This window comes from Neobacillus sp. NPDC097160 (genome assembly GCF_044762155.1).
Classification (GTDB): Bacteria; Bacillota; Bacilli; order Bacillales; family Cytobacillaceae; genus Neobacillus.
In genome coordinates this window covers 115,344-166,601 of the sequence record NZ_JBIWDU010000015.1, presented here as the reverse complement: position 1 = coordinate 166,601, position 51,258 = coordinate 115,344, and the positions used below count along the sequence as shown (strand labels likewise).

At 36.9% G+C, this 51,258-nt stretch carries 55 protein-coding genes, 4 pseudogenes and 1 other annotated feature (1 of these 60 cut by a window edge); of the genes and pseudogenes, 48 read left to right on the top strand and 11 right to left on the bottom strand.

Annotation, left to right across the window (positions count from 1 at the left end):
* Window positions 1-161: 161 nt before the first annotated feature.
* The 7 genes and pseudogenes from ACIQXV_RS20925 to ACIQXV_RS20895 all read left to right on the top strand — a co-directional run.
* Window positions 162-578: a Rossmann-fold NAD(P)-binding domain-containing protein gene (locus ACIQXV_RS20925; protein WP_402961782.1), complete on the top strand. Its 417-nt coding sequence runs from the start codon at window positions 162-164 to the stop codon at window positions 576-578.
* 205 nt (window positions 579-783) lie between these two features.
* Window positions 784-1,332: a GNAT family N-acetyltransferase gene (locus ACIQXV_RS20920; RefSeq protein WP_402961780.1), complete on the top strand. Its 549-nt coding sequence runs from the start codon at window positions 784-786 to the stop codon at window positions 1,330-1,332.
* 463 nt (window positions 1,333-1,795) lie between these two features.
* Window positions 1,796-2,341, top strand: a complete 546-nt coding sequence (locus tag ACIQXV_RS20915) for a hypothetical protein (RefSeq protein WP_402961779.1) — start codon at window positions 1,796-1,798, stop codon at window positions 2,339-2,341.
* Window positions 2,342-2,393: 52 nt separating this feature from the next.
* Window positions 2,394-2,807: a hypothetical protein gene (locus ACIQXV_RS20910; protein WP_402961778.1), complete on the top strand. Its 414-nt coding sequence runs from the start codon at window positions 2,394-2,396 to the stop codon at window positions 2,805-2,807.
* Window positions 2,789-3,079: a DUF3991 domain-containing protein gene (locus ACIQXV_RS20905; RefSeq protein WP_402961776.1), complete on the top strand. Its 291-nt coding sequence runs from the start codon at window positions 2,789-2,791 to the stop codon at window positions 3,077-3,079. The genes ACIQXV_RS20910 and ACIQXV_RS20905 overlap by 19 nt, the downstream gene beginning before the upstream one ends.
* Window positions 3,049-3,513: a DNA topoisomerase gene (locus tag ACIQXV_RS20900; RefSeq protein ID WP_402961799.1), complete on the top strand. Its 465-nt coding sequence runs from the start codon at window positions 3,049-3,051 to the stop codon at window positions 3,511-3,513. The genes ACIQXV_RS20905 and ACIQXV_RS20900 overlap by 31 nt, the downstream gene beginning before the upstream one ends.
* A gap of 134 nt (window positions 3,514-3,647) precedes the next feature.
* Window positions 3,648-4,118, top strand: a pseudogene (locus tag ACIQXV_RS20895) (isochorismatase family protein); the annotation flags it as partial.
* A gap of 313 nt (window positions 4,119-4,431) precedes the next feature.
* Here ACIQXV_RS20895 and ACIQXV_RS20890 read toward each other — a convergent pair.
* The 3 genes from ACIQXV_RS20890 to ACIQXV_RS20880 all read right to left on the bottom strand — a co-directional run bounded on the left by ACIQXV_RS20890 (window position 4,432) and on the right by ACIQXV_RS20880 (window position 8,509).
* Window positions 4,432-5,067 carry a LysE family translocator gene (locus ACIQXV_RS20890; RefSeq protein WP_402961775.1) on the bottom strand — a complete coding sequence of 212 codons (636 nt, stop codon included), beginning with the start codon at window positions 5,065-5,067 and terminating at the stop codon, window positions 4,432-4,434.
* A 102-nt stretch (window positions 5,068-5,169) separates the two neighbouring features.
* Window positions 5,170-6,090 (bottom strand): DMT family transporter, encoded by a 921-nt coding sequence (locus ACIQXV_RS20885; protein ID WP_402961773.1) that lies wholly within the window; start codon window positions 6,088-6,090, stop codon window positions 5,170-5,172.
* 640 nt (window positions 6,091-6,730) lie between these two features.
* Window positions 6,731-8,509 carry an ABC transporter substrate-binding protein gene (locus ACIQXV_RS20880; protein WP_402961771.1) on the bottom strand — a complete coding sequence of 593 codons (1,779 nt, stop codon included), beginning with the start codon at window positions 8,507-8,509 and terminating at the stop codon, window positions 6,731-6,733.
* 118 nt (window positions 8,510-8,627) lie between these two features.
* On the opposite strand from ACIQXV_RS20880, the gene ACIQXV_RS20875 reads away from it, so the two are divergent.
* The 19 genes and pseudogenes from ACIQXV_RS20875 to ACIQXV_RS20785 all read left to right on the top strand — a co-directional run.
* The gene (locus ACIQXV_RS20875; RefSeq protein WP_402961770.1) at window positions 8,628-9,851 is read left to right on the top strand and encodes an MFS transporter; all 1,224 of its coding nucleotides are present in this window, start codon (window positions 8,628-8,630) and stop codon (window positions 9,849-9,851) included.
* Window positions 9,852-9,930: 79 nt separating this feature from the next.
* Window positions 9,931-10,641, top strand: coding sequence for a hypothetical protein (locus tag ACIQXV_RS20870; RefSeq protein ID WP_402961768.1), 711 nt, complete (start codon window positions 9,931-9,933; stop codon window positions 10,639-10,641).
* A gap of 89 nt (window positions 10,642-10,730) precedes the next feature.
* Complete coding sequence (locus ACIQXV_RS20865) at window positions 10,731-11,489, top strand: CPBP family glutamic-type intramembrane protease (RefSeq protein WP_402961766.1); 759 nt, start codon at window positions 10,731-10,733, stop codon at window positions 11,487-11,489.
* 58 nt (window positions 11,490-11,547) lie between these two features.
* Complete coding sequence (locus tag ACIQXV_RS20860) at window positions 11,548-11,913, top strand: VOC family protein (RefSeq protein ID WP_402961765.1); 366 nt, start codon at window positions 11,548-11,550, stop codon at window positions 11,911-11,913.
* Between the two features lie 199 nt (window positions 11,914-12,112).
* Window positions 12,113-12,685, top strand: coding sequence for a hypothetical protein (locus tag ACIQXV_RS20855; protein ID WP_402961763.1), 573 nt, complete (start codon window positions 12,113-12,115; stop codon window positions 12,683-12,685).
* Between the two features lie 471 nt (window positions 12,686-13,156).
* On the top strand, window positions 13,157-13,657 hold the full coding sequence (locus ACIQXV_RS20850) for a DinB family protein (RefSeq protein WP_402961761.1): 501 nt from the start codon (window positions 13,157-13,159) through the stop codon (window positions 13,655-13,657).
* 179 nt (window positions 13,658-13,836) lie between these two features.
* Window positions 13,837-14,526 carry a hypothetical protein gene (locus ACIQXV_RS20845; protein WP_402961759.1) on the top strand — a complete coding sequence of 230 codons (690 nt, stop codon included), beginning with the start codon at window positions 13,837-13,839 and terminating at the stop codon, window positions 14,524-14,526.
* 1,006 nt (window positions 14,527-15,532) lie between these two features.
* Complete coding sequence (locus ACIQXV_RS20840) at window positions 15,533-15,682, top strand: hypothetical protein (RefSeq protein WP_402961757.1); 150 nt, start codon at window positions 15,533-15,535, stop codon at window positions 15,680-15,682.
* A gap of 178 nt (window positions 15,683-15,860) precedes the next feature.
* Window positions 15,861-16,496: an FMN-dependent NADH-azoreductase gene (locus tag ACIQXV_RS20835; RefSeq protein ID WP_402961755.1), complete on the top strand. Its 636-nt coding sequence runs from the start codon at window positions 15,861-15,863 to the stop codon at window positions 16,494-16,496.
* A gap of 729 nt (window positions 16,497-17,225) precedes the next feature.
* Window positions 17,226-17,774, top strand: coding sequence for a reverse transcriptase domain-containing protein (locus tag ACIQXV_RS20830; protein ID WP_402961753.1), 549 nt, complete (start codon window positions 17,226-17,228; stop codon window positions 17,772-17,774).
* A 40-nt stretch (window positions 17,775-17,814) separates the two neighbouring features.
* On the top strand, window positions 17,815-18,555 hold the full coding sequence (locus ACIQXV_RS20825; protein ID WP_402961751.1) for a reverse transcriptase domain-containing protein: 741 nt from the start codon (window positions 17,815-17,817) through the stop codon (window positions 18,553-18,555).
* Window positions 18,556-19,071: 516 nt separating this feature from the next.
* A complete protein-coding gene (gene ytxJ, locus ACIQXV_RS20820; RefSeq protein ID WP_256242808.1) occupies window positions 19,072-19,401 on the top strand; it encodes a bacillithiol system redox-active protein YtxJ in 330 nt (109 codons plus the stop codon).
* On the top strand, window positions 19,398-19,637 hold the full coding sequence (locus ACIQXV_RS20815; protein ID WP_256242800.1) for a glutaredoxin family protein: 240 nt from the start codon (window positions 19,398-19,400) through the stop codon (window positions 19,635-19,637). The genes ytxJ and ACIQXV_RS20815 overlap by 4 nt, the downstream gene beginning before the upstream one ends.
* A gap of 327 nt (window positions 19,638-19,964) precedes the next feature.
* Window positions 19,965-20,179: a binding site (T-box leader), on the top strand.
* Window positions 20,180-20,231: 52 nt separating this feature from the next.
* Window positions 20,232-20,807 carry a pyridoxamine 5'-phosphate oxidase family protein gene (locus ACIQXV_RS20810; protein ID WP_402961749.1) on the top strand — a complete coding sequence of 192 codons (576 nt, stop codon included), beginning with the start codon at window positions 20,232-20,234 and terminating at the stop codon, window positions 20,805-20,807.
* Between the two features lie 251 nt (window positions 20,808-21,058).
* On the top strand, window positions 21,059-21,562 hold the full coding sequence (locus tag ACIQXV_RS20805; RefSeq protein ID WP_402961748.1) for a GNAT family N-acetyltransferase: 504 nt from the start codon (window positions 21,059-21,061) through the stop codon (window positions 21,560-21,562).
* A 900-nt stretch (window positions 21,563-22,462) separates the two neighbouring features.
* Window positions 22,463-23,524, top strand: coding sequence for a hypothetical protein (locus tag ACIQXV_RS20800; RefSeq protein ID WP_402961747.1), 1,062 nt, complete (start codon window positions 22,463-22,465; stop codon window positions 23,522-23,524).
* 54 nt (window positions 23,525-23,578) lie between these two features.
* Window positions 23,579-23,776: a hypothetical protein gene (locus ACIQXV_RS20795; RefSeq protein ID WP_402961746.1), complete on the top strand. Its 198-nt coding sequence runs from the start codon at window positions 23,579-23,581 to the stop codon at window positions 23,774-23,776.
* Window positions 23,777-24,488: 712 nt separating this feature from the next.
* A complete protein-coding gene (locus tag ACIQXV_RS20790; protein ID WP_402961745.1) occupies window positions 24,489-24,638 on the top strand; it encodes a hypothetical protein in 150 nt (49 codons plus the stop codon).
* Between the two features lie 110 nt (window positions 24,639-24,748).
* Window positions 24,749-25,100: pseudogene (locus tag ACIQXV_RS20785) on the top strand (DUF4158 domain-containing protein); the annotation flags it as partial.
* Window positions 25,101-25,174: 74 nt separating this feature from the next.
* Here ACIQXV_RS20785 and ACIQXV_RS20780 read toward each other — a convergent pair.
* Together ACIQXV_RS20780 and ACIQXV_RS20775 are read right to left on the bottom strand one after the other, a co-directional pair.
* Window positions 25,175-25,849 (bottom strand): annotated as a pseudogene (locus tag ACIQXV_RS20780) (ATP-binding cassette domain-containing protein); the annotation flags it as partial.
* 227 nt (window positions 25,850-26,076) lie between these two features.
* Window positions 26,077-26,274: pseudogene (locus ACIQXV_RS20775) on the bottom strand (23S rRNA (adenine(2503)-C(8))-methyltransferase ClbB); the annotation flags it as partial.
* Between the two features lie 77 nt (window positions 26,275-26,351).
* On the opposite strand from ACIQXV_RS20775, the gene ACIQXV_RS20770 reads away from it, so the two are divergent.
* Window positions 26,352-26,489: a hypothetical protein gene (locus tag ACIQXV_RS20770; protein ID WP_387319283.1), complete on the top strand. Its 138-nt coding sequence runs from the start codon at window positions 26,352-26,354 to the stop codon at window positions 26,487-26,489.
* A 477-nt stretch (window positions 26,490-26,966) separates the two neighbouring features.
* On the opposite strand, the gene ACIQXV_RS20765 is transcribed toward ACIQXV_RS20770, so the two are convergent.
* Complete coding sequence (locus ACIQXV_RS20765; protein WP_402961744.1) at window positions 26,967-27,263, bottom strand: hypothetical protein; 297 nt, start codon at window positions 27,261-27,263, stop codon at window positions 26,967-26,969.
* 265 nt (window positions 27,264-27,528) lie between these two features.
* Here ACIQXV_RS20765 and ACIQXV_RS20760 point away from each other — a divergent pair, with 265 nt between their 5' ends.
* The 3 genes from ACIQXV_RS20760 to ACIQXV_RS20750 all read left to right on the top strand — a co-directional run bounded on the left by ACIQXV_RS20760 (window position 27,529) and on the right by ACIQXV_RS20750 (window position 29,209).
* Window positions 27,529-28,038, top strand: coding sequence for a hypothetical protein (locus ACIQXV_RS20760; RefSeq protein WP_402961743.1), 510 nt, complete (start codon window positions 27,529-27,531; stop codon window positions 28,036-28,038).
* Window positions 28,039-28,246: 208 nt separating this feature from the next.
* Entirely contained in the window at window positions 28,247-28,462 is a 216-nt protein-coding gene (locus ACIQXV_RS20755; protein WP_402961741.1) for a hypothetical protein, read from the top strand.
* A gap of 273 nt (window positions 28,463-28,735) precedes the next feature.
* On the top strand, window positions 28,736-29,209 hold the full coding sequence (locus tag ACIQXV_RS20750) for a hypothetical protein (protein ID WP_402961739.1): 474 nt from the start codon (window positions 28,736-28,738) through the stop codon (window positions 29,207-29,209).
* Window positions 29,210-29,431: 222 nt separating this feature from the next.
* On the opposite strand, the gene ACIQXV_RS20745 is transcribed toward ACIQXV_RS20750, so the two are convergent.
* The 3 genes from ACIQXV_RS20745 to ACIQXV_RS20735 form a co-directional block, all read right to left on the bottom strand.
* Complete coding sequence (locus ACIQXV_RS20745) at window positions 29,432-29,557, bottom strand: spore germination protein GerPB (protein WP_402961737.1); 126 nt, start codon at window positions 29,555-29,557, stop codon at window positions 29,432-29,434.
* Between the two features lie 270 nt (window positions 29,558-29,827).
* The gene (locus ACIQXV_RS20740) at window positions 29,828-30,292 is read right to left on the bottom strand and encodes a low molecular weight protein-tyrosine-phosphatase (RefSeq protein WP_402961735.1); all 465 of its coding nucleotides are present in this window, start codon (window positions 30,290-30,292) and stop codon (window positions 29,828-29,830) included.
* A gap of 115 nt (window positions 30,293-30,407) precedes the next feature.
* Window positions 30,408-30,530: a YjcZ family sporulation protein gene (locus tag ACIQXV_RS20735; RefSeq protein WP_402961733.1), complete on the bottom strand. Its 123-nt coding sequence runs from the start codon at window positions 30,528-30,530 to the stop codon at window positions 30,408-30,410.
* A gap of 231 nt (window positions 30,531-30,761) precedes the next feature.
* On the opposite strand from ACIQXV_RS20735, the gene ACIQXV_RS20730 reads away from it, so the two are divergent.
* The 4 genes from ACIQXV_RS20730 to ACIQXV_RS20715 all read left to right on the top strand — a co-directional run bounded on the left by ACIQXV_RS20730 (window position 30,762) and on the right by ACIQXV_RS20715 (window position 34,816).
* Complete coding sequence (locus tag ACIQXV_RS20730) at window positions 30,762-30,962, top strand: hypothetical protein (RefSeq protein WP_402961731.1); 201 nt, start codon at window positions 30,762-30,764, stop codon at window positions 30,960-30,962.
* A 414-nt stretch (window positions 30,963-31,376) separates the two neighbouring features.
* Window positions 31,377-31,787, top strand: a complete 411-nt coding sequence (locus ACIQXV_RS20725; RefSeq protein WP_402961729.1) for a hypothetical protein — start codon at window positions 31,377-31,379, stop codon at window positions 31,785-31,787.
* A gap of 411 nt (window positions 31,788-32,198) precedes the next feature.
* A complete protein-coding gene (locus ACIQXV_RS20720) occupies window positions 32,199-33,584 on the top strand; it encodes a dipeptidase (protein ID WP_402961727.1) in 1,386 nt (461 codons plus the stop codon).
* Between the two features lie 68 nt (window positions 33,585-33,652).
* Window positions 33,653-34,816, top strand: a complete 1,164-nt coding sequence (locus ACIQXV_RS20715) for an SEC-C metal-binding domain-containing protein (protein WP_402961725.1) — start codon at window positions 33,653-33,655, stop codon at window positions 34,814-34,816.
* A 188-nt stretch (window positions 34,817-35,004) separates the two neighbouring features.
* Here the strand turns inward: ACIQXV_RS20715 and ACIQXV_RS20710 are convergent, their stop codons facing one another.
* Both ACIQXV_RS20710 and ACIQXV_RS20705 read right to left on the bottom strand, forming a co-directional pair.
* Entirely contained in the window at window positions 35,005-35,205 is a 201-nt protein-coding gene (locus ACIQXV_RS20710) for a hypothetical protein (RefSeq protein WP_402961723.1), read from the bottom strand.
* Window positions 35,206-35,798: 593 nt separating this feature from the next.
* Complete coding sequence (locus ACIQXV_RS20705) at window positions 35,799-36,737, bottom strand: alpha/beta hydrolase (protein WP_402961721.1); 939 nt, start codon at window positions 36,735-36,737, stop codon at window positions 35,799-35,801.
* A gap of 178 nt (window positions 36,738-36,915) precedes the next feature.
* Here ACIQXV_RS20705 and ACIQXV_RS20700 point away from each other — a divergent pair, with 178 nt between their 5' ends.
* From ACIQXV_RS20700 to ACIQXV_RS20635, 14 genes are all read left to right on the top strand, one after another.
* The gene (locus tag ACIQXV_RS20700) at window positions 36,916-37,173 is read left to right on the top strand and encodes a hypothetical protein (RefSeq protein ID WP_402961719.1); all 258 of its coding nucleotides are present in this window, start codon (window positions 36,916-36,918) and stop codon (window positions 37,171-37,173) included.
* Between the two features lie 948 nt (window positions 37,174-38,121).
* Complete coding sequence (locus ACIQXV_RS20695) at window positions 38,122-39,126, top strand: LacI family DNA-binding transcriptional regulator (RefSeq protein WP_402961717.1); 1,005 nt, start codon at window positions 38,122-38,124, stop codon at window positions 39,124-39,126.
* A 64-nt stretch (window positions 39,127-39,190) separates the two neighbouring features.
* Window positions 39,191-40,141 carry a sugar kinase gene (locus tag ACIQXV_RS20690; RefSeq protein WP_402961715.1) on the top strand — a complete coding sequence of 317 codons (951 nt, stop codon included), beginning with the start codon at window positions 39,191-39,193 and terminating at the stop codon, window positions 40,139-40,141.
* Between the two features lie 16 nt (window positions 40,142-40,157).
* The gene (hxlA, locus tag ACIQXV_RS20685; protein ID WP_402961713.1) at window positions 40,158-40,781 is read left to right on the top strand and encodes a 3-hexulose-6-phosphate synthase; all 624 of its coding nucleotides are present in this window, start codon (window positions 40,158-40,160) and stop codon (window positions 40,779-40,781) included.
* Entirely contained in the window at window positions 40,778-41,329 is a 552-nt protein-coding gene (gene hxlB, locus ACIQXV_RS20680) for a 6-phospho-3-hexuloisomerase (RefSeq protein WP_402961711.1), read from the top strand. Before hxlA ends, hxlB begins: the two co-directional genes overlap by 4 nt.
* A gap of 41 nt (window positions 41,330-41,370) precedes the next feature.
* The gene (locus ACIQXV_RS20675) at window positions 41,371-42,036 is read left to right on the top strand and encodes a bifunctional 4-hydroxy-2-oxoglutarate aldolase/2-dehydro-3-deoxy-phosphogluconate aldolase (protein WP_402961709.1); all 666 of its coding nucleotides are present in this window, start codon (window positions 41,371-41,373) and stop codon (window positions 42,034-42,036) included.
* 187 nt (window positions 42,037-42,223) lie between these two features.
* A complete protein-coding gene (locus ACIQXV_RS20670; RefSeq protein WP_402961707.1) occupies window positions 42,224-43,147 on the top strand; it encodes a carbohydrate ABC transporter permease in 924 nt (307 codons plus the stop codon).
* Between the two features lie 20 nt (window positions 43,148-43,167).
* Window positions 43,168-43,977: a carbohydrate ABC transporter permease gene (locus ACIQXV_RS20665; RefSeq protein ID WP_402961705.1), complete on the top strand. Its 810-nt coding sequence runs from the start codon at window positions 43,168-43,170 to the stop codon at window positions 43,975-43,977.
* Window positions 43,978-44,016: 39 nt separating this feature from the next.
* The gene (locus ACIQXV_RS20660) at window positions 44,017-45,315 is read left to right on the top strand and encodes an ABC transporter substrate-binding protein (RefSeq protein WP_402961703.1); all 1,299 of its coding nucleotides are present in this window, start codon (window positions 44,017-44,019) and stop codon (window positions 45,313-45,315) included.
* Window positions 45,316-45,399: 84 nt separating this feature from the next.
* Window positions 45,400-46,959, top strand: a complete 1,560-nt coding sequence (locus ACIQXV_RS20655; protein WP_402961701.1) for an acyl CoA:acetate/3-ketoacid CoA transferase — start codon at window positions 45,400-45,402, stop codon at window positions 46,957-46,959.
* A 25-nt stretch (window positions 46,960-46,984) separates the two neighbouring features.
* Window positions 46,985-47,749: an SDR family NAD(P)-dependent oxidoreductase gene (locus ACIQXV_RS20650; protein ID WP_402961699.1), complete on the top strand. Its 765-nt coding sequence runs from the start codon at window positions 46,985-46,987 to the stop codon at window positions 47,747-47,749.
* Window positions 47,750-47,783: 34 nt separating this feature from the next.
* Window positions 47,784-48,560 (top strand): enoyl-CoA hydratase/isomerase family protein, encoded by a 777-nt coding sequence (locus ACIQXV_RS20645; protein ID WP_402961697.1) that lies wholly within the window; start codon window positions 47,784-47,786, stop codon window positions 48,558-48,560.
* A gap of 41 nt (window positions 48,561-48,601) precedes the next feature.
* Window positions 48,602-49,750: an acyl-CoA dehydrogenase family protein gene (locus ACIQXV_RS20640; protein ID WP_402961695.1), complete on the top strand. Its 1,149-nt coding sequence runs from the start codon at window positions 48,602-48,604 to the stop codon at window positions 49,748-49,750.
* A 42-nt stretch (window positions 49,751-49,792) separates the two neighbouring features.
* On the top strand, window positions 49,793-51,258 hold the 5' portion of the coding sequence (locus ACIQXV_RS20635) for an FAD-binding protein (protein WP_402961693.1). The gene runs 544 nt beyond the window's last position; 1,466 of the gene's 2,010 nt are visible here — the first part of the coding sequence; it begins with the start codon at window positions 49,793-49,795; its stop codon lies beyond the right edge, outside the window.

Here is a 51,258-nt window from a genome sequence, read left to right as displayed (position 1 = left end):
ATATGTGAAAGCTGAGTTTTTAACATCATCTTTTGATGGAGTCCGACAGATCCGAATAAGGCACGTTCCAAATCATCCTTTTTCTTTTTCATACTTCTTTTTGCCATTCCAGCTAATACTTGTGGATCATCAATCTCATTGATGGAGTATCTTCTACGGGTATGAAGGAGGAGGAATATACAAGAATAACGTATGATATCACGCTATCAGTTGCCCAAACTTTAGCAAGATTGAATCCTCAAATCACATTTATTTATGTTTCAGGAAGCGGGACGGACAGTTCCGAAACAGGGCGCACTATGTGGGCAAGAGTGAAGGGAAAAACCGAGAATGCTTTATTGCATCTTCCATTTAAGGCGGCTTATATGTTTCGTCCAAGTGTCATCATTCCATTGCATGGTGTGAAATCAAAAACAAAAATGTACCAATTTTTTTATGATGTAATGAAGCCTTTGAATCCATTACTATTGAAACTGAACAGTGTCATTACATCTGAACAATTGGGAAAAGCCATGATTGAAGTAGCAAGAAACGGTCATTCTAATCCTATTATTGAAAGCAACCAACTAAAAAAATAAGTATGTGAGCTCGGTAAGGGAATTCCTAACTTCATTTCAAGCGGTAAAAATTATATTGAACTATCGGGTGCTTAAGTCACACAACAAATGGGCTCTTTCGGCAGTCCATTTTCATTATTGTTATTCAACTAAAGGTGCAGGATACTTGAAGAAGGATAACTGAAGTATAGTGTGGAAGTGAATAGGAGTTAGGAGGAGTTTTGGAGTGGATAAAGTGGAGATAAGAAGGCCAAGAACTGAGGACATAAAAGAGTTAAATTCTTTTTTTAGAATAGTGATTACTGATACCTTTATTAAAGAAGGTTTAGGGGAGAGGTTGAATGATATAAATGATGAAGTCGAAGTTAAGGAAAAGTACTTAGAAAGTGATTTTGAAAGCAATGGTGAGAAACGATATTTTTTGATTGCTTTAGATGGTGATAAAATTATTGGTTCAATTGAATATGGTTCAGCAAGTGATCTCATATGTAATAGTACAAACAACGCTTTCAAAGAGCTAATTGAGGTAGGTACAGTATTTGTTCATCCTGACTACCAGAGAATGGGGGTAGGGAATTTGCTATTGAATACAATGTATTTTACTTTACAGAGTAAAGGTATAGAAGAATTTTGTTTAGATAGTGGATATATTAGTGCACAAAAAATCTGGAAAAAGAAATTTGGAGACCCTAATTATATGTTAAAGGATTATTGGGACAAAGGATATGATCATATGATTTGGAGGATTAAGGTCAGCGATTGGGTATTAGGTTGAGAAGTGAAAAAGTAAGTGTTTCTTCAAAGAACGGGTGCATTACTTCAACAATGGGGTAATGCCATTTTCTTATTCAACCGATTTGTGAGTTTGTGAAGGATTGTACTTAAAGTAAAGGGGGCTTTACTTCAAGAGGGGATTCCACAGAGATCCCATCTTTTTTTTTCTCAACTAAAGGGGAAGGATAACCCATAATCCCGAGTACTTACCACTTATAAGAATTCCTTCTGCCGAGAAGCTAACGCTACCATTTTGTTTGCTATTATTCCGTAACCTCTGTCACCCTTAGTTCTTTGTGCAGCAAAATTCCTGCATTATTAAGGTGGTTCAGGAATTTCAATCCATAAAAGATTGGATGTAAAATTCAGCCCATAATGTAGAAGAACTTATTGATTATAAAGAACATACAGAACTTGATGAATCTTCCCCTTTACCAATAGACAATTTCCAAACAACAACGGTTATGCGGAAACTGACGTTAAAAGAAAAGCTTCAGCAGCATGATCTTGAGGATGTAAAGGGCCTATCAATACGATTCGTAAAGGTTAGTGCTAAAGGGCTTATAAAGGGCACTAAAAGGGCTTATTGGCTTTTGAAAAACTATCTTGATAAAGACGGAGTTGGAAAACAAGAAAAGGTAAAGGTTCTGAATAATGAGGTTGATATTGAAGAAAAACTTGTTCTTGCGAAAATCGATTTTATGGAGGAACTGAAAAAAGAACGACTAAAGCAGGAAAAAGAAATAGGGAAGGAAGCCAGACAAAAAGAAAAGGAAGTCATACAGCAATCCAAAATAGAAGAACGCTATCGTGCTGTTAAAAAGAAAAGAATAAATCGTTATCCATTTTATAGTAGTAGCTCTATCAAATTTATCTTTGGATTCGTCATTATAACGCTTGATAGTATCTATTATACTGATTTAGGAAATACAGTTCCAATTTTAAATGATGTGAAGAGTTACATGGAGAACTTTGTATCAATGATTTCAAATGCAACTCAAAGAAGCTAGGTTAATACTTAGCTTCTTTTATTTTACTTTACAACAAAGGGGATGATTTTCGGTGCATGCTGCTGAAGAAAACAAAGAAACAGTGTTTGTTTCTGCTGAAGAAAAAGATAGAGCTAATAATATCAATATCTTAGATTATTTATTATCTATTGGGGAGCCATTAAAAAATGAAGGGAATAATTTTTACAGACATAAGGATCATAATAGCTTAGTGGTCAATTCAAGGAAAAATTATTTTAGCTGGAATAGTAGAAATGTTTCAGGTAACGCAGTCACCTATTTAATGAATGTCTATAACCTTCCCTTTCAATATGCAGTAAAAAAGATTAATGATGATTTGGGGGATCAAGACCTTTCTAACTTCAAGGCGCCAGAGCCAACATATCCGAGCAAGTTTAACTATGATGTAAATGAGTCGATTCTACCGAAAATGTTTTTAAGTACCTGGTGCACGAGCGAAAAATAGATCCCGATTTAGTCCAGGCCTTCATCAATGCAGACTTAATCAAGGAAGACTCTTATAAAAATGTGGTATTCAAATGGAAAGAGAATGGAGAATTAATCGGAGCCAATTTGCAAGGAACGAGAGAAATTCCGGAAGAGAAAAGGTTACATGAGGATCGTCCTTATTTCAAAAAAGTTTTGCCTACCACCAAAGAAGCTACTAACAGTGGTTTCAACATTACTAGAGGGTACCCGGAGAAGCTATATTTTTTGAAGCACCGATTGATTTATTAAGTTATCTATCCCTGAATAGAACTAAGCTTACGAATTGCCGGTTAATTAGTTTGGATGGATTAAAACAACAGACTTTCTTCCAGATACTTAATAATGCTCTGAAGGATTTGAAAGCTAATGGCCGGGATATTGAATCGATTACTTTGTGTGTAGACAATGATAGTGCCGGCAAGGAGTTTATTGATAAATTGCAAAAATATGAACTTCAGGATACATTGAACACTACACAAGCTCTGTATGAAAAGAAATATGTTACATATCCTCGGACCGGTTCGCAATATATTGCGAATGATTCTGAGCTTCCTGCACTTTTAGAAAAACATTCTGGTCATGAATGGGTAAATAAAATTATTTCTAAAGGGTACAAGATTGAATCCTCATTTGTTGACCCTTCTAAGGTGACGGATCATCAAAACCAATTGATGTTGATTTAAATTAAAGTTTGATAATTTGTAAAAGAGTTCAATAATTTATAAAAAAGATTAATAATTTAAAACAAAGTTTGATAAAACCCTGTATTAATATAGGGTTTTTCTCTTGACCCTTAAACTCCAGTTGTATTGTTCACCTGCTGGATAATATTAATTTAGTGGTAAAAAAGGCATTAGTCTCGGATAGTTTAGTTGTTTTCATAAGAGATAAAGATGTTTCTGAAGGCAAAGGTAAAGGATTCGAAGTCCACCAAGATATAGATATCCCCCGGATGTCAAAGGTATTTGATAAAGAGGCAACGAATTCGTTTTACGGGACTCCGTTATTGGGTTTTTTACAAGATAACAAGGTTGAGCATCTCGTCATTATGGGATGCAAAAAAGAGCATTGTATTGATACAGCGGTTAGAACAGCAACCGTTAGTGGTTTTGATTTCACCTTAGTAGGGGATGGTCATTCAACGACAGATTCTCAAAGTTTAACTTCCGAACAGATCATCAGCCATCATAATGAAACCCTTCATGGGCATTACAATGTTGATAATTTTTCAGTGGTTAGAAGCGCAAATGAAGATCTGTTTCAACCCAATCATAATGATTATCGATAAATGGCAATATGCACTGGTTTGATCTTCACCAATCGGGTGCGATTGCTGAACAACATAGGGTAGAAAATGATCAAACTTTTTTATAAAAATAAAACTTAAATCTACTGAAGAAGAATCCATTTCGATCAATCTTTTTTCAAAATGGGTTCTTTGTATTTAACCGTAACATATTGGTTTACGAGGTATTTTAGATCAAACTTTATTTTAAAGCTACACCAAAATGAGCGAACAGTGACAGACACTGTTCGCTAATGGAAAGGCATGATGCAGCGTTATGAAGGGCGGAAGCAGCATTCATAGAAGTAGCATCAAATTAATCCATTGATTTAGTTTTGAGAAGTGCTATGCTCATTGCGATAAAAATAAACCCCATAGCTTTGTTTAGAATAAATTCAATGTTGGTATTGTTTCTTAATCTTTTTGTAAATATAGAAGAAAAATTGGCTACAACGAGAGACCACAAACCTCCGGTACAGCAAAATGTCAGGCCTAATAGAAGAAAAGGCAAAGGGCTTGAATGATTAGCATCAATAAATTGAGGTATAAATGCCAGGAAAAATAATGCCACTTTCGGATTCGTTATATTGGTAAGAAGACCTTGAAAGAATATTTTCTTAAGTGGTATATTTTGCTGGTTATTCAAACCATCTTTCTCAGGTGCTTTTTTCGCCAAGAGCATATTTATGCCTAAGTAGACTAAGTAAACAGCTCCTAAAATTTTTATGATCATAAATAACAAAACTGATTTCGTTAAGATTATGGATAAACCGAATGCAGCAAGCAAAGTGTGGACCAATCCACCTAATGTGATGCCCATAGCTGAATAAATTCCCGCTTTTCTGCCTTGGGAAATACTCCGGCCTAAAATATACATCGTATCCGTTCCAGGCGTAAGGTTTAGAAGAAGGGCAGAAAGAAGAAATACACCATAATTAGTAATTCCAAACATTTACCAAAACTCCTTTTTTTAATATTTATATGAGTTCCTGTGTCTGTGCTCCGAAGAAATCATCTTCCGCCATTAAATGGTAGTTTTCTAGATTTATATTTCTTATTGTACTTCTTTTCCAATCTTGGTTTTCTTTCCTATAGCGACGATGACCATTACAAGTATAGCTGTAAATACAGTAGCTTTTGAAAGTTCTTCACCAAGCAGTACATATGAAAAAATGATAGTGAAAAACGGCTGAAAATATTGAACCTGGCTGACCCTGGCAACACCGCCAAGCCCTAATCCGCTATACCAAGCTACAAAGGACAGAAACTGGCTTCCTGCACCTAAATAAATCAGACTTAACCATGCCATTGGTGGAGCATCCGTAATATTTGGGGGGAGGTTTGTTATAACAATAAAAATAATAACTGGGCTGGACATTACTAAAGACCATGCAATCACTTGCCATCCGCCTATAATTAAAGAAAGTCTTCCCCCTTCTGCGACTATTACAACGGCAGCTAAAAGAACTATATCGGCAAAATGGATTCTTCCTAATCCTGTGCTGAAAGCATAGCCTAGTACGCTTAATGCCCCCAGAAGACTGGCAATCCAATAGGATAGTGATGGCCTTTCGCCATTTCTCCATACAGAGGCGCCCGCTGTAGCTAGAGGAAGAAGAGCCAATTCAACAGCGCCATGGGATGCTGGGACCCGTACCATTGCCCAGGAAGTCAAAAATGGAAACGAAAGAATAGCTCCAAAGCCTACAATTCCAATACCTACCCATTCTTTCCTGGGTGGAATTTTTTCCTTTCGGAATAAAAGAACTGCAATCGCAATAATCATCGCAATCAGAGCACGCCCTGGACCAACAATAGTTGCACCGAAAAAGCTTACAGCAAACCTGGTAAGTGGTAGCGTTAGACTAAAACCGAGGACACCGAGCGATCCATAAAATAATCCTAAACTTTCCCTCGTTAGCTTGGTTTTATATTGCTCCTGCTCCCCTTTGTTTTGCTTTTTGTCATTTAACACAGAGATCACCCTTTCGATGTTAGCTATGAGCTGTTTCACCGAAGCATTGGACGTGGATTATCAGAGATTTAGTCCGTGAGGTTCAGTAAAAAGGAGGATTCCCTAAATGGAATTCCAACATATTCTTAATCCCCCCTTATGGATGCTTAAGTAAAGCTTACATAGGAAAAGCGAATTTAAAAATCGAAATTAAACGGGAATTTATTTCGGGTTTTTCTGAAGAACTCGGAGGGCATAAAAGATGAGTGATTTCCTGGCAATACATTTTTTCAGGAGCCTTAGGAATTCCTGGCGATAGTCTAACCTTTGTCGATGATGAATTTCAAAATAAAGTAATTGAAGAATTTTAGATAGGAGGATTGATTACTTATGGCATTAAAGCAAGAAAGAACTATTAACCGTTATGTAGTATTTGATCGATTAGATCATTTGTTTCAAAACAAAGTCAGTGAAGAAGAGGTTTGGCATAAGTAAGAGTAGTCATTTAAACAAATAAAAGTTTGAAATTGAACCATATTCGACATAGGTTAGTCTTTCTTCCAAAAGGGATCCCACCGTCAGAGAATGGCGGTACCTGGGCTGGCGGTTGGGGCATTCAAGCGGCGGATTCCCACGTGGGAGAAGCCGCCGGTTTTTTTCTTTAAATCGGCTTAATCCACAGATCCTTAAAATCAATATTGCCCCGGGGATTAAATTTTACCCCACGGATGGATGGATGAAAGGTTGTATCGATGTCCTTATGTACCAGAAAAGAGACAAGCGTTTCTGCTTTAATTAATTCTTCGGCGAGGTCAAACAGCTGATCTCTTTTTATAGGATCACGTTCCTTTAAGATCTTCTCGATTATTTCATCAATGGCTTGAACACTTGCTTTATCCAGGTGGTTTCTTAAAAAACTGAACCCGGATTGATAGAGTTCAATCTTTGATAATTCATTCTCGCCCCATACAGCCTCAAAGAGAATGCAGTCAGCCTGATGGATGACGGCTTGGTTCAGAATTTCTTTCCATCCCACTATCGATACCGATACATGAAAGCCATATTGTGCACATTCCTGCTTGATCCAGAGGGCGTCTTTTTCATGGCGATCGTACGTAAAAAGCTGAATCGGTTCTCCATCATAACCTGTTTGGGTGATCAAAGCTTGTATTTCACTAGGACTGTTAACAGCTTTTTTCAGTGGTTGGGAATGTTTATGTTCAAATCCATATGAAGGATGCTTTCGTGGTGATCCCAGGACGCTGATCATATTATCTCTATTGATTAGTTGATCCATCACCTGCCTGAACTTCTTATTGATTTGTGGACGGCCCGGTTTGTTTAAGTTGAAGGTGATTAGGGTGCTGCCCGCGTATGTATCTTTCATTTCTTCCCATGCAGGCTTTTTGCTGTAAGAATCATGATCTCCAGTATTAAGAAAGATGTTGTGCTCATCTTTGCTTTCGGACAAAAAGACTTTAGGCATATTGGTTATTTCTATTCTGTCAATAAAAGCCCTTCCTTCAAAATAGGATGGATTCGCTTCCAGAATACATTGGTTTGGGTGATAATTAGCCACTCGAAACGGTCCGGTCCCTATAGGCAGCTTTTCATCGTTTACCATATCAGTCGGCACAACGGACAGGGAAGGAAAAGACAGAAATTGAAGAAATAATTCATTTGTGCTTTCCAGGTTAAATCGAACGGTGTATTTATCTATAACCTGGATTTCTTTGATATTCGATACGAGCCAGCTTTGCTCATAATCGTGTCTATGTAAACGCTGAAAAGTATATTGGACATCAGAGGCTTCCATTTCCTTCCCATGATGAAACAGAACACCTTTCTTTAGAAAAAAAGTCCAGACCGTTTTGTCAGCATTGGCCTCCCAGTAGTGTGCCAGTGAACCGTTTACCCTATTTTGTATTTGGTCATAGGTGACTAAAGTATTGAAAATTTGTTTCACCAGGTGAGCATCAAAATCAAAGAAGGCCTCATCAGGCATTAGTGCATTGATCGTTCGAAACACCGGAAAACGAATGATTTCAGTAAAATCAGGACCTGTTCCTTGTTTTTCGTATCCGAAAAACTCGCTTAACCAAAGGAGGATTTTCTTCTGAAGGGGAGGTGATCCGTACCTGCTTATGAGATTTAACGCGGCTGTAATATAGCCTTCCTCGATTTGTTTGATACCCTCGTCAAATAGAATTTCATCTTTTGCCTTAAGAAAAATGAGAGTGGATTTTTTCCCCCTGCCTTGGCCCGGGATAAACGAAATCCAGCCTTCATTAATCATTTTATTAAGAATGAATTTTGTATTTCTGGCAGTACAGAAAAGAATGGAAGAGAGCTCATCCATCGTAACATGGAAGGGTTTATTGTCTTGCTCATCCTTATAAAAATCTCTAACCTCCATAAAATCGGTGATTAATTCACTCATCCTTTATGCCCTCCATCTCTTCAGTAAAAAACCCGAAATAAATTCCTGTTTAATTTCAATTTTTAACTTCGCTTTTCTTATGTAAGCTTTATGTAAGCAATCATAAGGGGTGATTAAAATGTCTTTACCATTAATTAATGATAGTCCAGTAAGTATATGGCGAAACAGGTCGTTTACAACACTGGTCATTTCCACGTTTATCTTAAGTATAGCAAATAAGATTTATGAGCTGTTGCTTCCTTTGATTATTTATGAAATGACCCAATCCTCTGTCGCAGTTTCGTCGATGAGGACGGCAGAACTGCTTCCTAATCTGTTATTTGGCGTTTTTATTGGCGTAATTGTTGACAGGGTCAATAAGAAAAAATGGGCAATGTGGATGATAGGCTGTCAAGCTCTCTTGCTTGTGACCATGGGCTATTTGATTAAGACGAACAATGAAATTCTCTATCCCTATTACGTCATCGGTTTTTTGTTGATGACATGCAACTACGGATATTTCAACGCTCAAGTAAGTCTTACAAAGTTAAATGTGCCATCTCATCATTTGACTTCAGCAAACGCCAAATTCTCTTTTATTGAAACCTTTGTTGGCGTAATGGGTCCGGTCATTTCTGGTCTCATTTTACTATTGCCATTCCTGTACGATGGAATTTTGATCACCGCTATTGCGTACGCTAGTTGTTTTTTTCTGCTGACTCAGCTTTCGTCGCACCAGGGGGATATTGCTGTCGTGAAAACAAACAGCTTTTTGCAGGATCTTTCGGAAGGCTGGCACTCATTTCGGGCAAATAAGCCGTTATGGCAAATGACGATGTTCATCTTAGTCTTGAACTGCAGCATGGCTGTTGTAAGTACCACTGCTGTCTTTTTCGCTAAAGATGAACTAAGAATGAGTTCTTCGGCGGTTGCGGCCACGATGTCCTTTGCGGGGATCGGAGGACTGGCAGCGAGCGTTTTTGTGAGTAAATTCAGGCAGAAATTCGGTCTTGGATTCGTATTTGGAGGCTCGGCCATTATTCACGCCCTGGCCTATACGGGGATGTATCTATCAAATCAGGTCATTACGCTTGCAATCTCGTTATTTGTGGCCGGATTTGCCACAGCTCTATATTCGGTAAGTGCTTATACATTCAGGCTTGAACAGACACCGGCAGAGTTAATCGGCAGGATCAGCGGAATCACCGGAACAATGTTTAGGGTCGGCATGCCTGCTACGATGTACTTTTCTGGTTGGATGATCAATTGGTGGGGGTCGACTTCGGTGTTTCTCAGTTCAGCGGTATTAAACATTATTGTTTTCTTTGTTTTTACAAAGACCTTGCTTTGGAAATCGAAATGATCCAATATCGGTTTCCAGCCACTTTTCGGAATCATACGAGAATATCATTTAAAAAAGGCTTTGAAGGGGAGATTTAAACATGTTCATTGGCCATTATTCAGTTAGTCTGGCATTAAAAAAAGCGGATACCTCTATTGCGATGTGGAAATTGTTTTTAGCTGTACAATTTGTAGACATTTTATGGTCCCTATTCATTTTCCTGGGTATAGAAAAGGCGGAAATCGATCTTCATACAGCAAATCCACTAAATTTATATTATATGCCTTTTACCCACAGTATTTTAGGTGCATTGTTTTGGTCAACGCTAGTATTTGTATTAACTCTCGTATTCTCTTCAGTTAAAGATACCAAGAAAAGAAAGAAGGCAGCCATTCTCGCAATTGCCGTTTTCTCTCATTGGATCCTTGATGCGATTGTTCATATTCATGATTTACCTCTTTGGGCAAATTCTCATAAAATTGGTTTCGGTTTATATCACAGCTCTCTCGGAACTTTTCTAACCGAAACAATCCTGCTGATCGTCGGAGCATTCATCTATTACAAAGTTGTCCAAAAAAATCAAAAAAGCAAAAAATCATTCTTGTTTTTCATTGTATTTCTTATCGTCTTATGCTGGAATTCCATTTGGGGAACTAAACCTCCTACCACGAATTTAACTGCAGGTGCTTTGCTTTTCTTTTATTTTCTAAATGCGCTGATTATTTATATTATTGAAAAGAAATTTCTATGGGAACCCGTTAATCGTGCTGGAAAATCAAGTCTTGGTGTAAACCGGAAGACCCAGCGCTGATTATTGTGTAGATTGTATTTTTCGGAATATTATGTAAAATAAAGTAGTGGGAAATATTTCTTTTATCCTAGGTTTTGGAGGTTAAATGCATGGGAATATTGCAAGTTAAGGCTGGGCAAAAGGTTATAATGGATACTCAAAATCCACTACTAAATTTACCGTTAATGCTTCTCCCTGCAAGGACAATTTTGTTTGGAATGGTTCAAGTTCTATTTATCTATCTTTTAGGGTTTACATGGAAAGAATCCATTGCTTGGTGGCCTTTTTTTGCGATCATCACTAATATAATAATGTTTTTATTATTATCAGCTCTTGTTAGAAGAGAAGGAAAAAGTTATTTGGATCTTATTAATATTGAGAAAAAGCAGTTTAAGCAGGATCTAAAAAGAGTCTTGTGGGTTCTCCCAATTGGTGGGGGATTGGGTTTTGCTGGGATGTCTGCAGTTAGTTACTTCATGTACGGTAGCCCGACTCTACCGGATAATATGATATTGCCTTTACCATTATGGGCGGGAATTATTGCTTTGATATTCTTTCCCATTACAAATGCATTAGTAGAAATACCCACTTATATGGGCTATTGCTTTCCCAGGCTTGAGATAATATGGAAGTCGAAATTACTTGCTGTTGCGTTTTCGGCTTTTTTCCTTGCATTTCAGCATTTAACATTGCCAATTCTTTTTGATGATGTAAAGTATATGATTTGGCATGCTATTTGCTTTATCCCTCTCTCAATAGTAGTTGGTTTTATATACATTAAAATACGAAGGCTTGTTCCAATAATGATTGTTCACTGGATAATGGATGTATCGGTTGTTTTAGGAGTTTTTATCCTTTCCATTTCGTAAATTCTTAGGAACCGTTTGATGCGTAATTCCTATATAAAAGTAGGGGGAGATGTACCAGATGTTTAAAAAACTGGAGTGCGTTTGTATTCATACAGACAGCATAGAAAAATCTTTATCATTTTACACATCAATGGGTTTAACGGAAAATTGGAAGATCGAACGAATCTTGGATGATGGTTTTAACTGGGCAATAATAGGGTTAAAATTCCCTGAAAAAGAAAGTTCTGAACTTGTGCTAAGTAACCACCCCAAAAATAAATTTACAGAAGTTGAAATTCTTGTTGAAGATGTGCGCCAAGTACACAGAAAATTAAGCAAAAACGATGAAATCCGATGGATTAGACCTCCTTTTGCAACTGAATCTGGACATGTAGCAGTAATGGAGGCGCCTGATGGCAATGTGTTTGTATTAGTTGGAAAATGAAGGTGAGTAGAAACAGTACATAATATTTGCCATCCCCACAGTTCCGCACCCACCCAACTGGTTTTGAGTGAGGTTTTCTGCCTCTCTTAAAATACTAAAGTAGTTTAAAACAGTTTCATCAGGAGTCCGAGTTAATGTTGCAGGGAGTTTAATTTCTTTGTAGTTTTTTTCATAATAGAGATCAAAAAATTGGATGTTCTTGACAAGGGAGTTGCCCTTTCCAATTGCTTATAACTTTTTTACTAAAGACTATTATAAAAGGGTTTCCTATAATGAATATCTTCAATCGTTTGCTGGAATTGGACATATTAATTTAATTAAGATGAACAGACTTCCTGATGAAAAAGGCATTGTTCCTTATTTCATTGAGCTAGAAAGCATCGAAGGCTCATCAAAAGGTGTCACCTATTTTGCTTATTATTACGGCTATGTCCAATTAAAAAAAGTTCAAAACCTGTATAAAATTGACCAGATGAAATTGTACGGAGAGGACTTCCTATGTGCACCCTATCATCTCTGGCAGCACGATGCTGAAGCAGTCGTTGGTATTATGTATGGAAACTGGTGCAAATTAATAAAAAAGCAGCTGCCTACTAAACAAGATGGTTACGTCAAAACCATTGATTATATTGGTACGGATGGAGCCGATTATCTGTTTATCTTTTATCAATTAACAAATGATACAGATGTATTAATTTCTCAATATAAAAAGGATTCTGAAGGAAATTGGGAATCCATCAGAATTGATCCTATCAAATGTGTAAAAAACTAAGCGTGTTATTAAAGAAACTAGAACCTTTACTCTAAGCCACAAAAAGGGCTTTCATTAAATGAAAGTTCTTTTTTCTTTGTGAAATATTGCACTTAAACTACCATGAAAATAGGTTTCTTCAAGAATAGAAAAATGACAATGCTTAAGAAGACCCTGCTCAATCGGTAAAAAAAAGAGGAGAGCGTTAATTAATAAGTCTATGAAATAGGGCTGACTGGATTAAGGTCAGTAACAGTATTTTACACTTCCTATCCATTTTCATTCTCTGTGGTGCAGCAATGATTTTACTACTGCATGGATGGCTAACGGGTGCAAGAGTTGAAAATCAGAGTTGCTGCGGCAGCCCCTTTCTTAATCGACTAACGGGCAGGGTTGAAGAAGGTATATGTAATCGAATACCGAATAATTATTAATATACTCAAAAAATACAAAAACTCAAATTTTAGTTAATAATACAAAGGAGTAATGAAAATGAGTGAACTCAAACTGATTCATACTTACAAATGCGAGCTTCAAAATTATTCATTGGAACAGCTAAGATATATATCGGAAGAAGGGGTTTGGTCTATTGGGCAAATGTATGACCATTTAATTCTCGTTACCCATGAGTATCTTGATAATATGGAAACATGTGCTACCTTAAATGATAAACAACCCCTTGGAAAAACGGAGTTTGGTGAGCATTTATATAAGATTGGAGGGTTTCCACCAATTAAAATAAAATTGCCGGATGAACTAAATTCCCCACCTAATAATTCGGATAGCAAGGATGACCTTATTAGCAGAATGGATCAGGTAATTCTAAGGTTGAGCCAATGGGAATCGAAAGTAGAAAATATAAACCCAAATTATAAAGTCGAGCATGGGGGGTTCGGCTGGCTGAATGCAAGGGAATGGTATGATTTGGTTGGTATGCATTTTCGCCATCACTTGCGTCAAAAGGATAGGTTAGAACAAAGGCTTTTTAAGTAACGGGTGCGATTATTCACTAAGAATGGTCGCATTTCAACATGCAAAATCGTAATGAAGTATAGGAGAAAAACTTGTATTAAAATTGTTAGAGGAGCGTTCACATATTGATGTGATCACTTTGTTTTGTGATGATTTGTGGAGGAATATTTGCATTAGAGTAACCAAACGTGCTTTAAATTATGAATCTAGCGCTGGATAAAGGAGGAATACTTCAGGGAATGCCTAGTCATGAAATTAAACTACTGGAAAAGAAAATGGAAGAAATCCTAATTACTTTTGAACAAAATGACCAATATCGTGAAGCCCTTCAGGGCTACAATATGATTGAAATGAAAATTAAACATTTATTAGACTCACTGTCGAGTGAGGATGTTAACAGTGCTTATGGCGTATTAGCGCAATGCCACTTTAGACAAGGGAATATGCATCGTTCATTGGGACAAGCCGCCGAAGCGCCAAGATACAGTGAAATGGAAGCTGAGGCTGCTCGACAATCTGGATATGCTGCTACCATTGCACAAAGTATATTTTCTGAAGGAGTCACTCTAATATCCAACAAGCATCTTTCCAAAGGATTGTCTTTTCTTGAGAAGGCAAAAGAGCTCTTTGATCAGGGAGACAACTATGACTGCATTCAAGGACGAGGGTGGTACTGGATTATTAAAGCAGATCTTGGGAATAAAGGAATAACCGAAACCACACCGGAAGAAATCATTGAATTTTCGAACAACGCCCTTGAAATATTGGCACCAATTGAGAATTGGCGGGGGATATCCAGAGCATACTTGGCTAGATCCATTGCATACCGAAGTATAGGAGAAATGAAGTTGGCAGATAGAGATTTTGCAAAAACAAAAGAATACGAGTAATAAAAATACAAACATTAGCTTTTTCAAACTCTAGCTTTTAGTTCCATGAAATTGTGAAACATTGTACTTATCTGGTGATTATCAAGCTGCCATATTTGCGGCTTTTCTTATCTAGCTAAAGCCGTTCTAAACTGAGTAAGGATTTACGCAGTTCAACCATTTTATGCAATTGAAGAGGAGTTGCTTGTTCCACGGGTGCAAGAGTTTTGGATTAAGAACCGACTCTTTAGGTATTATTAAGTAAAAATCGAAAGGAAACCAATACCAATAAAAATTATCGGTCCCTGACACCTTTTAACAAATGACACCAACTCAACTCACGAGCTAACATATCAATAAGAGCATTAAATATGGCTTAATCACCTTCGTTTAGAGGGTGATCTTTTTTAAATAGGCTGTTTTCGTAAAGAATGTTGTTATAAACCACCATTCCGCTCCAAAAAAGTCACTAATATGGTGAAAAATTATACGTATTAGCTAGTTAACCTGATTTATAGGCGATTTTTGTAAGTTTATCGGCCAATTTACGATTTTATCGGCGAATCTAACCACTTTATCGGCGAATTTTCAATTTTATCGGCGAATCCAAAATAGCAAAAACTTTTAAAAAAAGAGCTGTTTTAGCTACCTCAAAATATCCAAAAGCTGCTGGGGAAAGATGTCCAGAATCTGCTAAACAATTTGACCAAATCCGAAAAAATGATGTTTAGCCAGACGAGGGTTCATATTTATTGGTATATGATGGGACAAATTGTTTTTTATTCTTATGAATTATTTCTTATAGAAAAGATGTATATATACTAATATTTATACATCTTTTTTGAGTTGAGTTATTGAACAAACGAACAGGTTAGCACAAGAAATAGGGTATTTTTTTTTGAATGTTACATAATAAAAAGTGGAGCATACCCTTCAAATTAAAGGACAAAATTATCAGAAAAAAATAGATAGAGGTAAATGATTAGTAAAATAATGTATATAATAATACAATTGGAGGTGAAGTTATATGGAAAATAAACCACTACATTATGATGGAAGTATCCAAAACATCGATGATTTTAAAAGTGAAGCGACTAACAGTGAAGTATTTGAGTTAACAGATGAAATGAGAAAAAATATAAGTGGAAATCCTTATATGAGTCATATAACTGAATAATCCTACATAAATGGGTGTTGCTAATCAAAGCACACCTTTTTATTTTCTTAGGCAGATCATCTGCTTTAGCTAAACAATTTTATCTACTTTACCTAGAATTCAAAATTATATTAAATTGAGTTAAAGTATATATTTTTATTTCATACACAAAATAAGTGTGAAGAAAGGGAGTGAAAAAATGGAAAAAGTATTGTATATTACAGCACATCCACATGATGAAACACAGTCATTCAGTATGGCAGCAGGAAAAGCATTCATTGAGACATACAAAGAAGTAAACCCAAATGATGAAATCGTTCATATTGATTTGTATAAAGAGAATATCCCACATCTGGATACAGATGTTTTCAGCGGATGGGGAAAACTTCAATCTGGTAAAGAATTTGAGGAGCTTTCAGTAGAAGAAAAAGCAAAAGTAGGACGACTTAATGAATTAAGTGAACAGTTTATATCAGGAGATAAATATGTATTTGTAACACCTTTATGGAATTTGTCATTCCCTCCAATAATGAAAGCATATATTGATTCTATTGCTGTTGCAGGGAAAACATTTAAATATACTGAACAAGGGCCAGTTGGTCTACTAACAGATAAAAAGGCACTTCATATCCAAGCTCGTGGAGGTATTTATTCTGAAGGACCTGCTGCTGAAGTAGAAATGGGGCATCGCTACTTAAATGTGATTATGAATTTCTTTGGTGTTCCTTCTTTTGAAGGTTTATTTATCGAAGGACATAATGCTATGCCTGATAAAGCACATGAAATTAAGGCTAATGCAATTGCACGAGCTAAGGATCTAGCCCATACATTTTAAATTTACTAAAAGAGCAACGGACGTTGGCTCTTTTTTTAGGCTGTTCAAAAACAAGTGATTATGTTTAAGAAGAACAAGAACAAATACAAAAAAAGCTATTTATTGCACAGCACAAAAAAATATGGAATAGGTTTATACAACAATTATTAGAGAGACAATTATCACTTCTCAAAATATGTTGAGATTGTGAAATATTGTACTTAAAGTAAAGGGTGCGTGTGCGGCCGAGCCTAGGTCGTATCATATAGCGGGTGGGATTCCCGTCGAGTAAGAACTAGCCATTCGCTCGTAGCGAGTCTTGGAGGACTAAAGGTAACTTTAGTCTTTAAGCGTAGACAGTTAGGTAGCGGGCCGAAAGCCAAATGGTTGAAGGGATTGAGCTCCAAAATGTTAGTAAACCGAGAGGGCTGATGCGTTACGCACAGCAGAAAGCTACATTTTATCTTTCGTTAAAGGCAAGAAGGGTAAAACCTCTCTGGAGTCAGAGACCTTGGCACGTTATACATTGATATGATGCGGCAACTCGGGAGACCCCACCGGTCTTTTCATTTTTTTTTAGAAGAGTATGGTCTACAAGCGATAATAAGCAAGGATACCAAATGCCGTGTGGGGAGTCGGATAGCAGCGTAGTACCAATGAAGTTGGGTAATGCCGATGGAGGGAAGGCTAGCTTCCAGTTATCACCCTTACTAGGGACACATTTACTACACACTGAGGTAGGTATAATAAATGGAAACAAAACTACTAAGGATAGCAGAATTAGCAAAATCTGAACCTAAAATGAAATTTACATCTCTTGCACATCTATTAAATAAGGAAGCATTAGTTCAATGTCATCTTGAACTACCCAATAAGAAGGCAACTGGGATTAACGGTACAACTAAAGAGCAATATGGTGAAAGTTTAGAAGAAAACATAGAGGATTTAGTAAGTAGGCTTAAAAGCAAAAGTTATCGTCCTGTTCCAGTAAGGAGAATGTATATTCCAAAGCTCAATTCAAACAAGAAAAGACCATTGGGAATACCGGAACATGAAGATAAAATTGTTCAAAAAGGCATTACAAAGATACTAAATACCATTTATGAAAATGACTTTCTAGACTGTTCCTTTGGATTCCGTCCTAATCGTAACTGCCACGATGCTTTGAAAATACTGAACCACTATATTGAAAAGAGGTCAGTGAATTATGTAGTAGATGTAGATATTAAAGGATTCTTCGACAACGTTGACCACGTATGGATGATGGAGTTCTTGAAACTGCGAATCGCTGACCCCTAACTTACTAAGAATAATTGGTAGGTTTCTTAAAGGTGGATACATGGAGGAAGGTAAGAAATACAAGACAGACAATGGCACACCGCAAGGTGGAGTAATATCTCCGATATTAGCCAATGTATATCTACACTATGTCCTCGACCTGTGGTTTGAGAAAAGGGTTAGGAAACATTGCAAGGGTCAAGCATACATGGTGAGATATGCAGATGATTTTGTTTGTTGTTTTCAATATAAAAGTGAAGCCGAGCAATTCTTCCATTCTTTAAAGTTGAGATTAAAGAAATTTAATTTAGAAATAGCTGAGGATAAAACCAAAATTATTCCCTTCGGGCGGTTTGCGGAACAAAATGCAAATCAACAGGGGAGAAATAAACCAGCAACTTTTGATTTCCTTGGGTTTACACACTATTGTGGAAAAAGTAAACAAGGGAAATTTCGAGTAAAACGGAAATCAAGCAGAAAGAAAGTACAAGGTAAACTAAAAGAAACGAAAGAATGGCTGAAGAGTAATAGAAGTAAAGATATTCATATGATTATGGATAGATTTAAACGCTCGCTAATAGGTTATTACAACTATTATTGCATCACTGATAATACCCAAATTGTTAACAACTTCAAAGACAAAATCGAAAAGTTATTGTTTAAATGGCTCAATAGAAGAAGCCAAAGGAAATCCTTTACATGGGATAAATTCAGTCTATTTCTTAATAAATATCCACTTCCATCACCAAGAATAAAAGTGAATATATACGATTTAAGAAAAGAGATTAGCTACATTCTGTAAATGATAACTAGGAGGAGCCGTGTGCGTTAATAGCGCAAGCACGGTTCTGTGAGGGGGGTGGAGTACAATTTACCGAAAGGTAGAAAGGCTCCCTTCTACTCGACTAGCACAATAATTAAAGGTTAATTTTTGAAGCTCTTTTAAATTTTTCGATCTTCCGCAATCGGGCGCGATTGGGAAGATCACTTGGTTTTAACTGACTTTATTGTTATATTTTAAGTGCAGTAAAGTGTTTTACATTAAAAATTAAACAACTTAATTTTAACCCGTCTTAAAATCAGAACGGGGTTATACGTATTTGAGGTTTAAAATTATATAACATTACTGTTACTTTACATAATCAAATTTAAAATTTAACAAAGTCTAATCCTTTTAATAGCAGTGTTTTACAATAGTCATACGTTTTTGTTAATAGGGTTGTTCCTATGTGGACGAGTCACATCATTAGTAAAGTATCTTCCATTATGATAAATTTATGAACGATAATATATATTGAAAAGCAGGATGGTGCGGATGATGTCAATAAAACAACTTAAAAGTATTGAAGAATTAAATGAATTTGTTCAACAACCTGGGAAACATTTGTTATTAAAACATAGTACAACTTGCCCAATCAGTGCCAAAGCGAATGAAGAATTTCAATCATTTGTTAATGAAAATGAAACTACTTCTGCTGCAATGGTCTTGGTAATAGAAGATCGACCTGTATCAAATCATATTGCTGAAGAATTTGAAATTAAACATGAATCTCCACAAATCTTGCTATTTGATGATGGAAAGGTTTCTTGGAATACTTCTCATTGGAAAATTACAAGAGATTCGATCAAGGAGGCTCTGAACGCATGAGCAAACAAGTCATCGTTTATTCCACGCCTGGTTGTGTAGAATGCAACTATGTTAAACAAATGCTAGAAGAGGAAAAAATTTCATTTGAAGTAAGAGACGTAATGTCAAGTGTGGAATATCAACAGGAAGTCGAAAAATTTGGCTTTATGGGTGTACCTGTTACAGTAGTTGGAGATAAAGCAATTAAAGGCTTTAATCCCGAATTAAAAGAACTTCTAGAAACAATTGAAAAGTAAAGTTAGCCAAAGTCATGATGTAAAGTCATGGCTTTTTTAGTGCGCCAAAAGTAACCTATCCCTTCGGGATTGACCAGGAGACGGGAGATGGTATATATAAAAAGTTAAGTTTGTGGCTAAATCGGTGCTCTCCATCCCTGCTTGTTCAGCAATCGGTCCAGATTGTTGAATAACACCATTAATGAAAACTAGGTATTTAAGTTAAAATATAGATGAGATTGTGAAGGATTGTACTTAAACTAACTGTCCTTTAGTTGAAGAAGAAATGGTGAAATATAGGTTGACTTTGCTTGTAGTGTATATTAAAATTAAGAAAATTACAAATATTATAACATGGTGACGGGGAGTATTAAGGAATGTTTATTGTATAAAGAGCTGTCGGTTGGTGAAAGACAGTCAATAAAGTCCCCAACTCGCCCATGAGTGGTAAGGCTGATATGTAAGTCTTAACGGTTGACTCCCGTAATCAGTTATAAAGTAGATTTGTGTAATAGCAAATCAACAAGAGTGGTACCATGAAGGTAAAGCCTATCGTCTCTTATGAGATGGTAGGCTTTTTAATTTTAACATTTGTTAGATGAGGAGGAATTTATTATGGGAACTGTTTATTCATCAATACTTCCAAAACACGAAGAATTTATAAGAAAACAACGGATTTTTTTCGTTGGTTCAGCACCTCTAACAGCTGACGGTCATGTTAACATTTCACCCAAAGGTCATGATGTATTAAGAATTTTTTCCTCAAATGAGGTAGCTTATTTAGATTTAACTGGTAGTGGAAATGAAACAAGTGCACATTTAATAGATAACGGTAGAATTACTTTTATGTTCTTAGCTTTTGAAGGACCTCCTATGATTTTAAGGCTTTATGGTAGCGGTAATGTGATATTACCGGGCACACCAGAATGGACTGATATGGCGAAACATTTTGACATACTTCCTGGTGCTCGACAAATTATTCATGCAAAGATTGAAACAGTAAAAACATCATGTGGATTTAGTGTACCGTTCTACTCATACGATGGTGAAAGAGATACTCTTCAACAATGGGCTACCAATAAAAGTGAACAAGACTTAGAGGAATATCGTAAAAAGAAGAATTCTATAAGTATGGATGGGATAGTTACACCGATTGGAGAAAGTTTAGCTAACTTTAATAATGTTAAATAATCCTTGTTGCACTAAACTGTCCGTTAATCGAAGAAGGATTAACGCTTTTATTGTTGAAGTTATTTAGATAACGGGCAGATTTGTTAAAGAATGAAATTAATTTTAAGTAAGGAATTAGTAGAGATAATTAAAGGATTTTTTCGAAACTAATATTGAAACATGTTTTTATAAACATTAATTTAATTTTCGACTAACAAGTAAAATAAAATGTTTCTTGTGAGAATATCATGACTTGAAAAGGAGGTTATAAAATGACAAATAGATTCTCGTCAATGAATTTTGAAATAATAACTGAACGGCTCTACTTGAGTATGTGGGAGGAATCAGATGCATCCTGGTATAGGGAACTTGTTGGAGAACGGGGTATTGCCAAGCCAACTCTTGACGCTGCTCACAAAAAAGTTATCAGTTTTCGCGACAGAGCACTGGAAAGTGGTATAAGTCTACTCACGATCCGACGCAAAGATGAGGGAGATTTTATTGGATATTGCGGGTTAATTATCGGTCGTTCTACTCTAGAAGAGCCTGAAATCGCTTACGAACTGTTCCAAAGAGTCCACGGTAATGGCTATGCGACTGAAGCCGCATCGGCTATTATAGAAGCTGCGGTCGCAACTGGACGGCGACGTCTGTGGTCTACTGTGCGTTCTTGGAATATTGCTTCCTTTCGAGTTCTTGAAAAGATTGGTTTCATTCGCCACCATAGTATATGGGACGAGAATGGAGAACTTGTTTGGAACATGCGTGATCTTTAGATAAAAAGGTTTGTTTTACAAATAAACACCATTCGACTATGAAGATTACATAGTTAGAATACTTAATTCCAAAAGTGAAAGAAGACTGACTTCTTTAAGTAATATCAGAAACGCTTGAATGAATTAGCTTTTTTATTATGTAAGAAATATGCACATAAATTAACAGATGCTGTCCTTAAATAATAAGTGTGGTCTTTTTTTGTACAAAAAGTTGCTTTCTTAAATAACGAGGAGATCTTTTTCTTATTATATAAACGGTGAAGCATTCCTGTAATAATTGAAGATGAATCTAAAGTTTTTGAACAAATGTACTTAAACTATTGGGTGCGATGCTTCCATAACGAAGGATCGCTTTTGTCTTATTCAAGTAAAGGGCAGGATAGTTTAATAAGTTTTTTATTACTTAAATATTAGAGATGATTTTGTGGATTTAAAAGAAATAATCAGTTTTCTAAATAAACTAGACGACAGTAATATTTTTTATAAGCTAAATAAAGTTAGAAATGAAGCTATTATGGTTGAAATTGCAGTTCCAGGATAACGATGGGAAATTGAGTTTTTGGAAGATGGTATGGTAGAGATTGAAAAATTTATTAGTGATGGTAATTTTTACGAAAGTAATGAATTAGAAGTATTGTTAAGAGATTTCTCTGATTAAATAATTGGTCTTCAGCTAACGGGGCGTTTCTGTAATAAGCAGGAACGCTTTTTTACTATCATAAAAGTAAGTTACTTCATGAAAAGAAAAATGACAATACTAAATTAGCTAAAAAATACCTAGTAATTTAACAATTTTGAGGTAGGTTTTACCTTTAATAAGAATAAGTTGCAAGGCCATAATATAGAAGTAATTCAAAATAAAAAGAGAGATTCTCATGCTCGTGCAAGGAGACACTAGTTATGACGGTTAAGATGATTTCAAAGTGGGATGGTAACGGCTTTCTGGAGGTCAAGGATGAACATGATATTTTGACAAAGCTGCCGCAATATCTGAAAGTCGATTACACAGGTACAGCTAAAGGAAGAGATAATTTCACTGTGCTTGAAGGACGGGTAAAGGGTCAAAAATTCAGTGTCGATTCTCAGGCTGCTGCGCTCGGCCCTGTGATGAGCTATGACCCTCCAGCAGTTTTGCAATTCCATCCAGGGAAAAATTTGCTCCGCATTCCGCACCAAGTCGAGTATCAGGCGAAAACCGATGAAATTAATCCTATTCCTGAGGGCAACCACATTATACAGGTTGTTGATACTATTCATAAAGGTGGTCATGATTATCCTGACGCCGGTCCGTTTCGATTTTCCTGGTTTCCAATCGATGAGAAGGAAAACCGCTATCTTCATCCTGGGGAAGAAAGTGCGGGTTGCGTTACCGTACTTGACCACACAAGATGGATTGACATCTATGAGTATTTGATCAAACGACGCAAGAACGATACTTGCGTGAGTATCCTGCAAGTTTGTCCTCCCGACGCAGAAGATTGGTGCAAATTATTTAACGGCAAATATCAAATTACTGTTGATGGTGATGCGTATGCTTGGGGCGCGCTGAACTTAGAATTTTCGAAAGGCGCAGACAACTGGCTTAATGTTGTGGGTTCAACAGACAATCATCGCTATGGCTTTAGTGGTGCTTTTGCACTCACCAAAGATGCACCGGTAGCCCATTCCTTCGGCCCTCAAGGTGGAAGTGTCATGGAAGGCAGGCTGACCGATAATCAGCCAAGCTCACACTGGCCACGTGAATGTGATCTGCGCGTGGGATGCTGGGAAGTCAATTTCAAACCGGGTCTCATGATTCCGGTCCAAATTCAATGGAAAGGAACTATCGCCCAAGGACACTGGAATCAAGGGGCTCCGCACACACTTGTATTGACAGCGCTAGAACAGAAAAAGCGCCCCTGGTACAACTATCCATGGAACTATCCGAACTGGAGCCCATATCCACCACCACTGCCAGTTTAGATTCACGTTCCAATAAATAATTAGAGCAATACCCTAGCAAAAGGAGATAGGAAAATGGCAGATACAAAGAAAGAAATCAACAAAGAGCTCAGCGAAAATGACAGAGATAAACGGCCAGCAGATAAAGGAAGCGGAAATGAAGCAAAAAACGAGGCTGGCACTAAGAAGCGTGAGAACTTTTCCTCTCTTTACGGAGAAGAGAGCACTGGACCCAGCGAGAAAACGAGTGGTACTCAGAGTAACGACAAATGATGCGTGTTTGAGAGATGCTTGACCAAGCTAGAATTACGGATGTATGCCCGACCTAAAAAGCGCATCCCCTCGATTTTTAAGGGGATGCTTTTCTTATTCTCTATCCAAATCCAAATTTAATGACCTGACTAAAATTGCTCCCTGCTTTAGTTAAGGAAGCTGGAGGGAATTGACTATCTTAGAGAAATCATGCTCGAAAAAGGAAAAATTAACACTGGTGACTTTCTTGTAATAGGGCTCCATTTACGATTGAAAGTGCAATACCTACGGCCCAGTTCCAGCTGTAACAACTGCAATACAGGATTCCGGGTTTGTTGCTATCTTTACGCTTCTAGATAATATTTAGTATTCCAATAAATTCCTGTATTTATTACTAAACTAAAAATTGATAAAGTTGGATCATAAAATTATTAGTTGAATAGTCGCTCACATTCAATACGAGATTTGCAATTAGTAGAGGCACAGTAACTTTTTTGTTGTATACCTTTAAATAGAAAGTAAGCAAGCACTTATTATCTTATTAGTCATAGTATGCAATATATTATGACTAATTGGAGGAAATTAAATGTACCCTGAGTTTTATCCGAATCCTTATGTCCCTCATTACGTCATGTCACAATTGAACATGATTTGTAACGAAATAGAAAACGCTATTAAAAATCAGCACTTTTTTTATAATTATGACTCCAAAGTACAAATACAATAAAGAGTATTGATTACAAAGGTAGGCTTGCAGAGATTAGCACAAATGCTTAGTGCTCTCGCAACGAATTATCCAAACCTTGCACCGCTTTTAACTTATTTTGAAACAAATATTATAGCACCAATGGCTGCAGTGCAGCAATTGCGTCTGATTCCTTAGCAATACAATTAGCTGTTTTTCTACAGTATACGTACAAGTTAGATCCGACAAAAGCGACAACACTTGCTAATCGAATAGTATCCTTTATTTTAACCCTTTTATAAGGGATTTTGGGATTTGCTGTTCAAATTTGTCTTTTTCGTTTTCCAGGATGGTCACTTTCAGATATAAAATATGCACCTAAGTCAGTTATACAGTATATTGCTAAACAAATTCAGGTTGATGCCAAAGAATTTGATTTATATGCCGATCGAGAACAAACGAAGCATGAACATATGGAAGAAATCAGGAAAGAATATGGGTATTCAAATTTCAATGCCCGTCAAATGGCTAAGAGAGATTCCTGGTCAGTCTTCACCAGAAGCCTTTTTAAAAGTAATCGAACGATTAGAATATATTAGGAAGATAAATCTTTCACCGAACAATAACGATCTTCACCCCAATCGCCTGCTTCAGTTAGCTACGTTCTTCAACTAAAGCACCATATAGTTTAATTACCTGATTTGCAGATTAAATCTTCAATTCTTCATATTTAACTACATAGATATAGTTTTTGTTGCAACTGTTTGTTGAAATACCTGATCATGCTCAACAATAACCATTGTGGGATTAAATCTTTGAATAAGCTCTTCAATCTGCATACGCGAATAAATATCAATAAAATTTAACGGTTCATCCCAAATATATAAATGAGCTTTTTCACATAAACTTTTGGCTATGGGATTTCCTAGAATTAGTTTTAGGATACTACTTTTTCCGCTTCCATTCTTTCCATCAAGTACAATTCGGTCACCTTGTTCAACTTTAAAGCTAATTGGCTTATTCACTACATGGTCATCGTACTTAACAGACAGATCAGCCAAAACAATCAATTCATTTGACTGAAATTCCCTATTTATAGATAAGATATGGTCAACGCATCCATCTAAAAAAATTCTGTCATGTGAAATTAAAATAAATCCTTTTTTCTTCCTTAGATAATCGGAGACCATCTTTCGTGCATCAGTATCTAAATGATTGGTTGGCTCATCAATTAATAGAAATTGACCCTCATTCAAAAAAAGTGCAGCAAGCAACACCTTTGTTTGTTCTCCATTTGATAATGTTTTAAATGGTCGGTACATGACCTCTGCATCAACATTCAAATAGGATATTTCACGAAGATATTCCCAATCTTCTGCTTGGGGGCAAATTTCTTCAAAAATTTCATGCACTTATATTAAATAAGTTCTTTTTTGCCATTGGAATCATGACAAATAAAGTGTAAACTGATTTATAAAAATGGATAGACTAACCCTATATTTTGTAGTTTGAAGTTATTCATTTCAAATAAAAATATAGATTAGTTAATCATTGTCCATCCATCAGTCCTCTCATAATTGTATTTTTATATTAACATTTTTTTATGGAATACAATTCGGCATCATCTTACCTCAAATTACTGCTTGTTGCTCTTTTGATAATTTCCATACAATTGACCACAAGCAGCATCTATATCAATTCCAATTTGACTTCTAATGGTCACATTAATACCTGATGATTTTAATTTTTTGTAAAAATTAACAACATGACCTTCATCAACTTCACCGAACCTTAAAGGAGAACTGACGGTTGGGTTATATCTTACAGATCTGATTTAATGGACATAAAATCTTTATCACTGAGGCATATTATATTTACCAAAGATATTTTAATGAATTGAGGTTTTTGAAAATGGATGAAATGCGAACTACCAATCAAGTAGAAGAAGTAAATAAACACCTTAAAGAAATTCCCAAGGTAGTTGAAGAAAGAAGAATTGAAAATCAGCCTCAAACTGGAAAAAACGAGAAAGCCATCGAGCCGTTTTAATCCGAAACGGCAAACGAAAGAATCTTGCTGACCACAAATTTCATAAACCAATAAACAGGGCATGGAAATTTCCTATGCCCTGTTTTTATTCTTAAATTTGACCCCGACAATGTGGAAGCAGCAGTCCAAATAGATTTGTACTATGCTTGTCTTTTTTATACAACATAATAAGAACGGCATTACTTCATAGCAAATAGAGCTGTTCTTCTTCAACTAATGAGTATTTGAGTTGAAGAACTGAGCTGTCATCGTGGCAGCTTTTTCTTGTTGAACTAACTGGCAGGTTAGGCGAAGAGCATGATGAATATGAGTTTTATTGTTGGTGCATATAATATTAAAAAGAAAAAGAACCCATTATTGAGTTCTTCCTCTAGACATTTCACCCGTTAGCACCCATGCAGCAGTTCTTCAACATCTGAGGTTAACGGAAAATTTACATTTCCTTGTTAAATTGATTGGAATCCTTATGAAAAATAGCTACTTATTTATAGAGTTAATATTATTGCTCACATCACCATTATTGGAAGCTGTATTGTTATCTGCTTCAGCCGTCTCCACCATCTGGTTACCAATAACACCGCCTGAAACACCGCCTATAACAGTACCAATTAGTCCAAATGGAGCACCTATCATAGCACCCGCAACGGCATCAGTAAAAGTTCCTGCTGCTTCACCAAAGTCATTGGTACCTTGATTAGCATTACTACCAGCTTGGTTATTGCCACTATCTTCTTCATTTCCGCCAAAGTTATTGCGTTCGTTACTGTGATTCATCTATTCACTTCCTCGTTTATTAATAAGGAATATGCTAAATATGAACGCGCACCATCCTAAACATATACTACCCAGCTGAAGTGGTTTTACTCACTATATGTTTAGGAAGCACGCTTTATCCTCATTAATGCAGCTATAAAGGTATACACCAAGGGCATTGCTTTAATAAGGGGTGCTTTTTTGTTTTTTCAACAAACGGGGAAGGTTAGTAAAAAACAATAAAAAAGGGTTTGAAGGAGATAATACGGTAAGAGGTGACAATAATATGCGTTTATTTCTTATTCCCTTTTTATCGATGATGATTGTTCTCAAAGGTAATCCGACTTTTGCCCAAACAGATAATAACCCATTTGACAACAAAATAATAATTTCATTTATGACAGGCTTACAACCAGAAACTCCAAAACAAGCAGTGGAATTGTGGATTTTGGGGGTAAAAAATAGAAGTGGGGCAGTACAGTATGCTTTGCTGTCACCAACCCTTCAAAAACTGACAAAGAAGAAGTTCGATGAAAGATATTGGAGCACTGGACAATCAAGCCCTTGGGTCGATAATTTTGGGACAACAAAAGTTGAAAAAATAAATGATGAAAAAGTTAAATTCACAGTGACTTATGAATTAATAAGCTCCTATAAAAACTTTGGTACTGGACAAAAGGTAATTACTTTGGAGAAAAATCCAGCAACAGGAAAAAGAACTTGGTTCATAACTAAAATAGTTACAAAGTATAAAGAATACGAAGGGGTTACACCTGCTGAAACAGTGATTAAATAACGGCAGATGTCTAAGATAGAAGGTTCATTTTATTAAATTGTGTAGAATTACACTTAAACAAACGGGGGCAATAGTTGAAGAGCAAGACAGTAACAGTGGACAGACATTCAGGTTTTTATTTTTCTTTAAGAGGTATTTCCAGTTTTATGATGAATTAAAAATGGGAAAGAAATTAAAACGAATTCTGAAAATATTGGAGTGGAGGAACATGTCTAGAGAACAATACTTAAAAAGACGTGAGGAAGAGCTACGGAGAAAAATAATGGAGCTGGGAACAGTGAGAGATTCAATAGGTTCGTATCCCGAAGTGATTCAAAAGCTCTATAGGGATGAATTTGAGCGTTTAGAGCAACAAGTGGAACAGTTGAGACTGGATCAAAAAAAATATAAAAAATCTCAAGAACGATCTTCTTTGGAAAGGTAAGCCATTTTGCCGATACACCTTTTTTCTACTTTTTAACTAACATTGTGAAACCTTGTACTTAAACAAACGGGTGCTTTACTACAATAAAGAGTAAAGCCTTTTTGTTATTTAGTAACGGGAGGAGATGAAAGCTTTGTTATTGATTAGGTATCTTTTTGCTGAATGCTATTTACTTAAAAGAGCATAAAAAACTGTTTTTTCGGAATATTCTCTATTATTAGAGCCATATATAAATATTTTTGATACATTGGTTAATAAAAAGGGGAAATTGAATTGAAAAAATTTTATTTAATATTTTTGATGGTCATTATTCTAGTAGGTTGTCAATCAAATAAAACATTTCAAGCGAATAAAACATTTTTAACCTATAAAAGTGCTGTTGAATACGGGCTACAAAACGAGGGAATTACCAAAGATGGTATCATTGATGAAATTCAAGTTGGTGGTGAACAATTTATTATTTTTACAAACCCTAATCTAGGTGATTCAATAGCAATTGCTAACATTAATGTAGACAAAAATGGTGCTTATACTTGGAACCTAGTTGGTTCAAGAGTTGTTTTTGCAATGTGTTCAGATCATCACACTCCTTCGGTTAAGGATGAAATTCAAACTATATCCAGAAAAAAAATTAATTTTTATCTGGGAACGGATAAAACTAAACTAGCGTGGATGGCAGATGTGGATAGCGAAGAACTTAAATACGATGAAAAAAGAGAATTATATTATATTATTAGAGAAATATAGATTTTTTAACGCATCTTTTTATTGGAAAATCAGCAAGTAATGGAGGCAATTTGGTTGTATTAAAAAAGGCGGTGTTTTTTATTGATAAAAAAGTATTTAGTTTTATATGTCCTAGCGGTAATTAATACTAAAGGAGGGGCAAAATTTTTAATATCAACTTACTGCTGCTTGCAGTGGGACAGCAGGAGCTGTTAGATGAACTAATGTAGTTCCGATTGTAGTTTATCCAGCATGAGGGACACGTTGAATTGTACCAGACCCACAACCAATTTGTATAACTTCAGCATTGGCAATTAATCCAATCTTCAAAAAATTTATTTCAAATGTTTGTTTAAGATGTTTATCCATTTCATTCACCTCTTATTAATATATGATCAAAAGTTAGGTTTATTTCTGATAATAATAATAATGCCAAAAAGTAAACGAGAAATTAACTCATATTGCGAGGTGAGATAATGAAAATTTTTATGTGGTTATGCGGAGGAGAAAAATTTACTTAGATAAATCCAGATCAAGACCAATGTAAAAGTGTGGTGCAATTCTTGAAAAACTTTCCGATTATCAAGTCATCGAAAAGAATTAATTGCACATTACCGGATTAAGATGGATACCTTGTTGTTATAAGTTTTGTTCGCTGCGTATTTTCTTGATTAATGCCCGGCAGCCCGTTGAAACAAGACGATAGGTTTCATCAAAATCACCTGTGAAAAATGGATCGGGGACATCTTTCCTGTATTTGGTCAGGTCGAGCAGCCTAATGATCTTTGGATGATTTGGCTTGCCGGTTATGCTATGAATATTTTTTATGTTGCTTTCGTCCATACCGATAATATAGTCGGACTTCCAAATGTCTTCTTTCTTTAGTTGGCGACTAACAAGCCCAGCAGAAGAGATATTGTATTTCTTTAGAATATCAAGAGTTCCCTCGTGCGGAGGGAAGCCGATCTGCCATGAACTGGTTGCAGCGGAATCAACTGCAATTTTGTTAGTCAAATTTTCTTTTTTGACTAAGTCGCGAAACAAAGCTTCAGCCATCGGTGAACGGCAAATATTTCCCAGACATACAAATAAAACGTGGATCATGTACTTAACCCCTTTTAATTTATCTTATTATTTCCATTTAAATAGATTTACAAAATATAGATTGGAAAGATGTGTTGTTTTTCACGCTACCATCCATTAATGGAATCTTTTAACACTAAGCTGCTCCATCGATGACAAGGAGTATAAACAATACAATGATTAGAGCAAAGATAGCTCCGTATGCACCCTCTGCAATGTATAGAGTCCCCTTTCCATCGTAATTACAAAGTATGTACAAAACAGAAATATGGAACGGCGCTAGTTCCCAAGAAATCCTTGTGATTTGTCTTTCATTATTTAGTGTTAAAATTTGTGTAACATCTTAATTGTGAAGAGTTTCACTTATGCTAATGGGTTCGTTATTCGAAGGATCCAGTTGCTAATATTGGTGGCTTTTTTGTTATTCAACTAAAGTGGCAGGAGCGTTGAAGACAATAATGGTAATATGGAGATAGAGGAGGTTGTTTTTATGGTAATTCAATTAAATATGAATTCAAAAGCTATAACCGAAGTGTGGGAAGATACAGTTAAAGTTTTTCAAAAATACAATGTTCCAATTACTAATAAGGCATTACAGGCATTAGTTACTGACAATACATTACAAGTTTTATTAACTGAATTAAATAATGTAGTAGGTAGTTCCACTGCAACTTGCATTGAAGGTGGTTGACAAATGCCATCTAGAAGGGAGTAGGTTACTCCTTTGATACATATTTCTATAAAGTAAAAGGTTACGGTCGCCTTAATAATGAAATTTAACATCGGAGGTATTTATGGGTTATTACGACTTTAATAATAGACATAGATATTAGTCGGGATAAAAGATAATTATGTAGAATCTAACCAGTTCATCCGATGAGTTTATATAAATGTGTTCAGTATTTGCATTAAATTTAATCGTAATGAATGATAAAAAAGAGATATTATTTCAAAATCCCCTATAAAAAATAGAAACCGAATTCCTCCCCATACTTAAAAGCAGGGGCTTCCTTCGGTTTCATTTGGTGAAAAAACGCACAAACAGGAAACACCAATGTATTTGGTCCACATAAAATAAAGCAAAATTGTTCTGGGGTTGGTAAGTATGGATAATTCAAAGAATTTGAATCAAAATGGAAAAGACTTCAGCGATCCTAAAAGTAAAAAAATTTTACAGCTAGAAAAACAGGTTTCATTCGGGCTTTGGGTTCAAGTCTTTGGCCAGATAATTGAACTTAAAGGGTTATCAGAACTTTTTCATTTAGAAGATGATCCGAATACAATAGGTGAACAACAAATACTAACTGGTGTTTGGATTAGGACGATTGGCCAGATCCTTGAAGCGGTATCTGTCACTAGACAATTAGGAGAAACAGATTTGGTAAAACTTCTCCAAGAACAACAACTGGCAATCACAGGAGATTTTCTAGTGTCAATTGGTTCAGCTTATGAAGTAATCGGAGGAATTCATGTATTAGAAGAGGAATCAGCCAAAATACCTCGCATCGTTCCTTAAAATAAATCTACATCGGGTTTATGCTCAAAATTCACTCGAACCATGATTAAATAAATATGTATGCAATTGGTTTCAAAGGGCGGATCAACGATGCCTGCTTTTGGAGATCTTTTAACAGAGCAATAGATAAAAGATGTCACGGCCTATATCACGGAGATTGTAGCAAAAAAATGAGAATAAGGTAAAGAAGGCTGACCAGTAATTATTACTGGTCAGTTCTTCATGTTTTATCGAGTAAGTAGTTGTTTCCTTTGCAGCCAGCAAGGAAGAGGCCATCCAATTCTTTAGCAAAACCTTTCATCAGTGAACACCTTGTAATAAGGACGGAAGGGGAAAGGCTGAGTAGTATAGGTACATAGGTTGATATTTGTTGTCTCCGTCAATTTTGTATAAAATAAGAATAGAAAATAAATGAGAAAAGGTGATAATGTGGGAAAATTATCCGAAATCATATCAAATAATCATAATGAGAATGTTGAGGAATTAAAAGAACTGCTCCGGATTCCAAGCGTCAGTTCCTTATCTGAGCATAAAGAGGACATTCAAAAAGCAGCTTCCTGGATTGCTGATAAATTAAAAAACATAGGCATGGAACATGTGGAAATCGTACAGACCAAAGGACATCCTATTATTTATGCGGACTGGCTTCATCAGGAAAACGCCCCAACCGTCTTAGTTTACGGCCATTATGACGTACAGCCCGTTGACCCTGTTCATTTATGGGAAACTCCTCCATTTGAACCGACGATCCGCGATGAAAAGATTTTTGCCAGAGGAGCAACAGACGACAAAGGGCAGACGTTCTTACATATCAAAGCAGTGGAAACATTATTAAAAGTAGAAGGCCAATTACCGGTAAACGTAAAATTTTGCATCGAAGGGGAAGAAGAAATCGGAAGCCCCCATCTACCACCATTTTTATCCGAAAATAAAGAGAAATTATCCTGTGATGTGGTCGTGATTTCCGATTCTGATATGTGGGACAGAGGCGTCCCAGCCATCACCTATTCTTTAAGAGGTCTTTGTGCATTAGAGTTTTCCCTAAAGACCGCAAAGTCAGATTTGCACTCAGGCATGTTTGGAGGGGGAGTTCAGAATGCCAACCATTTATTGGTACAACTGCTTTCGACTCTTCATGATGCAAACGGAAAAGTGAATGTGGACCATTTTTATGATGATGTAGTGGAACTGACTGAATTTGAAAAGGATCAAATTAAAGCATTGGGTTTCAATGAAGAAAAGCTGAAACAATCGTTGGGGTTAACGGAATTTACGGGAGGGGAAAACAATTTTCCATATCCTGAGAGAATCAGTTCCCGGCCTACATTAGAAGTAAACGGCTTATGGGGCGGATTTCAGGGAGAAGGGACAAAAACAGTCATCCCGAACGAGGCACATGCCAAAATCACCTGCCGTCTCGTTCACAATCAAAACCCGGAAAAGATTCAGCAATTGATCAAGAAGCATCTGGAAGAACATGCACCAAAAGGATGCACACTAAATGTGACTCTTGGCGATACGGGGAATCCATTTTTAACCCCAATCGACAGTCCGATGATCCAAAAAGCGGCCGAAGCGTACCAAAACATATATGGGAAAGCACCTGTTTACAAACGAGAAGGCGGTTCGATTCCAATTGTATCGGATTTCAACCATTCCCTAAATGCACCTGTTGTCTTAATGGGATTCGGTTTACCAGATGAAAATCTTCATGCACCAAATGAACATTTTAACTTGGAAAACTTTGATAAAGGCATCATGACCATTTGTTCCTTTTTAGAGCTTCTTAATAAGTAAAACTGTGCGCTGTCACTACTCGTAAAGGGGGTGACAGCGCACTAAAGGTAACATGAAAGGACACGCACATGACATTTTTAGAAAAAATAAAACCCCACTTAATTAGCGATGATATTTTAATTCAAGAAACTGTCCTTCATGCACTACATGACTATCCTAACGTTCCTGAAGAATGGACAGTAGAATTAATAAAGGAAGCTTTTAAAAATAAAGAGAAGCAATCTTCTATTTTCATTTATGTGGATAAACAAACAATCAATGAAGAAGCCGTCCAGATTCTTATTGAAAATATACCTAAGATGGATCAGTCTAAAACCCATCTAGCGGTAAATTTATTCGATTATTTGGAACCAGAACTTGCGCTAAAATATAGGGAGCCATTGAATAGATACTTTTCCGATGATACTTGGGCGTTATACGAGTTAATCCAGCATGGGACCGCAGAAGAAGTTTTCAATGAATATGCAAAAACGATCCATGCCCTTGACCAAGCAGAGTCTTTTCAACACGAAGTATTCATAAAAGCAAAAAAACTAGCAAAATGTCTGGTGCAAAATAGTTGGATCACTGCAGAGGAAATAGCACTTGATATCGAGGATGAATTAAAAGAAGAATGGTTTTCCTTTAGTGGCATCTTGTCAGTTTATATGATTGGGCAATTAAATTTGTCGCAGTTTATTCCCATGCTGGCAAGATTATTATTCCGGGATGATGATATCCTGTTAGAAGAAGCTTCTTTTGCGTTAATAGGTTTTCAAAATGATGATGTTGTCAAAGAGGTTGCACCTTACTTAAAGAAATCAGAATCAATTATTTATGCTACTTCTGTGGTCGAAAATATCAAATCGGACCTTGCCGTAAAGGTTTTAAGAGAGACTTATAGGGCGGCAGAAGAATTAGAGGACCAAGATATACTGATCGAGTCTCTCTGTCATCAGTTGTCAAAAGAGGCATTGCCCGAAATCTCTGCCCATATGGAAAATGAGTATTTATCAGGTTTAGTTGATATAGAACAGGTCGTCTATAGTTACTATTCTATTCTTGGCGAGCAACACCCTGAATTAGAGGAATGGAAACAGGCAGCATTAGAAAGTGAAATGGATTTCAGGAACGCCCAAAAGCAATCGAATTTGCTGCAAAGTGGACCTGTTCGTAATGAAAATAAAGTGGGTCGAAATGACCTATGTCTATGTGGCAGCGGTAAAAAATATAAAAAGTGCTGTGGAAAATGAAGCATAGTATTGTGGCTGTGGAGTCAGTCCCCGGTGAATTAATGCTTTAACTTGCCGTGGGACTGTCCCTTTTATCGTCAGGGACTTTATCGAACATCCCTTAATGAAGTCCTATTCAAATCGTTCTTTAGTTATTTGAATAAATAATTGGACGATTGATTTCTTTTTGTGATGGAGGTGCAAATTATTTAATTGTGACGTACTGGTGCTTGTAGTGGGACAGCCAGAGCTTGTAGATGTACTAATGAAGTTCCGATTGTTGTATATCCAGCATGAGGGACACGTGGTTTTGAACCAGACCCACTACCAATTTGTAAAACTCCAGCATTGGCGATAATGCCAATTTTTAAAAAATTCATTTCAAATGTTTGTTTAAGATGTTTATCCATATCATTCACCTCTTATTAATATATGATCAAAAATTAGGTTCAATTCCGAGTATAAAGTCATCGAATAGAATTAATTGCACACTACGAACATTTAACGCAAAAAGAAAATGGACATTGTTCAAAGGAGGAATTACCGATCACATCGGACTATTTGTCCTTTTGATAGCCAGCAGGCAAGAGGCAATCCAATTCTATCGCAACACATTCCATCAAAACCCATTGAACTGTCACGCATATTCGCTAGATTCCAGCTTGCTAGGGGCAAAGATGTGATTTCGTTTGGGACATGAGGAAGGAATTTGTGATTTTTCCGGCAATAGCGGGATGTTTTATGCGGGTGGGAAAACCATAGAGACGGTTCTTGTGGTCGGCATGAACCTCATTTAAAACCACTGGAACCCTCCATGAGGTGATTAAATCTATGATTAGACCGAACATGTAGTAGCGCATGTTCGGTATTTTGTATTTTAATGTTCAAGGTTTTACTGATTGTAATGCCGCTTCATTCGAAGGTTTTCGATCAGTTTGGAAGAAGATTCTTTGTCCTTATTAATTCTAAATAAAGGGAATACAAGGCGTGGAAGTAAATAATTTTAGTCAAGCTTTAAGTACTTATTTAGGAACCTGAGTACACGGCGAGTATACTCCTTTTTATGCAAACGATACGAATGAATGTGCTCACAATCTTTTGTCAGCCACAATTCTTTTTGGTTATCGGATGGGATCGATTGAAATAATTTTTCGCTCTCGGCATAAGGAATAGCTTTATCTATCGTACTATGGATGATGAAAAAGGATTTTCCTTTCGTATTTTTCACATGATTGATGGGTGAAACTTCTGTGGGGTCAATTTTGAGGAGCTTGCGCATGGAATGATAAACAATCGGCGTAAATGGCCGTTTGGGTAGCTTGGTCCAATGCGAAAGGTTTTCTTTTAGGAAAGGTTCTAAATCACAAAAGGGACTATCGGCAATGATGACGGAAACAGCAGGGTGTTCGCATCCAGCAATAATCGCAGTAGCAGCTCCCATACTCCAGCCAAGGAGAGCAACTTTTTCCTGATGTTTTTCCTGAATCGCATAATCAATCGCTGAATACAAATCGTGTCTTTCAAAATATCCAATCCCCGTGGTTTTTCCCTTTGATTTCCCTGCATTGCGAAAATCAAACATCAGTACATTATAGCCTTGTTCTGACAGAATTTTAACGAGTCGCAGTCCTTCAATCTTTTCCATGGCACGTTCATTCATGTAACCGTGTGCCGTGATGACCGTTTTCTTGCTTTTCTTTGAAACTGCTGGAATCCACCAGCCAGACAGTTTTACTTGGTCTTTTCGGCTGAAAAATTCAATCTCTTCGAATGCAAGACCATATTCCCCTGGATTTTTTGTCGTCTTTGCCGGGAATGGATGAGTAAGATACAACCCTATCCCTAATGGGGCAAGAAAAAATAAAGCAGGTGCAGCCAAAAGCGGTTTCCATAGGGACTTACCTGATTTACTTGACTCCCCATTCTTTTCCTCACTCAACATGAACTCCTCCTCTCCATTTGAAGTCATCGGTACATTATCATATGTAAGACAACACAAAAATGGAAAATTATATAGTCCCATTTTATGCCTGTTTTTGCTGACCCTTTTTTAGAAGGAGAAGTAAATTCTTTTGGTGAATTATATCTTAATTACAAACAAATAAGGCAAAGGTGTGGCTATGAAACAAATTCAAGGTATTACGGCTGAAGGAGTTAGGTATATTAGCGAATCTGGGAAGCCTAGATTTATTGATTTTAAGAAATGCAATCAGAACTGGATAAAGTACAAAAGCCGAACGGAGAACCTTATGAATGATGAATTACAAGAAATTTCAGAAGAAGGGACAATACAAGGACTTGTTAAAAGTATCGAAGAAGATATTGTTGTTATATCTGCCTTAACAAATGACGGGGTACTTGATGGTGAACATATGTAAAAAAGAAAGATATAACTTGTATTACCTGTGATAAATCAAGAAGCAAATTGTATGAAGATTTTATACTCTAAGATTAGTAAAGAATAAATAAAACCAGTTTTGCGTAAAAGCTACACAAAGGAATTTGTGAATTATTATAACTGAAAGCAATCAAGGGATAGAGGTACAATTTTTTTGGATTTAATCAATTACCTAAAGGTATCGACCCTTTTATTAAAACCAAATTAGTTGGGTTAAAAGGTCAACCTAGAAAAACGAAAACCTCTTTGTAAAAGTTAACGGATAGCGATAGTTAAAGATCATTAGTCTAATTCCTCGGTAAAACTGCAAAGGAATTAGACTTTTTTTATCTCTCAAAATCCTTAACGTTGTATATCTGCATTTTTTTGATATTACTCCATTGGTAAATGTGTTGGCAACAAGTGGTAAATTTTGTTACAATTGCTGGTAAAAAACATTGCAGAAGTGGTACATTCTTATGGCTGTAATCAAACACAACAGTATATTAAAAAAACAATAAATGAAGCTGATACGGAATTATGCGTCTCCTAGGGTCAGACCACCGATGTGCAAACGCTTTAGCGCACTGGGGGTCTGACCATTTTTTCTGTCATTTAACCATAAAAAATAATGAACTGCACACCAATTTTTCAGACTCAAAAAAGCAGAAAAAATTAAGAAAGTACTACTTCAAATGAAGGTTTTGAAATCAATACTTTAATTCAAACGAATGAGGGGAAATATAACGACAGGCAAACTGATACAGAAAATTATCCAAATAATAGATAAAGTTTATGTAAAAAGTGGTAGGAAAAGCAATTTCGATGCAACTCACTTTTTTGAAAATTTACGCTATTTAATAAAATTATTTGTTGCAAATTAAATGATTCCTAGTTTATAATGTGACTAAATCGATTTACTAAACCGGTTTATCAAAAGGAGATTTTTATGAAAAGGGTTACAATGGCTGATGTTGCTTTACACGCAAATGTATCAAAAAGTACTGTATCGCAATTCTTAAACAAGCGCTATGACTATATGGGGGAAGAAACTAAGGCGAGAATTGAGCTTTCTATACGTCAACTTGGTTATCATCCAAATGCAGTTGCAAGAAGTTTAAAACAGAAAAAGACCTCTACAATTGGAGTCATTGTAGGTAATATTTTGCTTTCATTTTCGACTCAGGTTATTCGAGCAATCGAGGATTTGTGTCATGAAAATGATTACCATGTTATTGTTTGCAATGCGGATGACAATCATGAGAAGGAAAAAAAATATTTTGAAATGTTAATCGCTAAACAAGTTGATGGACTTATTGTGTTCCCAACCGCGAAAAATTTAGAACTCTATGAATCTGTTTTAGAAGAACGATTTCCAGTTGTTTTTATGGATCGAGTAGTGCAAGGTGTGCTAGTAGATACCGTAGCTTTAAATAATTCAGTTGCCGCAGAGATAGCAGTTCATCATTTTATTGAGAAAGGGTATGACCGGATTGCAATAGTAACAAATTCACTGGTACGTCATATAACTCCCAGAACTGAGCGCGTTGAAGGGTATAAAAAGGCAATCAAGGATGCTGGTATTCCGATAAGAGAGGAATATATTTTAACTTTGGAAACAAATCAAATCAAGGATGGTCTTAAAGAAGTTTTCTCTTTGCCTAAACCACCACAAGCAATAATTGCTGGTAATGACTTAGTATTAGTGGAAATTTTAAATTATGTCAAAGAGGAGGGATTATTAATTCCCAGTGAATTAGCTTTGATTGGTATAGATGACGTAAGCTTTGCAAATTTTTATAGCCCTGCAATTACTACCGTAAAACAGCCTGCATTTGAAATGGGAAAAAAAGCAGCTGAGATTTTATTATCAAAAATTGAAAACGGTGACATCATTAAAGTACCAGAAACATATCGCTTTGAACCTGAATTGATTATCCGTGAATCCTGCTAGGGTTCAGTCGATAATTAAATACAAATTCAATCACCATGAGGTAACGTAAAAGGGAGATGGTAGAATGGTAGAAATTTTTACAATTGGGGATGCAATGATAACCCTAAATCCAGCAACAAAGGGTCCAATGCGTTTTGTAGAGTCTTTTCATAGAAAAGTTGGTGGAGCAGAGCTCAACTTTGCAATCGGTTGTGCGAGATTAGGTTTGAGAACTGGTTGGATTAGTCGTTTAGGAAATGATGAATTTGGCCGTCATATCCAGAACTTCGTCCGTGGTGAAGGGATTGACATTACACAGGTTAAACTGGTTGAAGGGTATCCAACTTCAGTTAACTTTAAAGAAATTATGGAAGATGGCACAGGACAAACTTTTTATTATAGGGCGAATTCCCCTACGTCAACATTAAGTCCTGATGATTTGACTGAAGAATTATTTAAAAATGCGAAAATACTTCATATTACCGGTGTCTTTCCGGCTGTAAGAGAGCAAAATTTTGAGATTATATTAAAAGCTGTTGAATTGGCAAAGAAACTACACGTACGTATCTCATTTGATCCGAATATTCGACTAAAACTATGGAGAAAAGAACAAGCAATTTTGAAGTTATCTCAATTATTGCCATTTGTAGATATTATCTTAACAGGAGAGGATGAAGCAGAGCTTTTATTTGGTGTAAAGGAACCAAAGCTTATCATTGAGGCTTGCAGGAAATATGGAATTTCACATATTGCAATAAAAAGAGGAGCGCATGGATCAATCGGATATCATAACGGTGTTTATGTTGAGGCACCACCTGCGAAGGCTAGAAAAGTGGTCGATACTGTAGGTGCTGGGGACGGTTTCGATGCAGGGTTTGTATATGGAGTAATCAACAATTGGCCCCTTGAGAAAACGTTAGAATTTGCAAACACGATTGGTTCGATGGTTGTTTCAGTTTCTGGAGATAATGAAGGGCTACCATATCTCGAGGATGTTCTCATACAAATGGGAGAAAGAGTATTTATCGAAAGATAGTTCTGAGGTGGTAGTGATGTTTTTGCAGCTTGCACTTGATAGATTGACAAAAGAAGAATGTTTTCAAATCGTTGAAGAAACAGAAATATCTATCGATTGGATTGAAATTGGTACAGGAGTAATAAAAGAGTATGGGATGGCCATGGTTAGGGAAATGAAGGCAAACTTTCCACACAAGACCATCGTAGCAGATATGAAAACATGTGATGCAGGGAAGCATGAGACCAAGCAAGCGTTCGAAGCGGGAGCAGATATTTCCACTGTGATGGCATTTTCTGCTAATCAAACGATTAAGGATTCACTTGAAGTAGCAAGGCTTTATGATAAAAAAATTATGGTTGATTTACTGGGAGTTTTCGATTGGAACCGGATTGATAGTCTGGTAGAAATGGGGGTCGACCTCCTATGTTTTCACTACGGTAAAGATATGCAGACCCAAAGAGAATTAGATGTTAAATCCCTACCTTTTTCTGATACGTTAAAGGACATTCAGATTTCTGTTGCTGGGGGGATCTCAGATAAAAATCTTCCTGAAATTCTCTTAATCAATCCGGATATTATCATCGTTGGAAATGGAATATCGATGGCAGCTGATCGAGGAAAAGCGGCCGCTTATATAAAGGAGTACATATCAAAATGAAGAAGATAATTCGAATGATTGGTGAAGAGGTCGTATCGGTTCTATCCAAAATTGATGAGGAAGAGGCATTAATGGTTTCAACACTCCTAAATAAGTCAAAACGGATTTTTGTTTATGGTGACGGGCGTTCTGGTTTGATGGGAAAGGCATTTGCAATGAGATTGATGCATGGCGGATACACCGTGTATGTAGTCGGTGAAACGATTACACCAAGTATTGAAGAAGACGATTTGTTAATTCTAATATCAGGCTCAGGTTCAAGTGATATGATGTATGATTTTGCAAAAAAAGCATGGAATATTGGCGGAAACGTGATTCTCATTACAACAAATCGTGATTCGAAAATTGCAAGTGTCAGTCATCATGTCCTTGTAATCCCGGCAGCTACTAAGTATAGAAGGAAAGTAGAGCCTGAAACGATACAGCCACTTGGAAATCAGTTTGATCAAAGTGTCCATCTTGTTCTTGACGGAATTATCATCCACAGCCTGCAAATGAATGAAACACTGGCACAAGATATGCTGAAAAGGCATGCAAATCTTGAATAGTTATTAGGCTGCAAATTATATTATAAAAGGAGCTCGATACCATGAAATTAACCGATCAGATTCAAGATACTGGCATTGTTGCAGTGATCCGCGGAGCTCTCCCATCTAACATTGTAGCGATTGCTAAAGCGCTAAAAAATGGAGGAGTCAAGCATATAGAAATTACTGTTGAAACTCCTAGAGTTCTGGAATTAATCGAAAAAGTGTGCTCAGAGCTAAGAGATGATATCATCGTCGGGGCAGGAACCGTACTTGATCCGGAAACGGCCAGAAGTGCCATTATGGCCGGAGCTAAATTTATATTCTCCCCTACGGTGAATGTCGAAACAATAAAACTTACAAAAAGGTATGGCGCCGTAAGTATTCCAGGAGCATTTACACCAACTGAAATTCTTACTGCTTATGAAAATGGTGCTGATTTTGTAAAAGTATTCCCAGCTAATGTCTGTGGTCCCCAATATATCAAAAATCTCCATGGACCGCTACCTCATATTCCTTTAATCGTAACAGGAGGAATAGATTTATCGAATATTGGTTTATACATTAAGGCAGGTGCAGTCGCCGCAGGGATTGGTAGTTCCTTAGTCGATACAAAAAAACCCATCACCGAAAATTATTTATTGGAGCTTGAAGGGAAAGCCAATGAATGTGTTTCAATTGTAAAAGCGGCTAGAAACTCTGCCAGCAATTTATTAATAAACAAGTAAATACCTATATCTAAAATGTTCTTACAAGAGCGTGTCAATAATTTTCAGATAATAAAGAATTTAATCAATATTAGATATTTTTAGAATCATAGATTCACATTGCGAAATAATGAAAAACAGCAATAGACCGCTTAGGGTCATGAACCTTTGGGTGAGTTAACGATAAAGTCATAAGGGAGGTAATCACATGCAAATTAAATATGAAATTCCATCAACCATTAATGAAAAAAAACGGGGAAGCTTCCTTTCATGGATGGATAAAAAAATACAAATTATCTTGTTGCTCCCGGCATTGTTTTTAATGATGGTTGTCTTTCTGTATCCGGTTTTATACACCATTTATCTAAGCTTTCATGATTGGACGTTCCTAACACTGAAGAATCCACCTTTTGTGGGTTTCCGAAATATTATCAATGTGTTTAAGGATGCAGGATTTTATAAATCCATGTTATTGTCTGGTATTTATGTCGGAGCTGGAGTTATGATCCAATTTTTCTTAGGTTTCACTCTGGCTTTAGCAGTTAACCGAATTACAGTTGGTCATGGTTTAGCTACCACATTACTTGTTTTCCCCATGATGGTCACTCCAGTGGTTGTTGGATTGATTTGGAAGTTTATTTTTGATTATAACTTTGGAATTTTTAACTACGTTTTGACTTTAATCGGTATGGACAAGGTAGCAATGTTAAACAGCAGTGCCCTGGCACTTCCATCTACCATTTTGGTAGATGTGTGGCAATGGACAGGATTTATGTTCATCGTCCTCTTGGCAGGGGTCAAATCGCTGCCTGAGGAACCATTTGAGGCTGCGCAAATGGATGGTGCAAATGTTTGGCAAACCTTATGGAATGTAACGATTCCATTGTTAAAGCCGATTATTATTGTGGCTTTAATCATGAGAATTGCCGGTTCGATAAAAGTATTTGATCAAATTTTCGTTTTAACCGGGGGAGGACCCGGAACATCGACTGAAACGATTTCGATTTTATTACACAGAAAAGCATTTGCAGATTTTGATTTTGGATATGCATCGGCATTAGCTATTGTTCTAACGGTCATTGTGGGAATAGTATGCTGGTTTGCAATCCGTGTACTTTATTCGGATAAGTAATGGATGAGGAGGAGGATTATATGTATAAAAATAAGTGGGCATATACATATGTGGTTGTATGTTTGCTATTATTTTTGTTTCCGATTTTTTGGGTGATGACTACTTCCATAAAGACCACTACACAGGCATTTCAAATACCGCCAGTTTGGTTCTTTAAGCCAAGTATTGAAAACTACACACAAGTTTTCAAAACACAGCCTTTTATTTATTACTTTTTAAATTCACTCATTGTCACCGTATTATCGACAGTTTTCTCTCTCATTATTGGAACGCTTGCGGGATATAGTCTGGCCAGAATGAAAATGAAAGGACAAAAATTAGTTAGTTTTACGGTTTTCTTTACAAAAATGTTTCCACCTATCGTCTTAGTCGTTCCATTCTTTGCCCTATTCCGGCAATTTGGAGGTACGGATACGTTATTTTCCTTAACGTTATCCTATATAGCATTCAACTTACCATTTGTAACGTGGTTAATGTGGGGCTTTTTAAAAGAGCTTCCAGAAAGCTTGGAAGAGGCTGCTCTTATTGATGGCACGTCAAGATTTGGTGCCATGTGGAGAATCATGTTACCGCTTGCCAAACCTGGGTTAGCCGTATCGGCCATATTTGCTGCTATGAATTCATGGAATGAATTTTTGTTCGCATTAAGTTTAACCGGTCAGCATGCAAAGACCCTGCCAGTCATGGCCGCCAATTTTGTTACACAGGACGCCATACTTTGGGGACCTGTTACGGCAACGGGGACCATGCTGATGATTCCGATGTTTGTCTTCACATTGCTTGTGCAAAAGCACTTAGTTAAAGGGCTTTCAATGGGTGCTGTGAAATAGGCATAAATCATTTTATTTAACAATTGAGGGGGAAAAGGAATGATGAAAAAACTATTGGCTCTTATTCTATTACTGGTGCTGATTGTATCAGGCTGCGCACCAGGTGAAAGTCAAAATGCATCTGGCGGAAGTGATTCAGGAGACAAAAAAGATGAGGTAAAGGAAATATCCGTTATTGCTCGTTCAGGGACTTATTATAATACCCTTGCAAAGGTAGCACCTGAATTTGAGAAAGAAACCGGTATTAAAGTAAATCTACAGGAAGTGGGCCGCGACGGTTATTTACAAAAGGTGTCTACTCAATTGTTAGGTCAAGGTGATAGTACAGATGTCATCTTAATGCTGAATAATTATATTGGACAATTCGGTGAAGGCGGACAATTTGAACCCCTTGATTCCTATATGAAAAAGGCCAATTTTAATTTGGATCATGTTATTCCAGCCGTAGCAGAATCCGTAAGGTACAAGAAAAAGGTATATGCTATGCCTTTAGATACAAGTACTCACTTCTTATTTTATCGAAAAGACTTAATTCCCAATCCTCCTAAAACCTGGGAGGAATATAAAGAAGTTGCGAAGAAATTTACGAAAAGTCAAAATCCTGATTCACCAACAGAGTTTGGTACGACCTTCCAAGGTAAGCGTGGAGAAACACAACCAAAAGAATGGTATCAGTATTTCTGGGCAATGGGTGGAGAAATACTGGATAAGAATAATAAACCTACATTGAATAGTGAAAGCGGAGTAGAAGCGTTAACGTTTGTTGTCGATAATCTTAGAAAAGAAAAAATTGTTCCTCCAGATGCGACAACTTATGAATTCCCAGAAGTATTGTCTGCCTTCCAAAATGAAAAAGTTGCAATGGCTGTAGAATGGAATACGGCCTACCCTCAAATGGCAGATGCAAACACATCTCCGAAGGTTTCTGACAAGTTTGCCATTGCAGATGTACCTGGTGGAAAGCCATTCATCCATACATGGACGCTTGCCATCAACTCAAATTCAAAAAGGAAAGAAGCAGCATTTAAATTTATTTCTTGGCTGTCCAGCCCTGAAGGTGCTAAAAAATATGCCCTTGCTGGCGGATTCCCTCCAGTACCAAAAGTATTAGAAGATTCTGAAGTAGTCAAATTACGTCCAGAGTTCCCGGATTTGCAGAGAACGTTGAATAAAGCGAAGGCCGAGCCAACCCTTCCTGAATGGCCGCGGATCCATGAATATATTACCGATGCTATTTCAAAAGCCCTTGCTGGCGAAAAATCGCCTAAGGAAGCATTAGATGAAGCAAATAAAGGTATCTATGATCTATTGGAATCAAGAGGATACTACAAAAAATAGATTAATAGGGAAAGGCATATTTTTCAGTATGCCTTTCCTAACAACGAATTAAGTAGTCCGATTCTATCAAAGGGGTGCCAGGAAATGAATCATTCTAAACTTTTGTCTGCAAATGAGGCGGTAATGCAGATTAATGATAATAGTACCATAGTTGTTGGTGGTGCGGGTGGAGGGCTTGCAGAACCTACTGCACTCCTAATGGCTTTAGAAGAAAGATTTTTGAACACCACGTCACCTCGGGATCTTACCTTTGTTCATATCACAGGGGTTGGAGATCGAAAAGAAGGCGGTATGTGCCATGTCGCCCATGAAGGATTAGTAAAATGTGATATCGGCGGACATTGGGATTATTTACCTAAAATGGCACGGCTGGCTAGTGAAAACAAGATAGAGGCATACAATCTTCCTCAAGGTGCCCTTTCACAGCTTTTTAGAGAAATTGCGGCAAATAGACCTGGATTGGTCACACATGTGGGCTTAAAAACCTTTGTAGACCCACGAATTGAAGGCGGAAAATTAAATTCAAGAACAACGAAAGATTTAGTTCATGTAATGAATTTTGCTGGGCAAGAAAAGCTGTTTTATGAGGTGTTTCCTGTCGATGTAGCTTTTTTAAGGGGAACCACTGCAGATGAGGACGGCAATATCACAATGGAAGAAGAAGCAGCGATCTTCGAAAATCTAGCAATTGCTCAAGCTGTTCGTAATAAGGGCGGGAAAGTGTTTGTGCAAGTAAAAAGGCTGGCAAGCAGGGGGACTTTGCATCCTAAACACGTAAAAATTCCGGGAATCTTAGTTGACGGAATCATTGTATGCCCAGAGCAAAAGCAAACCGTTGCTTCCTACTATAACCCTGCATATTCTGGTGAAATAAAAATTCCATTGCAAAAAATACAGCCGATTCCTTTCGATGAAAGAAAGGTAATTGCGATGCGTGCAGCATTAGAAATTCCAGCTAAAGGAGTCATAAATTTAGGGGTAGGTATTTCTGGCTCCGTTGGAGTTGTCGCAACAGAAATGGGGCTGGAGAATCAGTTCGTCTTTGCAGTTGAACAAGGAGTAATAGGCGGAGTGCCAGCGGGTGGAATTGAATTTGGTGCTTCGAGCAATCCTTTAGCCATTATTGATACGCCCTCACAATTCGACTTCTTTGATGGTGGAGGAATTGATCTTGCCTGTTTAGGAATGGCGCAGGTAGACGGATTTGGGAATGTTAATGTTAGTAAAATCGGAGACAGGATTATTGGGTGTGGAGGATTTATAAATATCGCGCAAAATGCAAAGCAAATCATTTTTTGCGGCACTTTTACAGCTGGTGGCTTGGAAGTTGAGATTAGGGATGGACAGCTAACCATCATCAAAGAAGGAAGACATAAGAAATTCGTTCATCAAGTTGACCAGATTACTTTTTCGGGTGAATACGCAAATGAAACCGGTCAAAAAGTCATGTTTGTCACGGAAAGGGCCGTATTTGAAATTGGAGATCAAGGTTTGATTTTAACAGAAATCGCTCCAGGAGTCATTATTGAAAAAGATATCCTTGCCCATATGGACTTTATGCCTGTAATTTCTAGTGAATTAAAAGAAATGAATTCAATGCTCTTCAGCCCATATATCGGTAGAAGAGTTACAAATAAAGTTTAATAAATCGATAACATAGGAGGAAAACATGATTTCTATTAGTCTTGAAAATAAGGTCGCATTGGTTACTGGAGCAGGAACAGGAATTGGCAAAGCAATTGCACTAAAATTGGCCGAAGCTGGAGCCAAGGTAGCTGTTAACTATAACAGCAGCAGAATTGATGCCGAAAAAGTTGTTTCAACGATAGTTGAGAATGGAGGAAGTGCAAAGAGTTATCAATGTGATGCAACAAACGAGGAAGCAGTCAAGGACATGTATCTAAAAATAGAAGAAGAATTAGGTAGTGTTGAAATTCTCGTTAATAATGCTGGTTCCCTAGTTGAAAGATGCGTAATTGAAGAAATGAGTTCGGACCTCTGGCAAACGATTGTGGATGTGAATCAAAAATCAGTATTTCTATGTTCAAAATATGCAATTCCATATATGAAAGCGAATAAGAATGGGAGAATCGTCAATGTTTCTTCTATTGCAGCTCGGAATGGCGGTGGCCTGGGGGCTGTAATGTACGCGTCATCCAAAGCAGCTGTAAGTTCGTTTACAAAAGGATTGGCAAAAGAGTTAGTGGGACACGGGATTTTGGTCAATGCTGTGTCTCCAGGAGTCATTACAACCCCTTTTCATGACCGTTTTACAAGCGAAGAAGCAAGGCTGCAATTCAAGAATGTCATCCCGTTAAGCAGGGAAGGAAATCCAAGTGAAGTAGCTGATGCTGTCCTGTATTTAGTATCTGATTTAAGCACTTACCTAGTTGGAGAAAATATTGAAGTCAATGGCGGACAATTAATGGATTAAGGAATCCTAAGTTTTTTATCAGGAGGTATAGCAAATGTGGAAATTCATAAATGTTACCCACAATCATGAAGAATCACTTTATTGGATCGAATTAAATAGACCTGAAGCCTACAATGCTTTCAGTGATGAAATGATGGATGAAATTAAAGCAGCACTTATGGAAGCGGAAAGAAAAAAAGACGTCAGAGCTGTCATTTTTTCTGGTAAAGGAAAGGTCTTTGCTTCTGGTGCTGATATTAAGGAACTCAAAGAAATGTCGCCTCTTGAAGCGTTATTTCCTAGAATGCAGCCATTATATGAATTCATCTACCAGTATCCAAAACCAACAATTGCAGCGATTGACGGCTATGCCCTCGGTGGTGGCATGGAGCTTGCTGCCGCTTGTGATTTAAGAATTGCGACAGAACGATCAAAATTTGGACTGCCTGAATCCAAGCTTGGCGTGATCCCTGGCGCAGGCGGGACACAGCGATTAGTTAAGCTTATCGGTGAAGCAAAAGTGAAGGAACTTGTCTACCTTGGAGATATGATTAACGGTGCTGAGGCTAAGCACATTGGCTTTATTAACTTTGTAGTTGGAGAAGCGGAACTAATAGACAGGGTTGTGGAGATTGCACAAAAGGTTACCGAAAAAGCACCAATGGCTTTAAGATTTGCCAAACAATGTATTCAAAGGCAGGCTGACATTCCTCAGGAGGTGGGAATGCTGCTTGAAAACCTAAGTCAAGCTTACTTATTTTCTACAAAAGATAAAACGGAGGGTGTAACCGCCTTCATTGAAAAACGTAAGGCGATATTCAATGGAGAATAAGGTTTTTTTATAAAAAATACCAATGAAGGGCGTGGTTGCTGATGGATTTTAAACTATCAGATGAAGAATTACTCATCAAAAAATTAGCTAGGGATTTTGCAGAAAAAGAGGTAAGACCAATCGCGAAGGACTTAAGTCATAATAAGGGATTTCCAACAAAGATTTATCAAAAAATGGGTGAGTTAGGATTGGCTGGAGTCCCTTATCCAGAAGAATTTGGCGGCGGCGATGGAAGCTGGCTCGCATTTACAATTGTACACGAGGAAATCGCGAGGGTTGATCCATCTGTAGCAAATTCGATAATGGGAAATTCTTCAGTATGTTCTCTGCTCTCAAACTTTGGAACAGATAAACAAAAGGAAAGATGGCTGACACCTATATTAACTGGTGAAAAAATTGGTGCAATCGCTTTGACTGAGCCAAATGCAGGTTCAGATGCAAATAATCTATCAACCACCGCTAAACTTGTTGGGGATGAATGGGTGATTAATGGAAGTAAGACATTTATCTCTAACTCCGGAACAGATATTACAGGTCCAATTGTTGTTGCAGCAGTAACAGGAATTGATGAAAACGGAAAAAAAGAAATAGGGACGTTTATTGTTCCAAGAGAAACTTCAGGTGTATTGGTAGGGCCTCTTTTACAAAAAATTGGGTTTAAGGGAAACGATACACGTGAATTGACGTTTGAAAATTGCCGAATACCAAAAGATTATCTTTTAGGAGACAAGGCAAAAGGCTATAAACAAACCCTTGAAACGATTTCTTCAGGGAGGTTTTTAATTGCTGCCATGGCAGTTGGTTTGGCTCAAGGCTGCTTGGATTTATCCCTTCAATATGTCAAAGAACGTAAAGCGTTCGGACGGAATTTAACAGAGTTCCAAAATATTCAATTTAAGCTGGCAGAAATCGCAACCAAAATCGAGATTGCTAGATTGATTACATATAAAGCGGCAGTGTTAAAAGACAACAAGGAGCCTTTTGCAATGGAGGCGTCGATGGCGAAACTGTTTGCTACTAAATCGGCAATGGAAATTGCTCATGAATCTGTACAAATGCACGGAGGCTACGGAATTATGGAGGAATATGATGTATCAAGATTTTTTGGAGATGCAAAGGTTTTAGAGATTGTCGAAGGAACAAATGAAATTCAAAAAATAATTATTTCTAGAAAATTAATTAATAAATAAAATCCACTGCAAATAGACCGAAAGTAAAAGGAGGCATAGGGTATGGAAAAAAAAACAATAAAAATAAAAGGAATTGAAGTTCCCATTTATTCAATGAACACTCTGGTCATTGGCAGTGGTGCTGCTGCATTGAATTGTGCTGTCCATTTACACGAATTTGGTGTACAAGATTTAGCTATCGTCACGGAAAAATTAGGTGGGGGAGCTTCTAATAATTCAGGTTCCGATAAACAAACCTATTATAAAATGTCGATTTCCGGAAAAGAAGCGGACAGTCCATATGAATTGGCAAAGACATTGTTTGACGGAGGGGCCATGCATGGTGATATTGCCCTTGTTGAGGCTACCCTTTCGTTACAGGAGTTTTATCATCTTGTTCAATTAGGTGTTCCGTTCCCGCATGACAAATACGGTACATTCATTGGCTACAAAACGGATCACGACCCTAAACAAAGAGCAACATCAGCTGGTCCAAGAACTTCAAACCAGATGTTTGAATGCCTTGCTAGGGATGTGAAAGGAAAAGATATTACAGTCCTAGACAGGCATGAAGTTATTGCTCTACTAACCAAGGATGAAGGAGTTCAGAAAAAGGCAGTAGGAGCTATAGCCATCAATAAAAATGAAGTGGATTCAGATAATCTTGGACTCGTAGTGCTAAATTGTACAAATATCGTATTGGGAATTGGCGGTCCTGGGGGTATGTACCAATCTTCTGTTTATCCAGAAGGACAAATTGGCAGTATTGGAATTGCTTTGACTGCAGGAGCAATGGCAAATAACCTTACAGAATCTCAGTTTGGGCTCTCTTCAATCAAGGTACGCTGGAATGTGTCAGGAACATATCAACAAGTCATACCAAAATACATTAGTACAGACTTGGATGGAAACGATCCTAAAGAATTTTTAAATGAATATTTTGATTCGATGGGCAAACTAGCTACCTGCATTTTTCTAAAAGGCTATCAATGGCCATTTGACGCAAGGAAACTAATGAATTTCGGATCATCTATTATTGATATTTTGGTATATAACGAGCGAGTGATTAAAGGTAGAAGAGTGTTTATGGACTTCCGATCCAATCCTGAAGGTGATGAAAGGATAGGTACCTTTTCACTGAACGACCTTGAACCGGAAGCCTTCAAATATTTAGAAAAATCAGGTGTCCTTTTCGGAACACCGATTGAGCGGCTTGAAAAAATGAATAAATTGGCAATTGAATTTTATCAGAGTAAGGGAATAAATCTTTATACGGAACCACTGGAAATTGCAGTTTGTTCACAGCATAATAATGGGGGATTAAAAGGAAATATATGGTGGGAGTCTAATGTGAAACATTTATTTCCGGTTGGTGAAGTAAATGGGACACACGGAATCTACCGGCCTGGTGGTTCATCATTAAATAGCGGCCAGGTTGGGGGATATAGAGCTGCCCAATTTATCGCTGCAAATTACAACAATTCTCCACAACAAACGGATCAATTTTTAAATGAAACAGGTGACCAAAT

Bases quoted from the DNA above. Each gene is read 5' to 3' on its own strand.
- ACIQXV_RS20925 (WP_402961782.1), top strand. From the start codon at position 162: ATGAAGGAGGAGGAATATACAAGAATAACGTATGATATCACGCTATCA.
- ACIQXV_RS20915 (WP_402961779.1), top strand. From the start codon at position 1,796: ATGCGGAAACTGACGTTAAAAGAAAAGCTTCAGCAGCATGATCTTGAG.
- ACIQXV_RS20890 (WP_402961775.1), bottom strand. From the start codon at position 5,067: ATGTTTGGAATTACTAATTATGGTGTATTTCTTCTTTCTGCCCTTCTT.
- ACIQXV_RS20880 (WP_402961771.1), bottom strand. From the start codon at position 8,509: ATGAGTGAATTAATCACCGATTTTATGGAGGTTAGAGATTTTTATAAG.
- ACIQXV_RS20875 (WP_402961770.1), top strand. From the start codon at position 8,628: ATGTCTTTACCATTAATTAATGATAGTCCAGTAAGTATATGGCGAAAC.
- ACIQXV_RS20870 (WP_402961768.1), top strand. From the start codon at position 9,931: ATGTTCATTGGCCATTATTCAGTTAGTCTGGCATTAAAAAAAGCGGAT.
- ACIQXV_RS20865 (WP_402961766.1), top strand. From the start codon at position 10,731: ATGGGAATATTGCAAGTTAAGGCTGGGCAAAAGGTTATAATGGATACT.
- ACIQXV_RS20860 (WP_402961765.1), top strand. From the start codon at position 11,548: ATGTTTAAAAAACTGGAGTGCGTTTGTATTCATACAGACAGCATAGAA.
- ACIQXV_RS20850 (WP_402961761.1), top strand. From the start codon at position 13,157: ATGAGTGAACTCAAACTGATTCATACTTACAAATGCGAGCTTCAAAAT.
- ACIQXV_RS20845 (WP_402961759.1), top strand. From the start codon at position 13,837: ATGAATCTAGCGCTGGATAAAGGAGGAATACTTCAGGGAATGCCTAGT.
- ACIQXV_RS20840 (WP_402961757.1), top strand. From the start codon at position 15,533: ATGGAAAATAAACCACTACATTATGATGGAAGTATCCAAAACATCGAT.
- ACIQXV_RS20835 (WP_402961755.1), top strand. From the start codon at position 15,861: ATGGAAAAAGTATTGTATATTACAGCACATCCACATGATGAAACACAG.
- ACIQXV_RS20830 (WP_402961753.1), top strand. From the start codon at position 17,226: ATGGAAACAAAACTACTAAGGATAGCAGAATTAGCAAAATCTGAACCT.
- ACIQXV_RS20825 (WP_402961751.1), top strand. From the start codon at position 17,815: ATGGAGGAAGGTAAGAAATACAAGACAGACAATGGCACACCGCAAGGT.
- ytxJ (WP_256242808.1), top strand. From the start codon at position 19,072: ATGTCAATAAAACAACTTAAAAGTATTGAAGAATTAAATGAATTTGTT.
- ACIQXV_RS20815 (WP_256242800.1), top strand. From the start codon at position 19,398: ATGAGCAAACAAGTCATCGTTTATTCCACGCCTGGTTGTGTAGAATGC.
- ACIQXV_RS20810 (WP_402961749.1), top strand. From the start codon at position 20,232: ATGGGAACTGTTTATTCATCAATACTTCCAAAACACGAAGAATTTATA.
- ACIQXV_RS20805 (WP_402961748.1), top strand. From the start codon at position 21,059: ATGACAAATAGATTCTCGTCAATGAATTTTGAAATAATAACTGAACGG.
- ACIQXV_RS20800 (WP_402961747.1), top strand. From the start codon at position 22,463: ATGACGGTTAAGATGATTTCAAAGTGGGATGGTAACGGCTTTCTGGAG.
- ACIQXV_RS20795 (WP_402961746.1), top strand. From the start codon at position 23,579: ATGGCAGATACAAAGAAAGAAATCAACAAAGAGCTCAGCGAAAATGAC.
- ACIQXV_RS20770 (WP_387319283.1), top strand. From the start codon at position 26,352: ATGGATGAAATGCGAACTACCAATCAAGTAGAAGAAGTAAATAAACAC.
- ACIQXV_RS20765 (WP_402961744.1), bottom strand. From the start codon at position 27,263: ATGAATCACAGTAACGAACGCAATAACTTTGGCGGAAATGAAGAAGAT.
- ACIQXV_RS20760 (WP_402961743.1), top strand. From the start codon at position 27,529: ATGCGTTTATTTCTTATTCCCTTTTTATCGATGATGATTGTTCTCAAA.
- ACIQXV_RS20755 (WP_402961741.1), top strand. From the start codon at position 28,247: ATGTCTAGAGAACAATACTTAAAAAGACGTGAGGAAGAGCTACGGAGA.
- ACIQXV_RS20745 (WP_402961737.1), bottom strand. From the start codon at position 29,557: ATGGATAAACATCTTAAACAAACATTTGAAATAAATTTTTTGAAGATT.
- ACIQXV_RS20740 (WP_402961735.1), bottom strand. From the start codon at position 30,292: ATGATCCACGTTTTATTTGTATGTCTGGGAAATATTTGCCGTTCACCG.
- ACIQXV_RS20730 (WP_402961731.1), top strand. From the start codon at position 30,762: ATGGTAATTCAATTAAATATGAATTCAAAAGCTATAACCGAAGTGTGG.
- ACIQXV_RS20725 (WP_402961729.1), top strand. From the start codon at position 31,377: ATGGATAATTCAAAGAATTTGAATCAAAATGGAAAAGACTTCAGCGAT.
- ACIQXV_RS20720 (WP_402961727.1), top strand. From the start codon at position 32,199: ATGAGAAAAGGTGATAATGTGGGAAAATTATCCGAAATCATATCAAAT.
- ACIQXV_RS20715 (WP_402961725.1), top strand. From the start codon at position 33,653: ATGACATTTTTAGAAAAAATAAAACCCCACTTAATTAGCGATGATATT.
- ACIQXV_RS20710 (WP_402961723.1), bottom strand. From the start codon at position 35,205: ATGGATAAACATCTTAAACAAACATTTGAAATGAATTTTTTAAAAATT.
- ACIQXV_RS20705 (WP_402961721.1), bottom strand. From the start codon at position 36,737: ATGTTGAGTGAGGAAAAGAATGGGGAGTCAAGTAAATCAGGTAAGTCC.
- ACIQXV_RS20700 (WP_402961719.1), top strand. From the start codon at position 36,916: ATGAAACAAATTCAAGGTATTACGGCTGAAGGAGTTAGGTATATTAGC.
- ACIQXV_RS20695 (WP_402961717.1), top strand. From the start codon at position 38,122: ATGAAAAGGGTTACAATGGCTGATGTTGCTTTACACGCAAATGTATCA.
- ACIQXV_RS20690 (WP_402961715.1), top strand. From the start codon at position 39,191: ATGGTAGAAATTTTTACAATTGGGGATGCAATGATAACCCTAAATCCA.
- hxlA (WP_402961713.1), top strand. From the start codon at position 40,158: ATGTTTTTGCAGCTTGCACTTGATAGATTGACAAAAGAAGAATGTTTT.
- hxlB (WP_402961711.1), top strand. From the start codon at position 40,778: ATGAAGAAGATAATTCGAATGATTGGTGAAGAGGTCGTATCGGTTCTA.
- ACIQXV_RS20675 (WP_402961709.1), top strand. From the start codon at position 41,371: ATGAAATTAACCGATCAGATTCAAGATACTGGCATTGTTGCAGTGATC.
- ACIQXV_RS20670 (WP_402961707.1), top strand. From the start codon at position 42,224: ATGCAAATTAAATATGAAATTCCATCAACCATTAATGAAAAAAAACGG.
- ACIQXV_RS20665 (WP_402961705.1), top strand. From the start codon at position 43,168: ATGTATAAAAATAAGTGGGCATATACATATGTGGTTGTATGTTTGCTA.
- ACIQXV_RS20660 (WP_402961703.1), top strand. From the start codon at position 44,017: ATGATGAAAAAACTATTGGCTCTTATTCTATTACTGGTGCTGATTGTA.
- ACIQXV_RS20655 (WP_402961701.1), top strand. From the start codon at position 45,400: ATGAATCATTCTAAACTTTTGTCTGCAAATGAGGCGGTAATGCAGATT.
- ACIQXV_RS20650 (WP_402961699.1), top strand. From the start codon at position 46,985: ATGATTTCTATTAGTCTTGAAAATAAGGTCGCATTGGTTACTGGAGCA.
- ACIQXV_RS20645 (WP_402961697.1), top strand. From the start codon at position 47,784: ATGTGGAAATTCATAAATGTTACCCACAATCATGAAGAATCACTTTAT.
- ACIQXV_RS20640 (WP_402961695.1), top strand. From the start codon at position 48,602: ATGGATTTTAAACTATCAGATGAAGAATTACTCATCAAAAAATTAGCT.